Source organism: Elioraea sp. (genome assembly GCF_022842375.1).
Taxonomy (GTDB): Bacteria; Pseudomonadota; Alphaproteobacteria; order Acetobacterales; family Acetobacteraceae; genus Elioraea_A.
This window is the reverse complement of record NZ_JALHPR010000008.1, coordinates 1-57671: the sequence shown is the minus strand read 5'-3', so window position 1 is coordinate 57671 and position 57671 is coordinate 1. Positions and strand designations below refer to the sequence as shown.

The window sequence follows — 57671 nt, the reverse complement described above, 5'->3', positions numbered from 1 at the left end:
TCGAGGCGGTGATCGCGCGCGAAGGGATCGAATGCCACTACGAGCGCCGCGGCCGCTTCGTCGGCGCCTTCACGGCGAAGCACTATGCGGGCTTCGCCGCGCGCGTCGCGATGCTGAACGCGGCCGCCGATGCGGAAGCCGAGCTGGTCCCGCGGGAGCGCCAGCGCGAGGAGATCGCCACCGACTACTATTTCGGCGGCATGGTGATCGAGCGCAGCGGCAAGCTGCATCCGGGCCTCTATCACCGCGGGCTCATGGCGGCAGCGGAACAGCACGGCGCCGTGCTCGTCGGCCGTACGCGTGCGGGAAAGCTCACTCGCACGGGTGATGGATGGTCCGTCGAGACTTCGCGCGGCACGATCGCGGCCAGGGAGGTGGTGATCGCCACCAACGGCTACACCGGTGGGCTGACGCCCGACCTCCAGCGCAGGGTCATCCCGCTCGCCTCCCACATCATCGCCACGGAACCACTCGACCCGGAACTCGCCCAGAGCCTTATCCCGAAGGGGCGCACGATTTCCGATACGCCCCGTGTCCTCACCTACTACCGCCTCTCGCCCGATGGCACGCGCGTGCTGTTCGGCGGCCGCGCACGGTTCACGCAGGTGGGGCCCGAGGTGTCGGCACCCGCGTTGCACGCCATGATGCTGGCACGCTGGCCGCAGCTGAAGGGCGTTCGCGTGACGCATGCATGGACAGGCAACACTGCCTTCTCGTTCGACTTTCTTCCCCACATGGGTGTCACGGACAAAGGGCTTCATTACGCGATGGGCTGCAACGGCTCGGGTGTGGCGATGCTCTCCTACCTGGGCGCGCAGGTGGGGCGGAAGATCCTCGGCGGCGCGAACAGCATCAACGCCTTCGACGGGCGCGACTTCCCGACGATGCCGTTCTACAACGGCACGCCGTGGTTCCTGCCGTTCGTCGGCAGCTACTATCGCCTGCGCGACTGGCTCGATCGACGCGTCAGCTGAACATCCCGCGTCGCTCACGGCGGGGGCGTCGCTCGCGGCAGGCGCGGCGGACTACCTCGAGAACGCCCTGACGACATTCTCCAGCAGCCGCGACACGCCCCCGTCGAAGGCATTGCCCTCCCACAGGCTGCCGCAGAACGTGATCGAGCCGACGGAGAACACGGCCCCACCCTTCGGCGTCTCGAACCAGACGATCTCGGCCCGCTTCAGCGCCTCGGGGCTCTCGCCGGTCACGGTCGCGATGTGGGAGAGGAGCTCTTCCGGGACCGTCACGAAATGCGGCGGCGGCACGGCGGAACGGGCAAGGATCACCGCGTTGCGCGGCGTGCCGAGGCGCCAGTCGGCCCTGTCGAGCTCGAAGCCGGCAGCACCTCCGCCCGAGAGCCCGCTGTCACCGAACACCTCAGGCACGCCGTCCATGATCCACGCCACGGCCGGGCCGTGCGATGCCGGCAGGCGCTGGAAATGCGTGCCCTCGAACAGCCCCTGCGAGGAGAAGCCAACGCCCACGAGTGCCTGTGGCGGTCGCCGGTTGCGGCGCCACAGGCCGCCGAGCTGCCCGTCCGTCTGGTGATAGTATTCACCGGGTTCGGCGTCCCATGCGCGGATCCCGCCCTCGGCGCGGCGGATCTCGATGCGGTGCGGCCGCGCCGGGTCGCGCGCGATGCGCCAGTAGAACCCGTTGCCGCCGAGATAGACGAGCCTGCCGCCGCCATCGCGATAGTCGGTCAGCGCATCGAGCATGCGGTCGGTGTGGTACTCGGGGTGCGTGCCCGTCAGCACCGCGCGGTAGGGGCGAAGCAGCGCGACGCCCTCGTCATCGAGATCCTCGTCGGTGATGACATCGAAGGCGATGCCCTTGGCCGCGAGCCAGGCGGTGATGTGGCTGTCGGCCGGGTAGTGGCGGAGACCTGATCCGCGCGCGTCGTTGAAGGTGAGGAACCCGGGCCGCATCGTCAGCGCCGGGCGCAGGCGGGAGGAGAGCGCGATGCCCGATCCATCGGGGTGGCGGTTGTAGGTCGAGACGCCGTAGCCGCGTACATGGTCGGGGTTGTGCGGATAGGCGCCCCATGCGGCGACCCGTGCCATGTAGGCCGCATCGGCATTGCCGCGCTGGTGATTGAAATAGGCCTGGTAGGTGAACGTGGAGGCGAGGAAGGCTAGCGGCGCGGTGGCCTTGCCCTTCGGCGGCAGGACGTAGAACGGAAGCCAGTCCTGCCCGCCCTCCACGGTAAGCTGGAACGCGTAGCAGCCACTCGCCATGCCCTCGGGCACGTCGAAGGTGAAGGAGGCGGGCCAACGGCAATCATCCAGATCATCGGCGTGGAAGTGGATCGCGGCGTATTCCTCAGGCGCGTGCCGCCAACAATTCTCCCGGCCCGACCAGCGCGCGCCGATGACAGCGCGCGTCGGCGCATTGACGAGCACGCCGTTTAGCGCGTCCGGCCCCGCATCGACGACGTCATCGGTCGCGATCCCTTGCGCAAAATCCCATCGCGCGCGGATGGCGCCGAGTGCGGCGGGGAGCGAGAGTGCGTCCTCCCAGCCTTCCACGAAGCCCGAGGCCACGAGCGCGTCCTCGATCCTGCCGGTGAAATGATCCGTGGGCGAATCGAGGCCGCGCGCGGCAATCAGCACACCCTCCGCGCGCGGGATCTCGCCGGAGATTCTTGCCGCGGACGTGACCGATGCGGCCCCGAGCCGCGCCTGGCCGAGCGTGACGCGGCCATTCGACGGGTCGTGCGCGAGCCAAAGCCGGTACCACACGAGCGACTCAAGCGGCGCGCCTGTCGCGAGATGCAGCGTCGCGCCGCCGATCGCAAGTTCTGCCTCCGCGCCGTCCTTTCCCGCGCGCAACACGACCGAAGCGCCGCCGCCCTCGGCCGCAAGGACGCTTGCCATCGGCATGTCGGACCGCAGCCAGACGAGTGCCGCCCAGGTGCGCGCCTCGCCCGGCGCGAGGCCTGGACCGCCCTCGATCCGCGCGTAGGAGCCGAGCGGTGCGGGATGATGGGCGCCCGCGAAGGTGTGGTCGAGCAGCTCCGGCATCGGCCTGAGGTCAATCCCGGGTCCTTCCGGGTTCGGATCAGCCGAGACGACCTCGACGATCCTCACCCGGCAGGGGCCAGGCCGCGCGAGCGAGACATGCGCCGTGAAACGCCCGCCCGGGCGACGCGACAGGCGGTCGAGATAGCCGGTGACGGGGGGGATCGCCGGCGGGTTCATCTGCATCGACTCACGCTCGCCTCACGTTCCAGGGCACGGGGCGTGGACCTTCGAGCACGCCGCTGATGGAGGTGCGGTAGGCCGTGCGGATAAAGAACTGGCCTAGCGGAACGGTCGGCACGTCGCGGAAGGCCAGGGCCTGCATCTCCGCGGCGAGGGCCACGCGCGCCGCGTCGTCAGGGGCCGACAACCAGCGTGCGTTGAGCGCCTCCATCTCCGCGCTCTCGAACCAGCCGCTCCAGCCGCCCGTGCCCTGGCCGCGGATCAGCGCGTTCTGCGTAGGCGTCACGATCCCCATGCCGCTCCACCACACCGGGAAGATGTTCCATCCGCCCTGCGAGGCCGGTGTACGGTTGACGATTCGTTGCAGCACCGAGCCCCAATCGGTCGAGACGAAATCCATGTTGAAGCCGATGCGCGTCATCAGGTCGTTCGCGATCAGGCCAAGCGGCGCGATCGACGGGAAGTCGGCCGGGTTCAGCATCACCACCTTCTCGCCCGCATAGCCGCTCGCGCGCAGGATCGCGCGGGCCCGATCGAGGCTGGGGCTCGCCATGGGCGAAGGCTCGGGGGCGCGGCCATAGGGCGTGGTGCAGGGGTAGAAGGAGTGGCAGATGTTGAAGGCCGTCGGGTCATTGCCGGTGACGGCGGCCATGAAATCGGCCTGGTTCACCGCCGCCAGCACCGCCCGCCGCACCTCTGCCTTGTCGAACGGCGGCTGCAGGTGATTGAAGCGGAGAACGCCCATGTAGCCGGCGGGATCTCCGTTCGCGATCGTGATGTTCCGGTTGCGCCGCAGCACCGGCACGAGATCGGCCGCGACCTGCTCCCACCAGTCGACCTCGCCCGCCTGGAGCGCGGCTGACGCCGTGGCGGGATCAGGCAGCATGTGCCACTCGATGCGCTCGAAATGCGCCACCTTGCCGCCGGATGTCCACTCGGGTGGTTCGCTGCGCGGGCGGTAGCGATCGAACTTCGCATAGGCAGCGCGCGAGCCCGGGTTGAACTCGTCGGCGAGGAAGCGATAGGGGCCGGAGCCGACGATCTCGGGCAGCGGCCTGAGCGCATCCGTGCTGGCGATCCGCTCCGGCATGATGAAGGCAGGCGACGTGCCGGCCTTGGCGATCGCATCGAGCAGCAGTGGGAACGGATTGGACAGCACGATGACGAGCGTGCGGTCATCCGGCGTCTCGTAGTCCTTGACTGCGGCGGCGAAGGTGCGGCCGAACGTATCCCGGTTGCCCCAGCGGCGCAGGCTCGCCGCGCAATCCTTCGACGTGACGGGCGCACCGTCATGAAAGAACAGGCCCTCGCGCAGCCGGATGGTCCAGCGCAGGCCATCACCGGAGACTGCGTGTCCCTCGGCCATCTGCGGCTGCGGGCGCATCCTTGCATCGATGCCGTAGAGCGTGTCCCACACATAGAAGCCGTGGTTCACCGCAACGCCCGAGAGCGTGGAGATCGGGTCGGGATTGGCGAGCGAGGCCTGCGGCACGAAGCGCAGCACGCGCGGATCGGCTGCGCGCTGGCCGCGCGCGATGCCGGGTGCCGCCAGTGCAGCGGCCATGCCGAGCGCCGTTGCACGACGCGTGACGGTGATGCCCATCGAAGCCTCTCCTTCCTGTCGTTCCTCGGCGCCTATCGTTTTCAGGCGGCAACCACGCCGTCGGCGCGTAGTTCGGCCGCGTAGTCATCGAGAACGAGGCCGAGGCGCTCCGTGAGCAGCGCGACCTCGTCGGCGGTCACGGTGAGCGGCGGGGCGATCATCAGCCAGTCGCCATAGGTGCCGCGCGAGGTGCGGCGGCAATAGAGCGCGAGGCCACGCGCGAGCGCCAGCTCCTGCACACGGTAGGGTGCCATGCGCTCGAGCGGGATCATCGCCTTCGTTGCCTTGTCGGCGACGAGTTCGACGGCGAGCAGGAGGCCCAGCCCACGCACATCGCCGATGATGGGGGATGCATCCGCCAGCGCATCGAGCCTGCCGCGCAACAGCGTGCCCATGCGCGCGGCGTTGCCCACGAGGTCCGCATCCTCGACCTCGGCCAGCACCGCGTCGCCGACCGCACAGTTCATCACGTGCGCCGAATAGGTGAAGCCGTGCATGAACCCGCCGGCGGCAGCGACGCGTTCGACCATCGCCCTCGGAAACAGCGCCGCACCCATCGGCGCATAGCCGGCCGAGAGGCCCTTGGCCATGACGACGACATCGGGGCGCGCACCGGGCCAGTGATCCGCTGCCAGGAACTTGCCCGTGCGACCAGCCCCGCTCATCACCTCGTCGAAGATGAGCTTCACGCCGTGGCGCGAGCAGATGCGCCGCACCTCGGCGTAGTACGCATCAGGGGCCACCAGCGCGCCTGTCGCGAGCCCACCGACGGGTTCCATGATGAAGGCGAGCACCGTCTCCGGCCCCTCGCGCAGGATCGCCTCATCGAGCGCCTGGGCACAGGCGAGAGCGTGCGTCTCAGCGGTATGGTTCGGCGGCAGGCGATAGGTCATCGGCGCGGGCACGCGCTCGACCGCGCGCAGCAGCGGGCCGAACACCTCGTGGGCGTGCGCATCGCCCGACACCGCGAGCGCGCCGAGCGTGTTGCCGTGATAGCCCGGCTGCCGCCCGATCACCTTCCAGCGCGAGCCCTCGCCCGCCACGACGGCGTGCTGGCGGAGGAACTTGATCGCGCTCTCCACCGCCTCGGAGCCGCCGGACACGATGAAGGGGCAGTCGAGCCCGGGGCCGGCAAGCCGCGCGAGACGTTCGGAGAAGGCGGCATTCGCCTCGCTCTCGAACTGGCTCGGATAGGCAAAGACCGCCTTTTTCGCCTGTGCTGCCATCGCCGCGAGGATGCGGGGATGGCCGTGCCCGAGATTGCTGGCGACAGGGCCGGACGAGGCATCGAGATAGCGATTGCCTTCGGTGTCGATGAGCCAGATGCCCTCGGCACGATCGATCCGGGGCAGGCGCCGCGCACCCGGTGGGCGCGAGAAGTCGGCCTGGGTGTGGCTGCGAGTGGCTGCTGGCGTCGCTGGCTGGATCACTGCCCCCGTCCTCTCGTTCGAGTGCGACGCTAGTGATGCAGCGGTCGACAGACAAGGGGGCCGCACGGCAGTCCGCGATCCAGGAACGGGCGCCCTCATCCTCGCGCGCGGCCAGCCGCATCAGCGCCGAAGGATGCGCCAGTACTGCGTCTCGAACGGGCCCGCATCGGCCATGTTGGCATGGGGCGTGTCATGGGGCGTATCGACCACGCGCGCCTCCGAGAGGTGCGGATTGTAGAGGCGGATGCTGTCCGGCCGGTCGGTCGCGGCGCAGCGCCAGTACTGGCCGCTCGCGCGTGGCCTGTCGCCATCCGTCGGCGACAGGGTGAGCGGGAACGACACGATCGCGTTGAGCCTGATGTCGAGCGCGGCACTCGTCGGGCGGTCAGCCCTGTGTCGGATCAACCAGTAGCCAAGGCCGATCCTGATGAACTGCCAATTGTCCATCATGCCCTCCGCCCCAGGGGGCCGATCGAGGTCAGACACCGCCACGCCGCCGCCAAGCCCCATCACGTTGCGGTTGGCCCAATGCATGCTCACGAGTGCGACCCATTGCCGGTCGCTGATCATCGGGCACTGGTCATACAGGTAGTCGCCGGTCTCGTAGCGGCGGGAGGCTGCATCGTCCAGCCGCGCGGCCGACAGCGCGTGCGCCTCTGCCGCGACGCGAGCGATCGCGGTCATCGCGGCGCTGATCGCCAGCACGGGCCGCTCCGACGGCCGCTCGGGCGTGACGGGAAGGATCCGCCGCGCATTCTGGAGGTCGGAGAGCAGCGCCCGCCATCGGGCAGCGAGTTCGCCGAGCCCCGAAGCCACCGCCTCGGGTGCCGGGCCGATGCGGATCAGGAGGTTGGGCGCATGGCCGCCCAATGCGTATCCCGCAGCGGAGGAGCGCAGCACGTCGGCATAGACGAGAAGATGGGCGACCACCGGCGCAGCGGCTGCGATCGCGACGTCGAGCTGCTGCTCGAGATACGCCGCACCGCTGTTCCAGGTGGCTTCGTCGAAAGGGGCGGCGGGATCGAACGAGACGGCATCGAGCTCATCGCACAATTGCTGCAGCCCGGCGACGACCCCGCGCAGCTGCGCGATCCTGTCGGCGGCCGCGTGCAACCGGCCCTGCACAGCGCCCCACTGGGCTGCCTCGGCACGCAGCGCATCGAACGTCGCGAGCGCGCGCAGGCGACGGACGAGCGTCATCGACGCTTCCTCCGTCACGAGATCGCGTCCGATCAGGAACGAGAACTCGGCCGCGTCATGCCAGACCTGCTCCGCAACCTCGGGGACCGGCGCTGGCGGCGTGGGCCGGCAGCTTCTCGCCGCGGCCTCGCCGGCGAGGAGGAGAGAGGCAGCGACAGCGAAAGCCGCCGCGTGCCTCACCTGACTGAGGCCCTGCCCCGCATGACGAGGCGGAGCGCCAGCACGGGGCCTGGCAGCGACGCTGGCTCCAGCACCTCGGCGAGCCAGGTGGTGAAGGGCGGCGGCGCCACCTCGTCCAGCGTCTGGTCAACTTCCACATGCGTGCCGCGATACTCGAAGCGCAGCGCCTGTGGGCTGCCGATGACGTGTTCCGCGCCGCCATCGCCACGATCGAGGAACGCACTGCCGGTCATCAGGTCGATAGCGACCCGCGTCGTGATCGGCTCTGCCGTCTCGAGCCAGGCCTGGACGGCGGTGAGCCTGACGCGGTGGAACCGCTTCAGGTCCTCCTGGTCGAGCGTGATCGCGAAATGCACCGGGCTCCCTGCGGAGAGGCCGGCGAGCACCTCGGGATCGCTGATCCTGATCTCGCGTTCGAAGCGCACCCGGTTCCTATCGGAGGCAGCGTTCGCCGCGGCGTACTCGGTCTTCACCCCGGCGAGTGTTTCCGCCATCTGCGCCGTGCTCGCCGGGATCGTCAGCGTGGCAAGCGCGGTCCGCCCTGTCTCGTAGCGCTGCGCTGCCCGCGCGCCGAAGGCGGCGACGAAGAACCCCCGTGCCGCGCCTTCCGCACGCAGCGCCGTCTCGGCGCGCAGGCGCTCGCGCGTCCCCGCCTGGTTGGCGATCTCCTGATTCAGCGCCTCGAGCCGCTGGCGCTTGGCGATCATGCCCAGCGCCTCGAGCTTCACAGCGCCGAGCTCGCGCGCGATGGCCCCCTTCGCCGCTGCCTGCTCAGCGAGAAGACGGCCGTAGATCACCACGCGCTGGACCTTCGACTTGAACTCCGCCGCGGCCTTCTTGACCTCCGCCTCTGCCTCCTTGTCGGCGAGCACGAGGTCGAGCCGGTTGACGATATCGACCTCCAGCGCCGACCACGCGGCCTTCGCCTCCGCGGCGTTGGGCATGGCGGCGAGGATGCGCATGTTGCCGCCGAGATGCTCGGCGAGCGACGCCACGTCGAGGCCATGCAGCGGCCCGTGCCACACGGGCAGGGCAAGGCCGAGGATGCTCTTCGCTGGGTCGGCGAACTGCTTCAGCGTCTCGGCATTGTCCTTCAGCCAACTGATTGGTATGGCGAACGACAGCATGAGTGCGGCCAGCGCATCGAGCGGCCCGCTGACCTGGACATTCGACGCAAGCTGCCCCGCCTGCCGGTACAGGTCGTTCAGGCCACTCACGCCCTTGCGGCCCTGCTCGGTAAGCGCCTGCGGATTGGGCGGCACGCCGACGCAGAGGGCGGCGATCGAGCCTGCAAGCACGACCAGCGAGAAGGCGATCTGCAGCGAGAGCTTCGCGATGCCCTTGATGGCGGCGAGGTTCTTCTGGAGGGTGAGTTCCAGCGAGGCCAGCTCGGCCGCGAACTGCTCCTCGCGCATCGTGCGCGAGGCCCTGTCCAGCGCCTCGATCTGCGCCTCCAGTTGCTTCTCGAGCTCCCGGCACCTGAGCTCGAGGGTGCGCAGGTCCACCGTGTCGCGGTCGCCGAAGGCAGTGACGACCATGCCGGCGAGGTGCGACACGTCGCCGCCCGCCGCGAGGCTCCGCGTCGTATCCTCGAGCGCCGACATGAGCGCGTGCTGCGCTTCGGCGAGGGTGACGTACCGCTCCGCCGGCAGCGACGGGATGGGGTGGGCGAGCGTGCGGTCCTGCGGCACGGGGAGGAGAGCGCGCAGTGCCTCGGCGCTCCGGATCAACTCGCCGAAGCCGGTCTCGACGCCAGACCAGCGGATGATCCAGGTGAGCGCCTCGTGGCAGAGCGCGAGGTCTCGCTCGCTCGGCCGTGGATCGCCGAGGATGGCGGCGCTGAGCGAGAACGTCGCCGCGAGCACGCGGTGCAGCGGCTCGCCGTGCAGCAGCAGCCCGCGCGGCACCACCGTCGCGCCGATCATGGCGGCATTCGCACGCCACCCGAAGTTCCTGAAGCGTGGCGGATCGAAGTCGGTGGCGAGGCTCGCGAGATCGTAGGCGACGCTGCCATCGGGCCCGCCGAAGAGGGCGAACCTGCCCTCGATCCTGTGCGAGAAGAGGCGCACTTGCTGGCGGGCGCCGTCGCCGGCATGGACCATGCGCAGCGATGCGCCGTCGGTCGTGACGATGCGGCGCGCGGCAACGGTCACGCGCTGCAGCGAGCCCTTCAGGCTGCGGTCGAACGCGGGCGGAGCGCGCAGCGTGTCGGCGTAGATGTCGAGCCCGTCGAGACCGTTGCGCTCTGCGTGGTCGAGCGCGTCGGCAAGATCAACGACGACGTCGGCGATGATGCCGAGCGGCGCGTGCGAGCCATCCGCCGCCTTGCCGCCACTGCGGGTGAGCGGCGATGGCGCCACCAGCCCGGCGGCCGAATAGCGCGCCACCAATCCCTGAAGTTCCGAAGGTGTCATGGTGAGCCCTGCTCCATCATCCGCATGCGCAACGACCTGTCGGCCCTGGGGTTGGCCAGGGCCAGCCCCAGGTGCACCAGGCGCGTCAGGCTGCCTTCTTGTCCACTGCCGCAACGAATTCGGCGACGGTTCCACACTTCTTCGGCGTGCCACCGAAGCGGCGGAAATGGTCGGCCTGGTCGGCGATGCGCGCCCAGCCCTTCTTGGCGTTCGTCAGTGCGATGACGAGGTTGAACCAGTTCCCGCCCTTGATCGACACGTTGCCATCCGTGCTCAGCACCTTGCGGACGTTAGCCAGGTCAGAGGCGATGGCGCGCCAGGCCTTGCCGAGCGTCTCCACCTTCGGTGCGACCTTCTCGATCTGGTCAGCCACGCCGTCGACGCCCTTCTTCGCCGTGGTGTAGTAGGCGCTGAAACGCTCGTGCAGGCCGATCTTGCCGGTGTAGGCCTGGATGTCGTCGAGCTTCCCCTGGATCTTGGCCCGCGTGAGTGCAAGGTCGATGCCGACGCCGATATCGACGCCGAGGAAGATCAGCGGTCCGATGAACGGAATGTAGATGTAGATCGGCGACGTGCCGAGGACGATGATCTCGTCCTTCTCCTTTTTCTGGAGGCTCTTCAGGTCCTCCTGGAGGGAGGCGAGCATGGTGCGGAGCTTCGTGGTCTCTGCCCCCTCCTTACCGAAGGCGGTTTCGAACCGCGTGTGCGCCGCCTTGAACGCCGCCTTCGAGGTGTTGAGGCGCGCGAGGATGCCATCCGGCGCAAGGATGGCCTTCTGCAGCGCGTCCGCCTTCTCCGCACGCTCCGTCGCTTCCTTGATCAGGCCGTCGAGTGCGGATTGGAAGCGCTGCTTGATCTGGTCCGACCGACCCTGCGTCGTGCCGCTGGCCCAGGTCTCGGCCAGCTTCAGCCACTTCTGGTCGGCCGTCGTGACGGCCGACACACCATCGAAATCGAAGCGGTCGACGAGGTCGACCAGCCGCTCGTAGGTCGAGGACGCTGCATCGTTGTACTGGACGATGTCGTCGGCCAGCAGGAGCATCTTGTCCTGAACGTCCGCCTTGAACTTCTCGCCGCAGCCCTTGAGGTCAAGGTAGAGGCCGACGGCTTCGCCGAACTCGGGCCTGAACTCGTCCTTGGCGTCCATCCCGAGCGTCTTGCGCATGAGCGCTTCCGTCGACGGATTGGCGCTGACGGCAGTGTCGAAGAAGGTCGTCATCTCGATCCAGTCGTCGGTGCTGAGGATCGAAATGCCGTCGTAGAGGTTCTTCTTGGGATCGAAGGGGGTGGGATCGTCCGCCATGACGGTTCCTCCTGTTGCTTTGGGGTCGGCGAACCCGGGATAGGCCGCGCAGGTCGCGGCGAACGCCTCGGGCGAGAGGTAGTCGGCCAGTTCGGAAGGGCCGTGGATTTCGAGTTCGATCCCCGCGCCGTCGTAGTAGAGCGAGAACCACTCCGTGGTCGCATCCTCGCCCGACTTGCGGAGCTTCGCCTTGTCGGCGTCATCGAGGTCGAAGTTGAAGGTGCTGTAGCCGAGGTCGGGGATCTGGATCGTGCGCTGCGCGTACTTTCCGTACACGGCCTTGTCCGCCGCCTCCCATGCCGGGGCGCTGTCGACGCCGTTCTGCAGCTTGGTCAGCTTCGCCTTGACGTCAGCCCAGACCTTGGCGAGGCCGCTCGTCGTGTCCTGCTGCGCACCCTCCCAGAGGATGCGGCGGATCTCCTCCGTGCTGTCGACCTTGAACCCGAGCGTCGCCAGGTTCTGGTCGAACACGCCGCGGAGGATCTTGCGGTGGCCTGGGGCGCGGTAGGCCTCGGCGTCGAAGATCCACATCGGGAAGTTCTCGAGGAGACCGCCGTCGATGTACTCCTTGCCCTGGTACTTCACGCTCCTGAAGAACCAGGGCAGCGAGGCGGAGATGCGCACAGCGAGGGCGATCGGCATGTCAGGCGTATCGACGGCGCTGAACACCTCGATGCACTGGTCGGTGAAGTTCGTGCCGGTGAACGCGAGATGGCGGATGTGAAGTTCCGGCGCGAGGACTGCGAGGCGCGCAAGCTCGGCGAAGGTGATCGCGCCTTTCTTCTGCTGCAGGGCGTTCCAGAAGCTCACCGCATCGGCGCCGCGCCCGGCAAGGACCGGTCCGGCCTCGGCCACGCGCCGCGCGACCATTGCCTGGATCCAGGCAAGAAGCTTCTCGCCGCGATACAGCCCGCGGCCGCGCGTCCCCGACGTGCCGAACAGGTTCTTCAGGGCCTCGATCGCCTTGGCCGGCAGCGTCAGGTGGTCGCCGTCACCAAGATCAGTGAGGTCACCGATGCTCTGCTTCTCGACGATCCCGCGCACCTCGGCCGAAGTGAAGCCGAGGCCGACGGCAAGCGCCGTCATCGCCCCGGCGGAGGCACCGCCGACGTTGCGTACCCGTTCCGTCATGCCCCTTTGCTCGAGCACCTGCACGGCGCCGAGATAGACGAGCCCCTTCGGGCCGCCGCCTTCAAACACGAGGTTCTCGATCGGCGCCTGCGGCAGGATCGCGCCGAGCGCGCCCGCCGGCTTGCGATAGACAACCGGCACAGCCATGGAACGCTCCGCCCCGAACTTCTTTGTTGTTCTCGCGAACCGCACGGCTTACGCAGTCCATGCATGCGCTTGCATGCAATCGCTGGCAAATTGTTTTTCTAGGTTTTCAACGAATGGTTGATGTGCGTCGCGCGCACGGGTGCGGGCCGGGGCTCATCGCGAGCCCCTGCTTTCGATCGGGCTGGAAGTGGTTCGGCCGAGCTCGCTGCCGCGGGCGACGATCGAGCGCTGGACCCTACACCACGCGCCCTGTCCGCGCTGACCATTCCCGCCGCAGTTCGACGCATTCCGTCGTGCGGATGCCGCTCACGAGCGCGACGTCCTGCCCTGTCGTGATCATGAACGTGTCGAACGCATAGGCGCCCATGTCGGTTCGCTTCAGGTCGGCGTGGCGTGCACCAAGAACAACCTGCTTGACGCCGGCACAAGTGATCGCCCAGGCACACATCGGGCACGGCTCCATCGTGCTGTACAGCACGGCTCCTTCGAGGGTCGCCGAACCGGTGCGCCGGCATGCGTCCTGGATCGCGACGATCTCGGCATGGAGGATGGGATTGCGTTTCGTCGTCACCTCGTTCGTGCCGCGGCCGATCTCGATCCCGTCACGTACGACAATCGAGGCGACCGGTGTGTTGCCGCTGCCCTCCACCGCGCGCGCGAGGGAAAGCGCCATGTCCATCCAGTTCCCATGATCCTTGGCCATCGTTCAGCTCCTCATGTGTCGGCACGTCGCAGCAATCAGCAGGATGTTGCGGGCTGAGCAATAGGTATGCCATCGGTTCGACCGCTCCGGTGCCCGCCCTTTGGACGACGGACGGCACGCTGCGGACTCGTTCTACAATCATAACAGGCACGGGTCGCACAGGGATTGGGCAGACCACGCCCACGCGATATCCACACGGCGGCGCTGCATCAGACGGTGCCTCGTTCCCGCCGGCGATCGGTTGGGTTAAGCAAGTGAACGATGCGCGGCAGGCGGCGTCGCGGGGACATGGGCGGTGGCGGCGGCGAGCGGCGCATGCCCGACACACAGGCCAACCCGACGAGGCCCCCGCAGCGCCAGGCCGGTGCGCATGACGCGAGCGATTGCATCGCTCGGAGAGGAGATGATCCGTGACGCTGGAGACCATCGAAGCCTGGCATCGATCGCCGTCCCGCAATGATTTCACCGAGCGTTTCGGGCCGCTCCAGCGCCGATGGTCCGGTGACCGGTGGATCTATGCGATGCGCGTCGACGACGGACACCGCAACGAGGCAGGCCTGATGCATGGTGGCGCGATGACGGCGCTGATCGACGAGGTGATCGGGACATTCGTTTCGGAAACGGTCGGCCGGCCCCATGTCACGGTGCAGCTCTCGACGACCTTCCTGGAACCGGTGCATGTCGGGGATCTCGTCGAGCCGCGCGGCGAGATCGTCAAGGTCACCCGCTCGATGAGCTTCGTCGAGGCGCGGCTTCACGTCGGCGACAGCGTCGTCGCGACCGCGAGCCTGATCTTCAAGGCCGCGCGGGGCGCGGCAGCGGCCGGCGACACGCCGGAGGCGTGACGCCGCGATCAGTCGTCGAGGAGCGCGAAGACAGCGCCATCGGCAGGCTTGACCGAGACCTCCGCACCGTCGGCATGCCGCTCCTCGGAGAAGGATTCGAGGGTGATGGCGGTGCCGGCCACGTCGATCATGTGGATGGTGCTCGTTCCCTGGAACACGCTGCGGATCACGCGCCCGAACGGGGCCTCGCCCTGCGGGTCGGGCGATGAGGTCATCAGCGTCGGACGCAGCGCGACGGTGCAGCGCTCTCCGACGCTGCGTCCGCCGCGCCAGCCGCGCGTCCGCAGGGGGCCGAGCACGGTGTCGACCACGATCCCATCCGGCTGGATCGCGCGCACGGTTCCTTCGAGCAGGTTGGGAATGCCCATGAAATCCGCCGCGAACCGCGTCCGCGGCCGCTTGTAGACGTCCTCCGGCGTGCCGACCTGCTCGATCCTGCCCGCACGCATGACCACGACCCTGTCGCCCAGCGTCATCGCCTCGAGCTGGTCATGGGTGACATAGATCGAGGTGAATGGCCGGCGTTGCCGCAGCCCGAGCAGTTCGATGCGCATGCGCTCGCGCAGGCGCGCGTCGAGATTGGAGAGCGGCTCGTCGAACAGGATGGCGCGCGGATTGCCGACGACGGCACGGCCAAGCGAAACCCGCTGCTGCTGGCCACCGGAGAGCTCGTGCACATAGCGCCCGCCCATGCCGCCAAGGCCGACCCAGTCGAGCATCGCCTCGACCCGAGAGCGGATCTCGGCTTTCGGCATCCCGGCAGCCGAGAGCGGGTAGCCGACATTGTCCGCGACACTGAGATGCGGCCACAGCGCATAGCTCTGGAACACCATGCCGAGGCGACGCTTCTCGGGAGGATCAAAGGTGCCGGAGGCTGCATCGAAGGCCGTGCTCGCCCCGATGGTGATGCGCCCGCTGTCGGGAGTGATCAACCCTGCGATCGATCGCAGCACGGTCGTCTTGCCGCAGCCGCTTGGGCCGAGCAGCACCGTGCACTGCCCGGCGGGGAACTCGAGCGTGAAGTCGTCGAGCGCGCGCAGCGTCGCGTCCTGGCCGTACGCCTTGCTCAGCCCTTCGACCGAAACGCTGCTCGTGTCACTCGCGCGCGCATCGGCTGCGTCCATCCGTTGCCAATCAGCCATCCGGTCGATCCATCTCCATCAGTCAGCCGTGAACTTCGCGAACCGCCCGAACAGCACCACCGGGACGAGCCCGAGCACGAGGAGCAGCAACGAGTAGACGGCCAGCTCGGGGTAGAAGCCGCTGCCCCAGATATCCATCAGGCCGACGGAGAGGATGATCGTGCTCGGATTGTAGAGCAGGATCACGAGCGAGACCTCCCTGAGGATCACCACATAGATCAGCAGCCAGCAGCCGATGAGGGCAGGACGCATCAGTGGCATGTTGATGCGCCGGAGGGTTCCGAGGAGCGAACGGCCGGAGATGCGCGAGGCGTCCTCGAGGTCGTTATGGATGCGGTGCAGCGCGCTGCCGATGAACTGGAGCGCTACCGGAATATGCGCGGTGACGTAGGCGAGCAACAGGATCCACACCGTTCCATAGATGCCACCGGGAACGAGGATCCACAGGCTGAGGATGCCGACGCCGAGCGCGATGCCCGGGACGCCCAGCGGAATGACCATCGCGTACTCGACGAGACCCGCGAACCGCCCGCGCATCCGGATGATGTACCAGGCGAGGACGACCGCAAGCAGGACGCAGAGCGTCGCGCCGAGCACTGCCAGCAGCAGGCTGTTCTGCGCCGATGGCCAGACCTTCGGGTACTCGAACAGCACGTACCTGAAGTTGCGGAGGGTCATGTTCTCCGGTGTCATGGCATACGGTGCCCAGAAGCGCATGAACGCCATCATGCTGACCGACAGCACCGGCAGCAGCGACGAGCACAGGGCGAACAGGAACGCGAGCGCGGCCAGCGGATAGCGCAGCCTGCCGAGCGGAAACGTGGTGAGGCCCGCTCCCTTGCCGCCGAGCAGCGTGTAGCGGCCGCCGCGCTGCAGCGCGCGGCGCTGGAAGAAGATGCAGATGAGGCCGATCACGACGAGCAGCATCGACTGCGCTGCGGCGAGGCCGGGGCGAGGGGGGAAGGTGCTCGAATTCTGCCAGATCAGGCTCGGCAGCAAGTAGATGCGCGCCTTGAGGCCGACCGTGGACGGGATCACGAAGTCGCCCGCGCTCATGATCACGACGAGCAGGAGTGCGGCGAGCAGGGCCGGGCGTTGCAGGGGCAGGATGACGGTTCGCAACAGCCGAAGGCGGCTTGCGCCGGAGACGCGTGCGGCCTCCTCCATCGCGGGGTCGCAGTTCCTGAATCCGGCCGCGACGAGAAGGTAGACATAGGGCGACAGGAACAGCCCCGTCATCCAGATCAGGCCGAACATGGTGTTGATGTTGAAGGCGACCGTGCGCCCACCCATCAGCCAGGATGCGGCGATGTTGATGAGGCCCGCATTTGGGTCGGCGAGTGCCACCCAGCCGACGACCAGGATGAAGGGCGGCACCAGGATCGGCAGGATCGCCAGGAGGCCGAGCATCCTTGCGCCCGGAATGTCGGTGCGCGTCGAGAGGAACGACATTCCGACGCCGAGCGCCATCGCCAGCACCGACGAACCGGCGGCGTAGATGGCGGTGTTGACCAGCGCCTCCCGGCTGCGGCTTGAATCGAACAGGGCGCGCAGCCATTCGAGCGTCAGCGCGCTGCCGATGTCCTCTGTGGAGATGCTCCGCAGGAATACGAGAACGGCCGGATAGGTGACCATGATCGCCACCGCGGCGGCGATCATGGCGAACACCGCATGGTCCCAGCTCAGCGAGGCGCGGGCGGCTCGCGCCCCCGCACCCGCCGGCCGAGCCATGCTCATCTGACGTGCCTCTCCCACTCGGCGAGGAGCCTGGGCGTGTCGGCGATGAGCTGCTTGTAGTCAGGCTGGGCGAAGGTATGGACCTTGCTCATCTCGGCGAGGTTGCCGGCCTTCGGCGCAGAAGCACCCGGGTGCGTCGGGATCGTTGCGCCAGCGACATTGATGATGGTCTGGCCCTCGGCCGAGCAGGCGAAGTCGCAGAACAACCGCGCGGCATTGGGGCGCGGCGCCTTGGCAAAGACCGAGATGTTGCCGCCGAACAGCACCGTGTTCTTCGGGATCATGCCAGCCATGGGGGCGCCGGTTTCGGCCATCTGGATGACACCGAAGGAGTTGGTGAGGCCAAGGTCAATCTCGCCCGACACGATCGCCTGCGACATCGCGTTCGTGCTCGCGTAGAGCTTGGGCTGGTTGGCCCCGAAGCGCTGCAGGAAGGTCGGGCCGTAGAGATTGCCGACCATCACCAGCCAGGCCAGCGTTGTCGCCGTGACGCGCGGGTCGAGCGAGCCGAACCGCCCCTTCCACTTGGGATCGAGCAGGTCCACCCAATCCTTCGGCGCGTTCGCGGCCGCCACCACACGGGTGTTCCAGCCGATCTGCGCCACGTACATGCGGATCAGCGTCGCGTCAGGCGACTTGTACTCGGCCGGGATGGCGGCGCGCTCGGGCGAGTCGTAGGCCGCGAGGAAGGGGCGGACCAGGCTGAGCCCCGGCTCCTCGATGATGAGCGCGTCGGCCTGCGGGCGGCCGGCACCTTCCTCGGTCTGCACGCGCGTCGTGATATCGGCCGAGCCGGCGCGGTAGACCGTGACGGTGATGCCGTACTTCCGCCGGAACGCCTCGGCGATCGCATTGGACGGGCCGGTCGAGGCGGAGGTGTAGAGGCTTACCGTGCCTTCCCGCCGCGCGGCCGCAATCACTGCCGGGTCGCTCGCCGCGATGCTCGGCGAGGCCCGCAGGAACGGCGCTGCGCCCGCAACGGCCGCGCCCATCAGGAGCGACCTGCGGTGCAGGGAGCTTCCAGCGTGTTCTGTTGTCATCGGTGTCGTCCTTTCCCGGTTGTTTGAAGCCAGTCTGTTGTCATCGAGACTGCCGCGGCGCCCCCGACGCCGTCATTGACCCTTGAACGGGCCTGGTTTTCGCTTCTCCGCGAACGCGCGTGCGCTTTCCTTGAAATCCTCGGTCAGGTGCAGCTTCAGCGGATTGGTCTGCAGATAGGCCTCGCGCTCGGCCTGCTCCATGTACCAGCGCCGCGTCCGCACGGTGGCCCGGACGCTGAGCGGCGGGTTCGCCGCGATCGCCCGCGCCATGTCATAGGCGTGAGCGAGATGTTGCCCCGGCGGTGCGACGCGATCGACCACCCCGGCTGCCTGGGCCTCCTCCGCCGTGAAGAAGCGGCCGGTGATCGTCACCTCCGTCGCGAAGGACCTGAGGCCGCGATAGCCCAGCAGCGCCCAATGACGTGAACCGGAGAGGCCGCGGACAGTCTCGGCGACCTGGAATTTCGTGCCGGCCTCGGCGACGATGATGTCGCTTTCGAGGACCATGGCGAGCCCCAGCCCGACCGCGAAGCCGTGCGGCGCGGTAATGACAGGCTTCCAGTTGATGGCGCGGGTGAAGAGATCGGCGCTGTGCGCACCCCACCCCTGCGGCCCGCCATGCTTCTTCATCTCCGCCTCGGGACGGAGCTGGCGCTGGTGGACATCGGCACCGCTGCAGAAGGCCCGTCCCTCGCCGCGCATCACCGCGACATCGGCCTCGGGATCGATATCGAACGCGTGCAGCACTTCGGCCAAGCGCATCACCATCGCATCGTCGAAGGCGTTCAGCTTCTCCGGCCGGTTGAGGCTGATGGTCGCGATCCGGTCGCGGCACTCGTATCGGATGACGTCGGTTCGTGCGTCGTCAGGTCGGGCGGCGTCAGGCACGGTACCTCCACGGAGATGGTGAGCCAGTCCCAACCTCTCGTCGACGATCCCATCGACGAGCGAGCATTCCGATGCGCGACTGCGGCTGATTGGCGAGCGGTTTATGCAGCCGCGAGTATCGGTATGAGATACTTAAGCTTGAATGGTGCCGAAACGACAGCCGGATGTCAAACGGGATGCGCCCGGTGCGGAACGAAAAACAGCCGTTAGCCGCCCTGCCGCAATCGCGCGCGAAGGTCCGACATGGCAACGTAGGCCGCATCGAACGCCGTCATCGGGAATCCCGCGGCGATGTCCGGGCTGATGCCACGCAACGCTGCCTCGACCCGACCGGTATAGCGCACCATCCCATCCGACCCGACCACGATGCCGTTCTCCCCTTCGAACCTCCTGTTCCAGGAGACGGCCTCGTCCTCCGTCACGCCGTCCGGAAGATCGAGCGCGATCCGCCCGCCTTCCATCCGCACGGGGTAGCCGCCACTGAGGCCGTTCGGGCCCGGCACGTGCCCGCGCCACGCCCTGCCTGCCGCAATCGCCAGGAACAGCGGCACGCCGGATGCACCGGAAACGTCGATGACCGGCTCAGGGGAGAGCTTTACGGTGGCGAAACGGTCGAACACGTTCGCCACCTCTACTCCATCGATCCAGAGTCGCAGCGGCGCGATGCCGGCGCGTTGGGCGGATGGGCGCCGGAAAGCTGAGAGAGCGGCATGCTGGGCCAGAAGGTGGAGGCGGCCGTGGCCCGGGCCGAGCACGCCGGCGAAGGCGTGGGCGAGGATGGCAACGTTGCCGATCCCGCACGCGATGGGCAGCCCCGCTGCGGCCAGCATCGGGTTGACGACATCGGGGTAGCAGCAGTTCACGAAGGCGGCGTCAGGCGCGACCCGGGCAATGGCCGCGGCGATGTCGTACGAGATGCGGGTCTGCAGCAGCGCCGTGCAGCCGAGCCCGACCTCCCGGACCAGCATGGCCCAGCCATCGGGGCGGTCCGTCATCACGCGCCCACCCTGGACCGAGGCCGTATTCGCGACGACGGAGGGGCGCAGGGCGGCGATCAGCGCGCCGACAGCGTCGACCGACAGATCCTCCAGGGGATGATCGGTCACGCGCGCGCCGGTACCGAACATCGCGGCGCGGGCGTTCGCTGCGGTCCTCAGCCAGGCGAGGCGATCGCGGTTCCGCCCCACAATCGCGACCGACACCTGCTCCGACGCCGTTGCGGCGAGGTCGAGCAGGATGCGAGCGGCGAAACTGCCCGTGCCGAAGATGACGATATCAGCTTTTGCCGCCATCCCGTTCCCCACCCACCAGCCCATCTGGGCGACATGCAGTCATGGCAGGCACTGATACCGCAATGTAATAGAAGAGTTGACATGGAAATTGGCGTGGGCATCCTGAAATGGAGCCACGACGCGCCGCGCTTGACCGGCGCAGGCGCACCGAAGGGTGACACAGCTGAGCACCACGTTCGAATGGCTGGGCTTGGCCCGCGAGCGTTACCGTCGAATCGAGACCGAGCCGCTTCCAGACAGCGTCATCGCGCTGCTGGAGGCCGCTGCCGCGGCCACACCCGATGCCCTGGCCCTCTCCTTCATCGAAGGCGGCGAGCAGTTCTCGTATGCACGGTTGCTCGACACAGTGCGACGCCTCGCCAACGGGTTGACGGGGGCAGGGGTTGGCCGTGGCAGCCATGTCGGCGTCATGCTGCCCAATGTCGCGGAAATGCCGGTGACCTGGCTGGCCCTTGCCGCGATCGGCGCGGTGATGGTGCCGGTCAACACCCGCTACACCCCGCATGAGCTGCACTACGTGCTGTCGGACAGTGGTGCCGCGCATCTCGTGATCCACGGCGATTTCGTTCCGCTCCTCGACGAGATGGCGGCGCCCAGGCCCGCGCTCGCCGCCACCATCGTGGTCGGCGCCCGCACGCCGCCGGGCATGGCGTGCTGGCAGGACCTCGTCGATCGATCGAGGCCGGAATTTCACCCCGCCGTCCCGCCCGGGCTCGATGACCTCCTCAACATTCAATACACGTCTGGAACGACAGGCTGGCCGAAGGGCTGCCTCCTCACCCAGCGCTACTGGCTGACCTGCGCCAAGGCCTACGCCGCCAGCGACGGCATCCGCTATCGCCGCATCATGTCGTCGAACCCATTCTTCTACATGACGCCGCAATGGCTGATGCTGATGGCCTTCTTCCAGGGTGCGGCACTGCATGTCGCGCCCTATCTGAGCCTGACGCGCTTCTGTGGCTGGCTGCGGCAGTACGAGATCGAGTTCTGCTGGTTCCCGATGGATGCGATGACGCAGGTGCCGCCGCGGCCCGACGATGCGTCGCTGCACCTGGTGCGCGGCAATCTCGCGATCCATCGGAGCGAGCTTCACGCCGAGCTCGAACGACGTTTCCGTTTTCCTGCGCGCGCCGCCTTCGGGATGACCGAGATCGGCGTCGGCCTGATCATGCCGATCGAGGCGGCTGAGATGGTCGGTTCCGGCTCATGCGGCATCGCTGGGCCGTTCCGGGAGGTTCGCATCGCCGCGCCGGACGGCAGGACCCTGCCGGCAGGGGCGAGTGGCGAGTTGCTCATCCGCGGCCCTGGCATGCTCATCGGCTACCACAACAAGCCGGAGGCGACCGCCGCCGCGTTCCACGGCGACTGGTTCCGCACCGGCGACCTTGCCACCCAGGATGCCGATGGCTTCGTCACCATCCAGGGCCGCATCAAGGAGATGATCCGCCGCGCCGGCGAGAACATCTCGGCGACGGAGGTCGAGGCGGCGCTGCTCGCCATCCCAGGGATCGCCGAGGCGGCGGCGCTGCCGGTGCCCGACGCCCTGCGTGGCGAGGAGGTGAAGGCCTATATCGTGCTCGGTGACGGCCGCAGCGTCGCGGATCTGCCCCCCGAACAGATCATCGCCCAGTGCAGCCGGCGCCTCGCTCCCTTCAAGGTGCCGCGCCTCATCGAGTACTGCACCGAGCCGCTGCCGCGCTCGACCAGCGGCAAGGTCCGCAAGCCGGACCTCGTCGCCGGCAAGGATGACCTGCGCGCAGGCAGCTGGGATCGCGTCGCCGGCGGCTGGGTCTAGAGCAATATCCGCTGGGTCGATCGTGATCCGCCACTGCGGATCACGATCTAGCGCACGAGACCGTCACGCGGCGGCAGGACATCGGCCTGGAATTCCTCCGCGAGCGACAGCGTCCTCTGCTGCCCCGTGGCATAGAAGCGCCGGATGTCGAATGGCGCGATCGGCATCGTCGTTGCACCGTCGGCGATCAGCTCGGCGATGGCCACCGCGGCGGCGGGGCCCATCTGCAGGCCGTGCCCACTGAAGGCGCAGGCGTGGTAGAGGCCCGGCGTGGTCGAACTCGGGCCGAGCACGGGCATCATGTCCTCGACATAGCCCTCGATGCCGGTCCAGCTTCGGATGACGGCATGGGCGCGCATCCGCGGCACGATCGCGACCAGCCGTGCCAGATTGATAAGGATCTTGTCCGGCGGAACACGGGCCCGTCGTGTCTCGGCGTCGACCTTCATTCGCGGATGTCCGGCGATGATCACATTCCCCCGGTCGGTCTGGCGGAACAGGATGCTGCCATCGACCACGTGCATCACCGGAGCCGCAAACGGCGGGATCGGCTCCGTCACCAGCTCGGCAGGGCCGGCTGCAAAAAGCGGTATCGTCTCGCCGAACTGCGCCGCCAGAGTGTCCGACCATGCGCCCGCGGCATTGACCAGCGCAGCTGAGCTGATCACCGGCTCCGACCCATCGCGCATCCTGCCATGCACGATGAAGCGGCCGCCGCCCTGCTCGACGCGCGCGACCTCGATGCCTTCGTGGATCGTCGCGCCGAGCCGCCGGGCCGCGCGCGCGAAGGCTGGCGCGACCAGCCGCGGGTTGACCACCGCATCGCGCGTTGACCACGACGCGGCGACCACCTTGTCGCTCAGGAACGGCCACCGGCGCAGTGTCATCTCACGGTCGAGCAGCGTGATGTCCATCCCGTGCGCGCGGCCGTGGCGTGCGTTGCTCTCAAGCCGTGCACGATGCTCGTCGTTCAAAGCGAGATGCACATGCCCATGCCGGGCGAACTGGATGCTCTCGCCGAGCTCTTCCTCGATGGTCTCCCAGATCTCGTGGGCCCGCAGCGCGAGCGGCAACTCGACGGCATGCTGGCCCTGAAGGCGCAGGCTGCCGAAGCTCACCCCGCTCGATTCGCCACCGACACGTCCCCGTTCGAGCACGACGACGCTGCGGCCGCGTTTGCACAGCGCGAAGGCCGTCATGCAACCGATCAGCCCGCCGCCGACGATCGCGACATCCACGTCGATGGCGCTCACGGGACGACATCCTCGGCGAGCGCGATGGGCAAGGGCTTGATCGGGGCCTGAACACGCAGCCGATCGCGTTCGCTGCCGGGGTGCTGCGCGCTGATTGCCGCCACCTCCGCCAGGCCGGGACCGCAGAACCGCCCCTGGCACCGGCCCATGCCGCAGCGGGTCGCTGCCTTGATGCGGTTAACCTCGGCCGCACCGTCCTCGAGAGCGATGGCGGCGCGGACCTCGCCCATGGTGACGTTCTCGCATCGACACAGGATCACGGCGTCGTCCAGCTGCCCGGCTCGTTCTCCCGGCCAGCGGAACGCCGTCGCAAGCCCTCGCTGGAAGCGCCGCAGCCGTTGCAGCATCCTGCGCCCTGCTTCGAGATCGACGTCGTTGGTCGTCGCGCCGAGATCGCTCAGCGCGGCCGCAGCGGCCAGCCGGCCAGACACGGCAGCAGCCTGTCCACCGCCGATCGTGCCGCCATCTCCGGCGACATAGACCCCCTGCCCTGCACGGCCATCGAGGTCGGTCTCCGGCACATGGGTCCGTTGCGCGGCATCGAAACGCAGTGCGCATCCAGCGAGTTCAGCAAGCTGCGTCTCGGGCCGAAGGCCATGCCCATAGGCGACGGCGTCGCAGGCGATGCGCAGCGGCATCCTGTTCGGCGGGGTGCAGACGACCGCGCCGACGCGTTCCTCGCCCTCGAATGCGTCGATCGTGGCGCCGTGGATGATCCTGACACCACGCCGCTTCAGCGCGGCCATGTGGTGCAGCCCGTCACGCAGCACGCGTGGCGCGGCGAGCATGTCGGGCAAGGCACGCAGCTTGTCCGCGAAGCGGGTGGTATCGATCACCGCCGCGATCTCGCCGCCGGCCCGCAGGTACTGCACGGCGGCGAGATAGAGCAGCGGCGAGCTGCCGCACACGACGACGCGCCGCCCGATCAGGCAGCCCTGGTCCTTGAGCAGCGCCTGGGCGCCGCCCAGCGTGAACACGCCAGGCAGCGTCCATCCCGGCACAGGCATGATGCGATCAGTCGCGCCCGTCGCCAGCACGAGCGCGTCGTAGCCGAGCGCCTTCGCGGCGCCGCGTGAGGCGAGGTGAACGGCCCCGCCGTGCACGCCCCAGGCCAGCGTGCCGGGCCGGTAATCGACCCTGGAACAGACTGACGCTGCGTCGTTGTGGAATGTTTCGTAGGCGGCATAGCCGGTACCGAGCAGCCGGCGCATGTCGAGCGCGAGCCCCGGCGCAGGGGCGCGATGATACTGGCCTCCGGCTCGCGGCGCTTCGTCGATCACCGCGACCTCGACCGAGGCGCGCGACAGCACCTCGGCGGCAGCAATGCCCGCCGGCCCCGCCCCGATGACGACGACCCTAGCCACCGTGGACAGTCGGCGAGGTCGAGACCTCCATCCCGTCCGCCACCGGCGTCGTGCAGGCGCGGGCCCTTTCGCCCGCCCCAATCCAGACCCAGCAATCCTGGCACGCGCCCATCAGGCAGAAGCTCGCACGCGGCGCGCCGCCATGCTCATGCCGGCGCACATGGCCGCCATGGCTGAGCATGGCCGCCAGAACGCTTTCACCGCGCCTTGCCTGGATCGACCTGCCATCCACCGTGAGGTTGACAACGGGCGTGTCGAACGACGCGACGCGGAACAGCATCGGTGACGCCACGACCGTCTCCCTCATCTGCCGTGCCTCCCCGATGCCGGGCGGCCCGGTCACGCCGCGGCGCGTCGCAGTGCCCGTTCGACCGCGGCGGCGACCTCGGTCACCCGTCCGACCGCCTCGCAACCTGCCGCACGGAAGGCCGCGAGCTTGGCGGCGGCCGATGTGTCGCCGCTGTCGTAGATCGCGCCGGCATGGCCCATCCGCTTCTCGGGTGGTGCGTTCTGCGCCGCGATGTAGGCGACGACCGGTTTCGTCATGCCCCGCATCGCCGAGATCGCCTCGTATTCCAGGCGCCCGCCGGGCTCGCCGATCAGCACCACGAGATCGGTCTCGGCATCGGCTTCGAACAACGGCAGGACATCCGCATAGGTCGTGCCGATCACCGGATCGCCGCCGAGGCAGACGACGCTGCTCTCGCCGAAGCCGCAGGCCTGGAGGTCGTCGATCACCTCGTAGGTTAACGTGCCGCTTTTCGAAACGATCCCGATCCGTCCTGGCCGCAGGTTGCTGTCGTTCAGGTCAGCCAGGTTGGCGCGCCCTGGGCTGATCACGCCGGCCGAGTTGGGGCCGAGCAGGCGCGCCCCGCGTGCCCGCGCATAGGCGCGCATCCGGATGGCGTCATGCAGCGGAACGTTCTCGGTATAGACGACGAGGGTGCGGATGCCCGCCGACAGCGCTTCGAGGGCAGCACCCATCGCGAGCGTGCTGCGCACCGCACTCAGCGCGGCATCCGCCCCGGTCGCGGCCACCGCGTCCTCGACGCTGTCGAACACGGGAACGCCGGCAACAGTCTGTCCCTGCCGGCCTGGTGCGACGCCGCCGACGAGCGGCGTGCCATCACGGACCATGCGCTCGGCATAGCTGCGACCTGTGGGCCCGGTGATGCCCTGGATCAGGATCCGCGAGGAGGTGTCGACGATGATTGCCAACGGTGCTGTCCTCAGGCGGCGGTCGCGGGGCGGGTCAGTCTCACCGCCTCGACGCATGCCGGGCCGAAATCGCGGATGACGGTCAGGCCTCGGTCGGCGAGCATGGCGCGCGCCTCGGCTTCCTTCTCGCCGCGAAGGCGCAGCACAAGTCGATCGGGCGTGAGGAGCGGCAGGCGGTCCATCGCCTTCAGGACGCCTTCGGCGATCGTCTCCAGGCTGCGGAACTGGAAGTGGATGTTCACCATGATCACTGCCGGATCGAGGTGCTCCAGCACGCATGCGATCACGTCGGCGATGCGGTCCCCCCCCTGCATGGTTGCGCCGTGCAACTCGACCACGCCGGAGACCGGGCCTTCGAGTGCAATGATCTCGTCGAGCGTCGCCATCGTCAGCCCCGCCCCGTTCATGATCGCGGCAACGCCACCGGCCGGGCCGATCTCGACGCCGATGACCGCGAGCGCGCGCGCTGCGTGCTCGAATGCGGTGCCCTCCGGCTGCGCGCGGCGGCCGGGGTGGCGGAACGCCGCATCCTCGTCGAGCACGACCTTGGCGTCGGCCGCCACGAAGGCGCCGTCCTTCGTCAGCACCAGCGGGTTGATCTCGATCAGTTCGGCATCGTTCGCGATCAGGCCGCGATAGACCTGCTCGACCAGGCGCGCGAAGGCCGTTGCCTGATCGCCTGCCAAGCCGAGCCCCCTGACGAGCCGATCGACCATGAAGGGTTCGAGGCCCAGCAGCGGGTCAACACTTTGCCGCATCAGGCGGTCGTGCGGCACGGCCTCGATGTCCATGCCACCGTCAGCCGAGGCCATGAGTACCGGCATGCCGAGATCGCGATCGACGATCGCTGCGAGGTAGTATTCGTGGGCGATCGCGAGCCTGTGCTCGACGTACACGTCCTCGACACGCGCGCCGGCAAGCGGCTTCGCGGCGATCTCCTCCGCCATGCGGAGCGCTTGTGCCCTCCCCGTCGCGGCGCGGATTCCGCCTGCCTTGCCGCGACCGCCGGCGAACACCTGTGCCTTGACGATCAGTTCGCCGTCGAGCGTGTCGGGAAGGGAGCGGTAGAGGCCGCCCTTGGGAATGGCGATGCCGCACGAGGCAAGGATTGCCTTGCCTTCATGCTCAAGCAGCATGATCACGCCTGGCGTCTCCCGCAACGATTGCGACGCAGGAACGAACCTCGGCTAGCGATAGTCGGCATCGACCGCGTCGTACTGGAGGTCGATCCATTCGGCGGTGAAATTGGGCTCGCGCTTCTGCAGGAAGGCGCGCGGCCCCTCGCGCGCATCGCGATGGAACATGAGCTCGACATTGCAGAGGATCTGCGCCTCCAGGCCCTTGACGGGATCGAGCCCGAGCCCCTGGTTGCGTGCGTTCTTGATCGCGCCGATCGCCTGTGTCGGTCCCTTCGCGAGCTTTCCCGCCAGCGCGTAGGTCTCGGCCTCGAGCTGCTCCTCCGGCACGACGCGTGTCAGGAGGTGCAGGCGCAGCGCCTCCTCGGCATCGATCCAGCCACCGAGCAGCAGCAGCTCGGTCGCCTTGCCGAGGCCGACGAAGCGCGGCAGCAGGTAGGTCGCGCCGCCACCGAGCCCACGCCTGACATAGATCGCGGCCATGCGCGTGTCGGGTGCCGCGATCCGGAAGTCGCACGCGAGGGCGAGATCGAATCCCGCCCCGGCAGCATAGCCGCGCATCATTGCGACCACGGGCTTGCGCAGCTGCATGATGTCGCTGACGAGACGGGGGTAGCCCATCTTGAGTCGCGTGTGCATGTCGGGCGGTCCGTACTTGAACCGATCCTCGGGATGGAGGTCATCGCCCGCGCAGAAGCTGCTACCCTCGCCACGCAGCACGACCGCGCGCACCTTCGCGTCGCGCCGCGCGCACTCGATCAGGTCAGCCATGACGAGGATCATGTCGGGCAGAAGCGCGTTCAGCTTCTCGGCGCGCCGAATGGTGATGGTGGCAATGCCGTCGGACACATCGTAGCCGAGGCGCGCATCTGCCGCTTGCTCGACCTGGGCGCCAGCGTTACCGGGTACTGACGGCGGGGCTGTCTGGCTCATGATGTGTCCCATCTGCGAGGGCTTACTTGTAGTTATTGCAAGCCACGTTATCGGTATGCAATATCATTCGCAGCATGGTGGTCATGTCAAGCGCATAGTTTGGTGAATGCCCTGGCCTCGGTGACCAGAGCGGAGCGAGGGTTTCAGCGGACGATGGACGACATGCTCAACGCGAAGGCGGCAACGGCGGAACCGGCCTGGTTCGTGTCCTCGGTCGAGAAGGCGTTCCGGATCCTGCGGGCCTTCGAGTTGGGCGGGCGCAGCCTGAGCCTGACCGAAATCGCCGAGCTGACAGGGTTGGACAAGAGCGCGGCGCAGCGCTTCACATACACCCTCGCGGCCCTCGGCTACCTGCACAAGGACAGCAAGGCGCGGCGCTACACGATCTCGCCCAAGGTCATGAGCCTCGGAATGATCTATCTGCGCACCGACCCGATCGTCGCCCGCGCACGCCACCAGCTCTACGAGCTGAACAAGTCGCTCGACGCCACGGTCAACATGACGGTGCTGGACGATACCGATGTCATCTACGTCGTGCGCTATCCCGGTCGGCGGGCCGTCACGGTGGACGTCGTGCTCGGCATGCGCCGGCCTGCGTTCTGCTCGGCGAGCGGCCGGGCCATCCTGTCCACCCTGACCGATGACGAGGTGCTGGCCGTTCTCGATCGCTCGAAGCTTGTCGCCTATACCGGGCACACCAGGACGTCACCCGACGCGATCATGGCTGAGATCCGCAAGGCGAGAGCGCAGGGCTTTGCGCTGACCGAGCAGGAGACGTCGATCGGTGACATCTCGCTCGCCGCGCCCGTGCGCAATGCCGACGGCAGAAGCACCGCCGCAATCAACATCTCGGTCTCGATCGCTGACTGGACGGGGGCGGAGCTCGCGCTGAAGCTCGGACCGACCATTGTCGACGCCGCCAGGGCAATCTCGGGCACGAGCGAGTTCCATCCGATGCCAATGGCGTAGAGCGATGAGCAAGGCGTTCGTCCGCGAACCCGATGGCGAGGTGCCAGGCCAGCTGCCCGAGATCCCGGTGCCGCCGGGCCCCAACCCCGTCACGGCTGAGGGCCACACCCGGATCGTGACCGCCCTCGATGCGATCGAGCGTCGCCTCGCCGACGAGGGCGGGTTGCCGGAACGGGCCGACGCGGATCGCCTGCATCGCGAGCGCAGATACTGGACCGCACGCCTCGCCACCGCGCGCATCACTGCGCCGCCTGCCGACCCGCACGAGGTTGGCTTCGGCTCGCAGGTGACCGTGGCGTGGCCCGGCCGCGGCCAAGTCGTACTGCACATCGTCGGCGATGATGAAGCAGATCCAACGCGCGGGCTCATCGGATGGCGGGCACCGGTTGCCGCTGCCCTGATCGGCAGCGGCATGGGCGACGATGTCACGGTGCCGCTCGCGGGCCGCGACGTTCCGCTGGTGGTGCTGGCTGTTCGCAATCAGCAGTGAACCAACTGTCCACCTTGTACGCGTGCCAGGCGACGCGCAGGATCGCTCGTATCGGAGCGGGATCACGGTCGGGGACGAAACGATGAAGGGTGCTGTTGTCGCGCCGCAGCCGCGGGCGTGCGAGATCGGGGCCTGTGTCCTCGAGGCGGGCGGGAATGCGTTCGATGCGGCCATCGCCACCGCCTTCGCCCAGGAGATCGACGATCCGTTCATGTGCGGCATCGGCGGCATGGGAACGGCCCATGTCGTCACGGCCGATGGCCGGCATGAGGTCATCGATTTCCAGGCCCGCGCCGGAAGCCGCTGCACGCCGACGATGTATCTTCGCAACACGCGCGGCCGTGCCGCGTTCGGGCGCGCGACACTCCACAACGACTATTCGAGCGAACTCGGCTATCGCTCGATCATGGTCCCGGGAACCGTTGCGGGCCTTGCCGAACTGCACGCGCGGCACGGAACCCGCCCCTGGGCCGACCTCGTGCGCCCTGCGGCGGCATTGGCGCGCAGCGGCACCTGGGTGATGCCGCACCTGGTGGAGTTCCTCACGCGGCGGCCTCAGCCTGGCCTGGCGGACGGGCGGGCGCGCGTCTCCGCGACGGAGGAGAGCCGCAACCTCTACCTGCGCGCTGACGGAACGCTTCATGACGTCGGCGATATGATCCCCAATCCCGGCCTCGCGGACACGCTCGAGATGATCGCACGTGAGGGCGGGCGCAGCTTCTATGACGGCGTCCTCGGTGCCCGCATCGCCGACGACCTCGAGAAGCACGACGCGTGGATCACGAAGGATGACCTCCGCGGGTTCGCGCCCAGGCCTCAGGAGTCGGTCTCGATCACCTATCGCGGCATCACCGTGGCGACCGCCCCGCCGCCCTGCGGTGGCATCATGGTGCTGGCCATCCTGAAAATCCTCGAAGCCTTCGATCTCCGCGCGATGGCGCATGGCAGTGCGGCGCATCTCGGCGTGCTCGCGCGCGCGCTCATCGAGGGCCAGGCGGGACGGTACGATCTCGTCGGCGATCCCTTCTTCGTTCCGTTCTCAGCCGAGACGGTGCTCGGCGCCGACAGGATCGACCCGGCGGTCACGCGGATCCGTGGCGCGGCGACACACGATGTCGCGGCCCCCCCACGCGAACACGGCACGACGCATGTTTGCGTGATGGATGCGGCCGGCAATGTCGTTTCGCTGACGCACACGCTCGCCACCGCATCCGGTGTCATCACGCCCGGGCTCGGCTTCATGTACAACAACTCGATGAAGCTGTTCGACCCTGACCCGGATCACCCCAACGGCATCAGGCCCGGCAAGGCCCGCGGCACGGCGATGTCGCCGTCGATCCTGTTCCGTAACGGCAGGCCGTGGATGGCCGTGGGCGCGCCGGGCGGGTCGGCGATCATCTCATCGGTCGCGCAGACGATCTCGAACGTGATCGACTTCGGCATGAGTGCGGCCGAAGCGGTCGCCGCCCCGCGCATCCACGCGGAAGGAAGCGCGGTCCAGGCGGAGGCGCGGGTCTCGGCCCGTGTCGTCGACGCGCTTCGCGCATCGGGCCTGGCTGTCGAGCACCGGCCGTACAGCTACGATCCGTCCTTCAGCCGCGCACAATGCCTGATCGCGGATGCGGGAACCTGGAGCGGCGGCAGCGACCCGCGCACGGGAAGCGGGGGCTTCGCCGTTGCGTAAGTCGCGTGGCCTGCGCAGCAACAGCAGTATCCGCCGACGCTCAATCGCGGAGTGGTCCGTCAGCGGATGGAACTGCCCGCCCAGGAATGGCTAGTCCGGTACGCTGATGCTCGCTGACCGCACGACGTCGGCCACGACCTGGCGCTCCCTCTCGACGAAGGCGAGATACTGCGCGGCCGTCGTGTCGGGGATTTCCGCCGTCAGGTCGCGATAGCGCTGGCGAAGGTCCGGGTTCTGCAGTGCTGCCCGGATCTCCCTGTTCAGCCGCTCGACGATCGGCTCAGGCAAGCCGCGCGGGCCGGAAATCCCGAACCATGAGTTCGAGGTGATGTCGGGGAAGCCCTGCTCGGCGATCGATGCCACATCGGGCAGAAACGTCGATCGCCGCGCATCCATCACGGCAATGGCACGCAAGGTGCCGCTGCGGATATGCCCGATCGACGAGGCGAGGCTGTCGAACATCAGCTTCGGGTTGCCGGCGATCAGGTCATTCAGCGCTGGGCCGGAGCCCCGATAGGGAATGTGGTTGAGCGTGATGCCCGTGCGCTGCGCGAAGCGAAGGCCGACGAGATGGCCGGAAGTGCCAACCCCGGCCGCGGCGAAGTCGACCCCCGTTGGTTCGGCGCGCGCGGCGCGGATCAGGTCCGCGATGCTCGTCACCCCCCATTGTGGGTTCACGACCGCGACGAGGGACGTGGTGGCGATCAGCGCAATATGGCTGAAGCCGTTGACGGGATCGTAGCGCACGTGCCGCGAGAGCGCAGGGGCGACCGCATGCGAGGCGGCGTTCGAGACGACCAGGGTGTAACCGTCCGGTGCTGCATCGGCGACGAGCTGGGAGCCGAGCGCAGCCCCCGCCCCTGGCCGATTGTCGACCATCACCGTCTGCCCGAGCTGCTCCTGGAGGTGGTTGGCAAGGATGCGCGCCACGAGATCGGTTGTTCCCCCAGGGGCGAAGGGGACGACGAGCCGGATCTGACGGGATGGCCATGCTGCCTGCGCCCCCGAGGCGAACGGGAAGGCAGCCGCGCCGGCTGCGGCAGCAAGGGTCGCTCGTCGTGTCAGTGTCATCGTAGACCTCTCATGCTAACGCTGTGGGCGTCTGCGATCACGCCGCAGCGCAGGGAACATACATTGCCGAAACGATTTTCTCGACGCGGCTCGCCATGCCGAGCAACGATGCATCGCGCCCCGGCAGAGCGACAAGCTGCGCACCGAGCGGCATGCCATCAGGGCTACGCCCGCACGGGAGCGTCAGGCAGGGCCCGCCGAGAAGTGACCAGATCCTGTTGAAGGTCGGCGAACCGGTGCCATCCAGCCCGAGCGGCGCCTGGCCTGGAGCGGGCGGCGTCAACACGATATCGCATCGCTCGAACAGGGCAGAGAGCTTCGCCCGTGCGCGCGCGAGACCGCTCCAGACCACCTCGAGCCGGGCGGGTGTCATTGCCGCTCCGCGCGTCAGGATCTCCGCAAGCTTTGGACTAAGCGCATGAGGCTGCGCGGCACGCTCCCACGCGAAGGCGCGCGCGGCTTCCCAGGCCATCGCTTCGCTGTGCAGCGCATTCACCCAGGGAATGGCGGGAGCGGCCAGGTCGACGACGCGCGCACCATCACTGCGCAAGCCCTCCGCAACCGCCTCGATCGCCGCGCGCTGCGCGGGTTCCGCCTCATCCCACCAGTCGGAGCGGAACAGCCCGATGGTTGGCCACGCATCGGCGGCCACGGGAGCGGCCAGATCATGCCGGCCCGCCGCAACACCGGCGAGCAGCGCGGCATCAGCGACGGTGCAGGCCAGCGTCCCCGCGGTATCGAAGCTCTCGGCGAGCGGCTTCATGCCGGCACGCGAGATCACGCCGAAGCTCGGCTTGTAGCCGACGACGCCGCAATAAGCCGCGGGGCGAATGATGCTGCCGGCCGTCTGCGTGCCGAAAGCCGCAGTCACCATGCCGGCAGCGACGGCTGCGGCGGAGCCTGAGGATGAGCCACCCGGCGTGCGTGCGATGTCGTGCGGGTTCGTCGTGGGCCCCGGAGTGTAGGACGCAAACTCCGTCGTCACCGTCTTGCCGAGGATCACCGCCCCGGCCGCGCGGGCCAGTGCAACGGCCGAGGCATCGGCGCGCGGGCGATGCCCCTGCCAGATCGGTGAGCCATACGCGGTGGGCAGGTCCGCGGTATCGAACACGTCCTTCACGGCGATCGGCACGCCATGGAGCGGACCGCGCACCGGCCCGGTGTCGCATGCGGCGGCGGCGGCGCGCGCCGCGTCGATCGAGAGGATCGTGAAGGCATGCACTCGCGCCTCGGACGCCGTGACACGTTGAAGGGCTACCTCAAGCAACTGCGTGGCGGACACTTCCCCTGCCGCAATCCTGTGCGCGGCATGGGCAAGCGGGAACGAATCACTCATGCAGCGCCTCGTGGGTCGATCGGCAGGCGATCGGCCAATCCCAGCGCGCGCTCAAGCCATGCCCCCGTTCGCAGGAGCAAAGCCTCCTGCCGTGGCGGGGCGATCAGCTGCAGGCCGACGGGAAGCCCACCGGACGTGAACCCACAGGGAAGGACGAGAGACGGACATCCCAGGAGCGTAACCGCTGTGGTCGGGCGCAGCCAGTCCACCGCGCCGCCTTCGAACCGTGTGCCTTGCGCTTCTGTCACGCGCGCCTGGCCAAGCGGAAGGGCGGGAACGATCGTCGCGGCACTGGCGATGACGCCGTGCTCCGCAAGCCCACGCATCATCGCCGCATACAACCGTGCCCGACCCGCCTCGGCGGCCGCGACCTCAGCAAGCGACAGGCGCTCCGCGCGCTCCAGGTTCTCGGTCACCGACGGGGGAAGCTGCGCTCCCCGCTCCTCGACGACAGGACGCATCGCGATCGAGAACCACAGCGCGCGCTTGACGGCAAACACGCCGGGTGCCTCCGCGAGATCGATCGTCGCGGCGGCGACGCGCGCGCCAGCGGATGCGAACCGCGCCATGGCGGCATCGACACAGGCGGCAACCTCGTCATCGACGGGAGCGAGGCCGAGCGCATGTGAAACGCCGATCGATGACGGCATCCGCGGCGCCTCCGCCTCGGCAAGGAAGGGTGTCGCCGGCGGTCCAAGCGCGAGCGGATCGCTACCGCAGGCGACGCTCATCGCATCGAGCAGCAGCGCTGCATCGGCAACACAGCGCGCGAGCGGGCCGATCACGTTCAGGTCGTCGAACGCGAGCGGGCCACTGCGGCGCGGCACACGCCCCGCGCTGGGGCGCAATCCTGCGAGGCCGGAGAAGGACGCGGGCACACGGAGGCTTCCCGCGAGATCGCCGCCTGTCGTGCCGAACGCGGCCCCCGCCGCAACGGCCGCGGCACCACCCGAGCCACCGGGCGTCCGTCCCAGATCCCACGGATTGCGCGTCGCTCCATGAAGGTCATTCACGCAGGCAGCGCCGGCGCCGAACGCGGGAACGTTCGCCTTGCCGAGGATGATCGCCCCTGCCTCGCGCAGGGCAAGCACGGCGGGGTCATCCCCCGTCATCGGCGGATCATCCGCGAAGGCCACGCTGCCGAAGCGTGTCGGCATTCCCGCGACATGCAGCAGGTCATGGACGAGGATCGGCAGGCCGGCGAGCGGCGGAAGCATCGCACGCGGCATGGCATCGAACCGCTGCGCCTGCTCGCGCGCGCCGGCTTCGTCGATGTGGACGACGGCGTTCAGTGAGGCTGCCGTCTCGCGAAGCCGCGCCAGCGTCGCGGCCACCACCTCGACAGCGCCAAGTTGGCCGGCATGCCGCCGCCGCACGAGTTCAGTCGCTGTCAGCCGCCAAGGTTCAGTCATCGTATGGCAGTGAGGACAAGGTGCGCATGGTCGATCCCTGTTCAGGCGCGCGCCGATCCCGCGTAGCGCGTGCCGCCCCAGAACCCCGCGGGCGTTGCGAGCAGATCATGCAACCCTGTTCGCGCGATTGCCTTCTCGGTCTCGATGCGCGCCGCCTCCAGCACGGCGGCAGGATCTACCGACAGCACGCGACGCTTCTCCATCAGTACCTTTCCGCCAACGATCACGGTATCGACGTCAGACCCGACGGCAAAGCAGACGAGCCGATAGAGCGGCATGTTCGGCGGATAGAGATGCGGCTTCGCAAGGTCGACAAGGATGACATCCGCCTGCTTGCCCACCTCGATCGAACCGATCCTGTGCGCCAAGCCGAGGGCGCTTGCCGCATCGATCGTGACCATCTCCAGCGCCTTGCCGGGCGGAAACACCATCTCGTCACGGAAGTGCCGGCGGTGATAGTGCATCGCCTGCCACATGTGGCGGAACATGTCGTAGCTGCGATCGGGAGCGGTTCCGTCGGAGGCGATCGCGACCACGGCTCCTGCGTCCATGAGCTCGATCGCGGGGCATCGCCCACGGATCGAGTAGTTGGCGGAGGGGTTGTGCGCGACCTTCGTCCCGGTCTCGGCGATCATTGCGATCTCGTCGGCATCGATGTCGATGCAGTGCGACAGCAAGGCGTCCGGACCCAGCGCGCCGATGGCATGGATGGCCCGCACGGTCCCCCGGCGATGGGCATCCTGGGTGAAGCCGACGCCGCTTCTGCGTGACAGCGCCCGCACCTCTGCGATGTCTTCGAGCGTCATGCCCACGAGTTGTGGGTCACGCTCCGCCTGGCCCGGGTACCAGAGTGGCGCGCCGAGCATGACCATCGTCCGTCCGTCATGGCCGCCGTGATGGCGCGCGATGATCGTCTCGCAGACGGCAAGCTGCTCCTCGCGCGTCGCTGACGTTTCGGTCGCGACATCGCCCTCCCAGCGCACGAAGCTGTTTGGAAACGGACGGCGCCCGATCCCGACGGCGATCACGTTGCGCACGCCGACCGACGCGTAGGCGGCGATCTGGGCCTCGGGATAGGCTGGATCATCGCCACGGTAGCCATATGATCCGAAGATCGACAGGCCTGTTGTCACGCCGCACATGAGCCGCTCAAGTGCCGACAATGCACCTTCAGCGCCCCAGAACGCAGGCGTTGAGCCGCGATAGTAAATGGCCTGGACGGCCCTGCCCCACGCCTCCGCATTCCCGCCACCCATCGTCTTCACGAGACCGTGGCCGGCATGTGCATGCACATCGATGAAACCTGGCAGAACGGCCATGCCCGTCGCATCGATCACGCGCGCGCCAGGGACGAGGGGGGCGACTTCCGCCGCATCGCCGACCCCGACAATCGTTCCATCCTGGACTGCGACCGAACCGTTCTCGATCACGCGCCGCCTTGCATCCATGGAAACGATCAGGCCGCCCGTGATGAGGAGTGGTTGCATGTCGGATGTTCCTCGCGCCTTGCCGTCGGTGGCGCGCATGCTACCGTGCGACAGCAAAACGTCCAGGAGCGAACCGATGCGGAAGCAAATCCTTACGGCCGCGCTTCTCGTTGCGGCCTTCCCCGCCGCCTCGCAGGAGCTTCGCATCGGTTACGGGGCCGCCGTCACGTCGATGGACCCGCATTTCCATGCGCTGACGCCCAACATGGCGCTGCACCAGCACGTTTTCGGCAGCCTTGTTGGCCGGGATGCGCAATTCCGCCTCGAGCCTGACCTCGCCCTCTCCTGGCGTGCGATCGACGACACGACCTGGGAGTTCAAGCTGAGGCCGGGCGTGCAGTTCCACAACGGCACGCCGTTGACCGCCGAGGATGTGGTATTCTCGATCGAACGCGTCGCCACCATCCAGAACAGCCCAGGCGCCTTCACGCTCTATACCCGCCAAATCACGGCGCTCGAGATCGTCGATCCGCTGACCGTGCGGATGAAGTCGCGCGCGGTGTTCCCGCTGATGCCCAACCAGCTCGTCAACGTGATGATCGTCTCGCGTGAGGCGGCGCAGGGAGCGTCGACGTCTGACTTCAACAGTGGTCGCGTCGCGATCGGCTCGGGCCCCTACCGTCTCGGCAGCTACACGCCGGGGGCCAGCGTCGTCCTCGAACGGAATGACAGGTACTACGGCCAGCCCGAACCGTGGCAGCGTGTCTCGTTCCGCCTGATGACCAATGACACGTCCCGCGTCGCCGCACTCAGGGCAGGCGATGTCGACATGATCGATGTCGTGCCGACGGAGGACGCCACGGCGCTTGCCGGCAATGCGGCACTAGCGGTGTTCTCGGCGCCGGGCGCGCGCAATGTCTTCCTCTACCTCGATCACGCGCGTGAGGTCTCGCCAGGCGTCGCCGACGCGGAAGGCAGGCCGATGCAGCGCAACCCGCTGAAGGACCAGCGGGTTCGCCAGGCGCTCTCGATCGCGATCAATCGCGATGGCATCGTGCGCAGCGTGATGGGCGGGCACGCTGCGGCGTCAGGGCAGTTGCTGCCGGCGGGGATGGCCGGCCACGATCCCAGCCTTGCCGTGCCTCGCCACAATCCCGAGCAGGCCCGCCGCCTCCTTGCCGAGGCCGGCTATCCGAACGGATTCTCGATCGTGCTCGCGGGGCCGAACGACCGATATGTGAATGACTCGCGCGTGCTGCAGGCGATCGCGCAGATGTGGACGCGCATCGGCGTGAAGACCACGCTCGAGATCGGGCCGAGCGCGAGCTACTTCCCGAAGGCGGGGCGTGACGAGTATTCGATCGGCATGCTCGGCTTCGGCACCAGCACGGGCGAGCTCGACAGCCCGATCCAGGCCGTGCTCGCCACCCGCAACCGTGATCGCGGATGGGGCGGGTTCAACCGCTCGGGCTACAGCAACCCGCGCGTCGACGCGCTGCTCGACCAGGCGCTCGCCACGCTCGATCCGGCGGCGCGGCAGACACTGCTCGTCGAGGGGATGCGGCTTGCGGTCGAGGACGTCGCGATCATTCCGTTGCATCATCAGGTGAACATCTGGGCGACCCGCAAGGGGCTGACCTACGAGCCGCGGAGCGATGAGCGGACGCTCGCGATGTCGCTCCGCAGGGCCCCCTAGCCACGACGGCCTGGAAGCAGGGTGCATCGCTACAAGGTTCTTGCAAGCCACGCCGTTGCATGCCCGAATAGTTGCGTGGATGGTGCGATCCATGAATGACTGGCGATGCCGGGACGCGTCGCCGTGACCGGAGGGCTAGGCTTGTCAACGACGCTGATCAGGAACGCTCCATGGCTTGTTGCTCTCGACAAGGGGAGCGGGCAGCACGAGTACCGGCGGAACGTCGACATCCTCTTTGACGAGGCTGGCATCCGCGCGATCGGCAAGGTGGATGAGCCGGCCGACACGGTCATCGACGGCAGCGGCTACATGGTGCTGCCAGGCTTCGTGAACATCCATTCCCACCCTTCGATGCAGACGATCGGCAAGGGCATCGTCGAGGAGCTCGGCAACCCGAAGCTGTTCGGCAGCGGCCTCTACGACAGCAAGGCCCCGTTCCGCCTCCATCCCGACGGCTATCCGGCCTCGCAGCAGCTGGCGCTTTGCGAGCTCCTGCTCTCCGGCGTGACGACGGTGCTCGACATCCCGATGCGCCCATACCCTGGCTATGTCGAGATCCTCGGGCGCAGCGGCATGCGTGTCTGCGCGGCGCCGATGTTCGCATCCGCCCGCTGGTACTCGGAGAATGGCCACCACGTCGACTATGCGTGGGATGTCGCGGACGGCGAGCGCCAGTTCCGCGCGGCGATCGAGACGGTCGAGGAAGCCGAGAAGCACGAAAGCGGGCGCCTCTCCGGCATGATCTATCCGGCGCAGATCGACACCTGCACGCCGGAACTCATCAAGGAAAGCCATCGCGTCGCACGCGAGACCGGGCGGCTCTGGCAGATCCATGCGGCGCAGAGTGCCGTCGAGTTCTACGAGATGACGCGCCGCCATGGCGTGACGCCAGTGCGCTGGCTGCATGATCTCGGCGTGCTCGGACCCGGATCATCGGTTGGCCATGGGCTTTTCATCGATACCCATTCCTGGGTGAAGTGGCCAACGCGTGACGACCTGACGATCCTGAAGGAAACCGGCACGTCCGTCGCGCATTGCCCGACACCGTTTGCCCGCTATGGCCACGTGATGGAGAGCCTCGGCGACTATCTTGCCGCCGGCATCAATGTCGGTCTCGGAACGGATTGCCATCCACATGATTTCGTCATGGAGATGGCCTGGGCCGCCATCCTCGGCCGCGTCGCGTCGGGGCGCCTTGAGCGGCTGACGACGGGCCAGGTGTTCGATGCAGCGACCCTCGGTGGGGCCCGCGCGCTCGACCGCACGGACATTGGCGGCCTGGCACCTGGCATGCAGGCCGACATCGTGCTGATCGACATCCGCGACCCGGCGATGCGGCCGGTGCGCGACCCGCTGCGCAGCATGATCTACAGCGCCGGCAGCCGCGTCGTGCGACACGTGTTCATCGGCGGTCAGCAGGTCGTGCGCGACCGCGAGGTGCTGACGATGGACATGGAATCGGCCCTCATCGACGTCGAGAAGTGGCAGCAGCGCTCGCTCGACGAGGCGCCGACGCGCTCGTACGTGAAGCTCCCGGCCGACCAGCTTTCGCCGCTCAGCCTTCCCGTCGCCGGCAGCGCCTGACAGCGCGCAAGGGAGATCCATCACATGACACCATCATTCCAGCGCCGGATCGCAGGTGCTGCGATCGCGGCTGCAATCGCTGCAACATCGCTCGGTGGTGCGACCGCGCAGACCGTTCTGCGCGTCGCCCCGATCGGTGACCTGCGCAACATCGACCCGATCTGGACGACGGCCTACATCACCCGAAACCACGGCTTCCTGGTGTGGGACACGCTGTTCGGCCTCGACGCAGAGGGGCGCCCGCAGCCGCAGATGGTCGACAGCTTCACGCGCAGCGATGATGGGCTGACCTGGCGCTTCGTGCTGCGCGATGGGCTTGCCTGGCATGACGGCGCCCCCGTCACGGCCGCCGACTGCGTCGCATCGCTGAAGCGCTGGGGCGCGCGCGATGCCATGGGTCGCGCGCTGCTCGGCTTCGTCACCGGCCTCGAGGTCGTCGATGCCAAGACGTTCGAGATGAAGCTTCGCGCGCCGGTGACCTTCGTGCTGGATGCCCTGGCGAAGGTCGACAGCTCGGTTCCCTTCATGATGCCCGAACGCCTCGCGCAGACCGATCCGAACCAACAGGTTCCGGAGGTGATCGGCTCAGGCCCGTTCACGTTCCGGCGAGACCAGTGGGTGCCCGGCTCGCGCGTCGTCTATGAGCGGAACCGCGCTTATGTGCCGCGCGCGGGAGAAGCAAGCGGCACGGCAGGCGGCAAGCATGTGCATGTCGACCGCGTCGAGTGGCGCTACATGCCCGATGTCGCGGTCCAGGTCGCGGCACTGAACAACAACGAGATCGACCTGCTCGAGAACCCGCCGCTCGATCTCATCGCGCTGCTCCAGCGCAACCCCGACGTCGTCGTGGCCGAGGTCGACCCGATCGGCAGCCATGCCTTCATGCGACCAAACCATACGCAGCCGCCGTTCGACAAGCCCGCCGTGCGCCAGGCGCTGCTGCATGCGATCAACCAGGCCAACTTTCTCCGCGCGGCCTATGGCGACCCGAAGTACTGGAAGACCTGCCACTCGTATTTCGGCTGCGGAACGCTGCTGGAATCGACAGCCGGCGCCGAACCCTACCTGCGGCCGGATATGAACCGCGCGCGCGCCGCGCTGCGCGAGGCCGGCTACAACAACGAGCGCGTCGTGCTCATCGCGCCGTCTGATATTCCACACCTGAACACCCACGGGCAGGTGGCGACGCAGATGCTCCGCCAGCTCGGCGTGAACGTCGAGCTGCAGACGATGGATTGGTCGACCGTCACCTCACGGCGCGTGAACCGCGCGCCAGTCAGCGACGGCGGATGGTCGCTTACCGTCACGGCGAATGTCGTGATGGGGCTCGAGAACCCGATCATGAACGCCTTTGCCGGCGCTGCGTGCGAGCGCAGCCCATTCGGCTGGCCCTGCGACGAGAGGATCGAGCGGCTGCGCACCGCCTTCATGACAGCATCGCCCGACGAACAGAAGCGCATCGCGGCGGAGCTGACGCGCCTCTACTATGAGGTCGTCCCCTACTACATCCTCGGTCAGTACCGCGGCGTCACCGCCTATCGGCGCAACCTCAGCGGCGTGCTGCAGAGCCAGGCCCGCCTCTACTGGAACATCCGCAAGAACTGAGCCGGGGGGCGCCGGGGGAGAGGGGCCGTGGCTGACCTGCTCGTCAGGAACCTCGATTGGCTGATCGTGTGGGACGAGGCGAACGCACGCCACGCCTATGCGCGCGGCTGGGATCTCGCCGTCACCGGCGGGGCAATCAGTCATCTCGGGCCCGGCTTTGCCGGCACCGCCGCGCGCGAGATCGACGGGCGCGGGCTGATGGCGATGCCGGGCCTCGTCAACGTCCACTCGCACGCCTCGTACATCGCGGTGACAAAGGGGCTCTATGAGGAATCGGCAGTCCCCGATGCGCCCGACCCGGTCGCCGGCGTGCTGCACGTATTCTCGTCGCTGATGACGCTGCAGGAGCATGAGAAACCGCACGCACTGAACTATGCGCTCGCCGAGTTGCTCCTGTCGGGCTGCACATCGATCTGTGACCTCGCCTTCGCGTGGGATGGGTGGCTGGACACGCTCGGGGCCAGCGGCATCAGGGCATGGGCGGCGGTGCAGTACGCCTCCGCCCGCTACGTCAGCCCGAACGGCCATACGCTCGGCTATGACTGGGATACGGCGGGCGACGGGGCAAGGCTCAAGGCCGCGATCGCGGTCGCGGAACGCGCAGCCGGACACGCCTCCGGCCGCCTTTCGCCGATGCTCGTTCCGGCACAGGCCGACAGCTGCTCAGAGGCGCTTTTCCGCGACACCGTCGCCGCGGCCGATGAGCGTGGCTGGCTGATGCAGACCCACGCAGCGCAGACCGAGTGGGAAGTGCGCGAGATGATGCAGCGGCACGGCTGCACCTCGGTCGTGTGGCTCGACCGCATCGGCTTCCTGGGGCCACGCACCACGCTAGGTCACGTCGTGTTCACCGACCAGCATCCGTGGATGCACCTGCACGCGCGCGACGATCTGCCGACGCTTGCACGCACCGGTGCCACGGTGGCGCATTGCCCAACAACGCAGACACGGCGCGGCAAGACGCTGCAGAGCTTCGCGCGCTATCGCCGTGCCGGCGTGAACATGGCGATCGGCACCGACATCCATCCGCACAACATGCTCGACGAACTCCGCTGCGCCACCGTCATGGCAAAGGTCGCCGATGGCGACACCCACGCGCTTTTCGTCGACGCCACCTTCGAGGCAGCGACAATTGGCGGGGCGCGGGCGCTTAACCGAGCCGACCTGGGGCGCCTCGCGACAGGCTGCCGCGCCGACATCGTGCTCGTCGATACCGGGCACTGGACGATGAAGCCGCTGCGCGACCCGCTGCGGAGCCTCGTGTTCACCGGCCTCGATCGCCCGGTGCGCCATGTGTTCGTCGATGGCGTCCAGGTGGTCGCTGATGGAACGTGCCTGACGATCGATGTGGAGGCGGCAGCCGCCGGGCTCGATGCGGCCCAGAAGCGGATGCTCGGCGATGTTCCCTCGCGCGATCCGCTTGGCCGGTCGATCGACAGCATCATCCCGCTCAGCCTGCCGATGCTGGGCTGAGCAGCCGCGCGGGCGATGGTCTCCTACATCCTGAAGCGCCTGGCCGCCACGCTGCCCGTCATGGTGGTCGTCGCGCTGATCGTGTTCTCGCTGCTCTACCTCGCACCCGGTGACCCCGCAGCGGTCATCGCCGGTGACATGGCCTCGGCCGCGGAGGTCGCGGCGATCCGCACGAAGCTCCAGCTTGATGACCCGTTCTGGGTCAGGCTCCTCGCCTGGGTCAGGCAGGTCGCCGGCGGGGACCTCGGCGTGTCGATCTTTTCCAACCTGCCGGTCTCGCTCCTGATCAAGCAGCGGCTCGAGCCGACGATCGCGCTCGCGGTGCTGACGATGGTGGTGGCGATCGCGATCGCCGTCCCGCTCGGCGTGCTGGCGGCCGCACGATCGGGGCGCTGGATCGATCAGTTCGTCATGGCGTTCGCTGTCCTCGGCTTCTCGGCGCCCGTGTTCGTGCTCGGCTACGGCCTCATCTGGCTCTTCGCGATCGAGCTGCAGTGGCTGCCCGTGCAGGGGTATCGCCCAATCTCCGACGGGGTGGGACCGTTCCTGCGGAGCCTTGCGTTGCCCGCCATCACCCTCGGCTTCACCTACACCGCCCTGATCGCCCGCATCACGCGCGCGACGATGCTCGAGGTGCTGGCGCAGGACTACATCCGGACAGCCCGTGCAAAGGGGCTTGCGCAGGGAACGATCCTTGCCCGGCATGCACTGAAGAACGCATCCGTGCCGATCGTCACCGTCATCGGCACCGGCGTCGCGCTGCTGATCGGCGGCGTCGTGGTGACGGAGAGCGTGTTCGCCATCCCCGGCGTCGGCCGGCTTACGGTCGATGCGATTCTCCGCCGCGACTACCCGGTGATCCAGGCCGTGCTGCTTATCTTTGCGGCCGTGAAGGTGCTGGTGAACCTCACGGTTGACCTGCTCTACGTCGTGTTCGATCCCCGGATCAGGTACTGACGATGCCGGCAGCAGGCAGCGCATCGGCAGAGGCATCACATGAACGGCGCGTCGCGGTGCGCCGCATCCTGCGCCATCGCGGCATCGTGGTCGGCGGGCTGCTGTTGCTGGCGATGGTGATCGGCGCGCTCATCGCCCCGTTCGTCGTCGGCGATCCGCAGGAACTGAACCCGATCGCGCGGCTCATGCCGCCAGGCGAGGAGGCCTGGTTCGGCACCGATCATCTCGGGCGCGACATCTTCACACGCACCCTCCATGGCGGCCGCGTCTCACTCCTCGTCGGCCTGTCGGTGGCAGTGCTCGCCAGCACGTTCGGCACGGTGATCGGCCTCGTCGCCGGCTTCGTCCGCTCGGCTGATGGCCCCCTGATGCGCATCATGGACGGCGTCATGGCGATCCCGGCCATCCTGCTTGCGATCGCGATGGTGGCCGTCACGCGGCCATCCGTCGCCAACGTGGTCTTCGCTGTCACGGTGGTCGAAACGCCGCGCGTGGCGCGCCTTGTCCGAAGCGTCGTCCTGACCATCCGTGAGCAACCCTACATCGAGGCCGCCTTCGCCTCGGGCACGCGGGTGCCGCGGATCCTTCTCCGCCACGTCCTGCCGAACACCGCGGCACCGCTGATCGTCCAGGCGACCTATGTCGCGGCGGCGGCGATCCTGATCGAGAGTCTTCTGAGCTTCCTCGGCACCGGCACGCCAGCAGCGATCCCCACCTGGGGCAACATCGTCGCCGAGGGCCGCACCTACTTCCAGATCGCGACCTGGATCATCTTCTTCCCAGGGCTTTTCCTCGCCATCACCGTCCTCGCAATCAACCTTCTCGGTGACGGGCTTCGCGACCTCCTGGACCCACGCCACACCGACCGGTGAGGGACGAGGAGCGATGGACGATCGGCACGACGCACACGCTGCGTGACGCTGTTCCGGAAGCCGTCGACGCTCAGCGAACGACCGGCAATCAGCCCAGGCGATCGCCCGTCGCAGCATCGAACAGGTGCACGCGCTGGCGATTGATCGAGAATGGAAGGCGCTGGCCCGGCGTCACGTCCGATCGCGCGGGCGCGCGCGCAACGACCTGGCTCGTACCGACACGAAGGACGACAAGTGTCTCGTGCCCGAGAGGCTCGACCACCAGGACCTCGGCGTCGCCCTGCCCTGGTTGCCCGCCGCCGATCGTGACATCTTCCGGCCGGATACCGGCGACCACCGGTCTGCCCCCACCGGATTCGGCTCCACCCACCTGGTCGGCGATCGGAAACACCAGCCCGTCGCCGACAAAAGCGAGGCCGTCGCCTGTTGCACTGATCCTGCCATCGATGAAGTTGATGGCCGGGGTACCGACGAAGGATGCGACGAACCGATTGAGCGGTCTTTCATAGACCTCGCTGGGAGGACCGACCTGCTGAAGCCGCCCCTGATGCATGACGGCGATCCGGGTCGACATGGTCATTGCCTCGACCTGATCATGCGTGACGTAGATCATCGTCTTGCCGATGCGCCGATGCAGCTGGACCAGTTCCGCCCGCATGTAGGCCCTGAGCGTCGCATCGAGGTTCGACAGCGGCTCATCGAGCAGGAACACATCCGGATCGCGGATGATCGCCCGCCCGAGGGCCACGCGCTGCTGCTGGCCGCCTGACAGCTGCTTGGGCCGGCGCGCGAGCAGCGGCTCGATCTGCAGCAGCTTTGCTGTCGCAGCGACTCGCGTGTCGCGCTCGGGCTTCGGCACGCCACGCTTCCTCAACGGGTATGCGAGATTCTCGCCAACCGTCATGTGCGGATAGAGCGCATAGCTCTGGAACACCATGGCGACATTCCGCTCGCCCGGCTCCAGGTCGTCGATCCGTCGGTTGCCGAAATGGATGGTGCCGGCACTGGGCGTCTCGAGGCCTGCAACCATCCGCAGCGTGGTCGTCTTGCCGCAGCCCGACGGACCGAGAAAGGTCAGGAATTCGCCGTCTTCGACCTCGAGCGAGAAGTCGTGAACGGCGATCGTCCCATCGGCGAAACGCTTTTGGACATTCGAAAGAACGACGTTTGCCATCGGCGCTCAACCCTTGACGCTGCCGGCGCCGAAACCCTTGGTCAGGTGTTTCTGCAGGAACGCGAAGAAGATGAGCACCGGAAGGGTGATCAGCACCGAAGCCGCCATCAGCATGTTCCATTCCACGTTCATCGAGTCGAGAAGGAGCGACGTCACCCCGGAGGGCAGCGTCTTCGTGCGCGTGTCGGTGATGAAGACCAGGGAGAAGAGGTACTCGTTCCAGGAAAGGATGAACGTGAAGAGCGCCGTGGAGATCAGGCCAGGCAGCGCTTGCGGAACGACAACGTCGAAGAAGGCGCCCATGCGCGAGGCACCGTCCACGCGCGCCGCCTCCTCGGTGTCGAGCGGCATGCTTGCGACGAAGGCGTGCAGGAGCCACAGCGCGAAGGGAAGCGCGAAGGTCGTGTAGACAAGCACGAGCCCGGCCAGCGTGTTGGCGAGGCCAAGTGCGACCACGATCAGGTAGAGCGGCACGAGCACCACGGTCGACGGCAGGAGGTATGTGAACAGGATCAGCCTGCCCACCAGCCGACGGCCGGGATAGGTGAACCGTGCAAGGCTGTAGGCGCCGAAGAGCGCGACGATCATCACGAGGCATGTCGTCGCCACCGCGACGATGAGGCTGTTGGCAAAGAAGGAGAGGAACGGCGTGCTGTTCAGCACGCGCTCGAAATGCTCCAGCGTCCAGCGTCGCGGCAGGAAGCTCGGCGGGAAGCTCAGTGTTTCCGACCTGGGCTTGAACGCCGTCAGCACCATCCAGATCAGGGGAAAGCTCAGCACCAGGATGACGGCCCAGATGCCGAGGTTGTAGGCGATGAGGCCGGCCGCGCGCCCTGCCCTGCGGAGGGGTCTGCTCATCGGCGGTCGCGCTCCTCGTCAGCCGCCTGCATGCGGAAATACACCGCGAAGAACACCAGCATGATCAGGAGCATCAGCACGGCGACCGCAGCGCCCCGGCCTGCCTGCAGCTCGGGGAACGATTGCTGGTAGACAAGCAGCGGCAGCGTCTCCGTGCCGCGGCGCGGACCGCCGCCGGTCATCAGGTAGATGAGGTCGAACTCCTTGAAGTCCCAGATCGTGCGCAGGACGAGAACAAGCGCCAGCACGCCGCGCAACTGCGGCAACGTGATGTCCCAGAACCGCTCGAGTGCGTTCGCGCCGTCGATGCGCGCCGCCTCGTACAGGTGCAGCGGGATCGTCTGCAGCCGCGCCAGGACCGCGATGACGACGAACGGGAACAGCTTCCACGTGCCGATCAGCACGACCGTGATCATCGCATTCGGCATGCGCCCTAGCCACGCGATCGGCCGATCGACGATCTCGTACTCCAGGATCACGTAGTTGATGATCCCGTAGAGGTCATTCAGCAGCCAGCGCCAGATCAGCACGGCGACCGCCGTCGTCAGAAGATACGGAAACAGAACGAGCCCGCGCGCGAAGGTGCGGCCGAACAGAGGGCCGTGCAACGCGAGCGCAATCGCGATGCCGAGCGCCGTCTGCAGGAGAACCGACGAGACGGTCCAGACTGCCGAGGTGTAGAGCGCTCCCCAGAATTGCTCCGAGGCGAGCAGCCGGCTGTAGTTCGCCAGGCCGACGAACGGGCCAGTCAATGTCAGCGTGCTCATCTCGTGCAGGCTGATCCAGAACGCCTGGAACAACGGGTACGCAACGAGAAGCAGGAAGAACGCCATGGTCGGCGCGATCAGCATCGCGCCGGTCAACGCATCGCGGCCCGCGCGCGTCAGGCGTCCACCAGCCTCGACGGCATTCGGCACAGACCGTCAGCCGCGCATGATCGCGGCGATCTTGTCAGCGCCACGGGCAGCGGCCTGGCGTGGGCTCACGCCGCCGATGATCACGTCCTGTGCCGATTCGGACAGGATGCGGGCGCCGAAGATGGCGCCGGCACGCCGGTTGATCGGATGCTGGGCACTTTCCTTGAGCAGGTTGCGGGCCTGCGCGGTGTTCGCGAGCATCACCTGCAGCTCGGCGCGGAAGCGCTTCAGCATCGGGTCGTTCGCGAACTCCTCCGACTGCCCGACCGACTTCAGGTCAGGGAGATTGTGGCCAGGTGTCGCGTGCAGGAAGGTGATCTGTGCGTCCTTGCTGAGCAGGTGCTGCGCGAAAAGCTTGGCCCCCTCCGGCTGGCCGCTGCCTTTTGGAATCACCAGCGCGGTGAAGTCGCTGTTGAAGGCAGGCCGCCCCTCGCGCCGGTGCGGCGACGCGATGCAGGTGACCTTGTCGGCGAGTGCGGGGTTCTCGCGCGTGATGTTGATCAGCACCCGCCCGGTGTATGGCGCGGTTGCCGCGCGGCCGAGCACGAAGCCGTTCAGCACGTCGAGGAAGTTGTAGTTGGTTGCCTCGGGTGGCGAGAACGAGGCCATCTCCTTGGCGTATTCGAGCGCGGCGATGACCTGCGGCGAGTTGAAGGCCACCGACATGTCGGGATTGACGATGTTGCCACCGGCCTGCCAGACCGTCTGGAGGAACTGGGTATCGCCCATGCTGTTCTTGCCGGTGGCGAAGATCGTCCCGAACGCGCCGCGGCGGGTCAGGCGGCGCGAGACGTTCAGCATCTCGTCCCATGTCCGCGGCATCTGGAGGTTCGCTTCCGCCAACAGATCCTTGCGCACCCACATGTTGCCGGGCGTCGTTCCGTTGACGATACAGACCGCGAGGACATGGCCACGCCGGGGATCGCGGAACAAATCCATCGAATTCGGATTGAAGTCATCCGCCCCGACAGCCCGCACGACATCATCCATCGGCTCGACGAGGTTCTCGTCGTTCAGCTGGATCGCGAACGGCGCGGGGATGTGGGAGATCAGGTCGGGGGGCGTACGCGCGGCGAGGGCAGCCGACAGGCGCGGCAGGATCGTTTCCTCGGTCACCAGATCGTAGTTGACCGTGAAGCCCGGATGGGCGCGGCTGAAGGACGCGAAGATCTTCTCGTACGCCTCGCGCTGCTCCGGCGCCCGCTGCGTTCCCCAGAACTGGATCACACGGGCTTGCGCGCGCACGATGCTGGGTGCTGCAAGGCCGGCTGCCGTGACCGCCGATCCCAGCAGCAGCTGGCGCCGGCCGACACGCGCCTGCAACGTTTCGTTCCCGCCAGTCGCACGCCGCATACGATCGCTCATATCACCTCCAGTGGAGTGGATTGCCGACACATCTTCCGGTTGCGTGATGGGTTCCCCCGGCCCGGTTCGATGACAACGCTATCGAATCTGTCTAGCCTGCGCAACGAGTGATCAGCATACTTCGTTCCGCCGCTCACCCCTGTCGCGCCTGCGTTCTTTTTGTGCGGCTGTGATGAATTCGGCATCAGATGTTGCCTCGGGAGGATACACCGCGTGACCTCGACACTGCTCACAAACTTCATGCTGCTTGACCCGCGCGACGGCAGCTATCGCGCCGGCTACAAGGTGCTCGTGCGCGACAAGACGATCGAAGCGGTCACGGAAGGACCGGTCGAGGCACCGGACGCAGCGACGATCGACCTCGGCGGACGGACGCTGATGCCGGGCCTGATCGACTGTCACCTGCACATCGTCTCGGTGCACCTGAGGAATGCGAACGACACGCTGCGCCACATGCAGCCGTCACTGATGAACGCGTATGCCGCGATCAAGCTGAAGCGCATCCTGATGCGCGGGTTCACGTCGGCGCGCGATCTCTGCGGCGCTGACCGCGGCCATCGCGAAGCGCTCGAGCTCGGCCTGCTCACCGGGCCGCGGCTGTCGGTGTGCGGCCGCGCGCTCAGCCAGACTGGGGGACACAGCGATCGGCGGACACGCGTCGACTACGCCGACCCGATGGGCTTCGATCACATGACGACGACCTATGGCGGCGGCAGTGGACGGATCGCGGATGGCGTCGACGAGGTGCGCCGCGCGGCGCGCGACGAGATCCGGCTCGGCGTCGACTTCCTCAAGGTCATGGCCAGCGGCGGCGTCGGTTCGATCTCCGATCCGATCCACTTCCTGCAATACTCGATGGAGGAGCTCCGCGCGCTCGTCGACGAGGCCGAGCGCGCCGACACCTATGTCGCTGCGCACACCTACACGGCGGCGGCGATCAAGCGCGTCGTCGAGGCCGGCATCCGCACCATCGAGCATGGCAACCTCATCGATGCGGAAGCGGCGGACATGATTGCCGCGCGCGGCTTCTTCCTCGTTCCCACGCTCGTGACCTACGGGAACCTGGTGAAGTACGGGAAGGACCTCGGGTATCCCGACTACTCGATCGAGAAATCCAAGCGGGTGCTGGAGGCCGGCAACCGCTCGCTCGAGATCGCGCAGAAGGCCGGCGTGAAGATGGCCTACGGCACCGACCTGATGGGCGAGCAGATGGAGTACCAGTCGGACGAGTTCGCGATCCGCGCGCAGGTGCTGCCGACGCTCGAGGTGATCCGCCACGCCACGATCCGTGGCGCCGAGGTCATTCGGATGGAAGGCAGGATCGGCGTGATCGCGCCAGGTGCGTTCGCCGACATGATCGCGGTGAACGGCAATCCGCTCGATGACATTTCCGTCCTCACAGGCCAGGGAGAGAACATCCCCGCCATCATGAAGGAGGGCGTGTGGGTGAAGAACGAGCTGGGGCTGAGCAACTGGCGGCAGTGAACGCGGCGCTGAATGACACGCCAGGGGCGGGCCGGCACGCCGAGCGGTGCGTGCCAGGTCCCGAGGCATTGCGCTGAAAGACCAGGTCGGGCGGGCAGGTCGTCCCGCCCGATCCCTCAGGGCAGTCGGTGGTCCAGGAAGAACCGCAGCATCTCGCGAGACGCGTCAGGCCCTTGCGGATCGGTGAATGAACCAGCCGCGTCGCCGCCGGACCAGGCATGCCCGCCGTCATGCACGGCCCAGCGTTCGATGACCGCGGTGCCGTCCATCCTGGCGTGAACGGTGCGTGTATAGGCTCGCCCGCCGGGCACCTGGCCGCGATGCGTGGTGGCGGTCAGTTCAATGCCCGCCGCAGCCTGCTCCATGACCGCGAGACCGTTCTGCTCATGGACCGTGGGGTCAGCATCGCCGTGAAACACGATCGTCGGAACGAGCCGCCGCGCGGTTCCGCCCGATCGCCGGGGATCGCCCGCGGGCGCGCTGCCGCGCATGGCGGCGAATGCGCTCATCACATCATGGGCCGCGCCGCAGGCCAGGCCGGAGTGGACGCCGACGGCGGCGTAGAGATCCGGATAGGCCATGCCCATCACGGCCGACGCCGCACCGCCGGCGGATAGCCCGGCAATGTAGATGCGCGCAGGATCGACGGCATGCGCTCGCGTCACCTGACGCGTCACACCAGCGATCAGGGCCGGCTCGCCCCGATCGCGCTGCTGGTCGCCCGAGCGAAACCAGTTCCAGCACCGATTGGCGTTCGCGGCCGCCAGCTGCTCGGGGTACGCGACCAGCACACCGTGCTCCTCGGCAAGGCGGTTCATGCCGGTACCGATCGCGAAATCGTCCGCGGATTGGGTGCAGCCGTGCAGCATCACCACCAGCGGCATCGGCTCCCCGCGATGGGTGCTCGGCGTATAGAGCTTGTACATGCGGTGGCCGTGCGCGCCGTCGAATCGTTCGTCGGTGAACTGCGCACCCGGCGGGACGATTGTCGTTGTCGTACTGCGCATACGAAACGCCGTTGCCTTCCCGAAGCTCCACGCGCCCGGCGCACGCTTCTGCTTCCCACGCTGTTCAGCGGGTGGAGCGGACGATGACCCGTGAGCGTCACGCGCGGCACCCTTCGCCGCGCCTGGTGCGCCCATGTCGGGTGGGCCGGCGACCCTGCCCGTCTCTGGATCGACGTCGAACACGCGGGCTGGCGCGGCACGCGGATAGCTGGCGCGGGGGGAAGCGTCGGGCGGCGCGTCTGGGTTCCGCTCCGCCCCCTGGGCGAGCGACTGCTGCAGGACGGCTGTTGCCTCCTGCAAGCGACCCTCGCGGGTCAGGCGCGTTGCCTCGAGCATGCGCGCGGATAATGGGGAAAGCACGGTCATGTGTTCAGCTTCCTGTTCTCCGCGTTCCGGCAGCCACGAGGGGCCGGGGCGAAAGGCTCCATCTTTGGTGGTGCACTGCGGTTGCGTCCGCGCGTTCCACTGATCGTCAGCGGATGCGGTCGGCGAGGGCGGCCTTCACCGCGGGGCTCGCCTGAAGGGCGCCGAGGACGGAGATCGAGGCGATCGCCGAACGGGCCAGCTCAGGGCTGACATCCTCTCCGATCCTTACGAGCCCCAGCACGCGGATCTCCAGAGGCCGGCCGGATGCCTGCGCCGCGGCAAGCTCGGCGCGGCCGTAGTGCCGCAGCCCGAGGTCGAGCCTGTTGCGCGCCATCGACTGCCGCGCCGCATCGGCGTGACGTTCGAGCTGGTTGCGGATCGCGGTTCGGATCAGGTCGGTGCGGTTGGAATAGAAGCCCTCCTGCACCAGCAGATCGATGTGGCCGAGATCAACATAGCCGAGGTTGATCGTGATCTTCTCCGTGTCTGAGCCATGCTTCACGCGTTGAGCGCTGTCGGACATACCCACACCATCCCATTCCCATCCATCTGGATGGTAACTGGGATGAGTACCGATGATTTTCAAGTGCCCGGTGACTGGGCTTGCCTGGGGGCTGCTCGGACGGCTGCCCGATGTTCTTTTCCGGCGGCGCCGGTGCACGTGCGCCGGGTCGCGCGCGGAAGCGAAGGTGTCGCTGCCGCGGGACGAAGGGCGAGTGGCTTGAGCGCGCGGCGGTGCCTCAGCCCGGCACGCGAGCGCGGCGCTCCTGGCCGCGAAGGGCAGTTGCTCATCAGCGATGCGGCGATCAACATCGCGACGGACCTGATGACGAAGGCAGATATCGTGCAGAACGCAATCGACCTCGCCCAGGCGAAAGGGCAACGCCTGGTGGTAGTGGGGGGGCGATGAACGGCATCATCCTCGTTCTCAACGCCGGATCCTCGTCGCTCAAATTCGCGGCCTTCGCGGCAGCGAAGGGTGTGCTCACGTTGCAGTGCGCCGGCCAGGTCGAAGGCATCGGCGCGACGCCACGGTTCATCGCCCGGAATGCGGAGGGCGAGACGATCGCCACCGAGGGGTGGGCGGGTGGCGGCGCGCCGGCGAGCCACGCCGCGGCGCTCGATGCGATCATCACCTGGCTCGACGGCATGCTCGACGGCAGGCCCGTCGTCGGGGTCGGCCACCGCGTCGTGCATGGCGGGCCGGATTTCTCCGCGCCGACACTGATCGATGTCGGCGTGATGGCCGAGCTACAGGACCTCGTACCGCTCGCGCCCTTGCACCAGCCGCACAACCTCGCCGGCATCGCCGCCGCGGCGAAGCGGTTTCGTGGCGTGCCGCAGGTCGCCTGCTTCGACACGGCATTCCACCGCACACAACCTTTCGTTGCCGATACGTTCGGCTTGCCGATCGCGTACCACGCACGCGGTATCCGCCGATACGGCTTCCATGGGCTCTCCTACGAGTACATCGCCCGCCGGATCGCGGCCGAGGACCCAGTGCTCGGCAGCGGCAGGCTCGTCGTCTGCCATCTCGGGAACGGCTCCTCGCTTTGCGCCATCGCCGGTGGGCACGCGCAGGCAAGCTCGATGGGCTTCACCGCGCTTGACGGCGTGCCGATGGGCACACGCTGCGGCCAGATCGACCCTGGCGTGGTGCTGCACATGATCGATACGCTCGGCATGACCACCGCCGAGGTGACGAAGCTTCTCTACAACGGCAGCGGTCTGAAGGGGTTGTCCGGCATCTCGGGTGACGTACGCGCGATCGAAGCAGAAGGGGGCGAGGCGGCGGAGCGAGCCCTCGGCTATTTCGCTTACCGCGTGCGGCGGGAGATTGCGGCACTCGCCGCGTCGATCGGCGGGATCGATGCGCTGGTCTTCACCGCCGGCATCGGCGAGAACGCGCGCGGGCTACGCGCCCGGATCTGTGACGGCCTCGGTTTCATCGGCGTCACGGTCGATCCGGCGCGCAACGCCGCGAATGACGCCGAGATCTCTCACGACGGCGCCGGAGTCCGCGTGCTGGTTCGCCGCACCGACGAGGAGCGCATGATCGCCGAACACACCCTCGGGGTGCTTGCCGCGCGTGGGTGATTCCTGCCGTACAAGCGGTTCACGTCTGGGTTGCGGATGTCACGCGCGAAGCTGGTGATCGTTGTGTGATCGAGCGAAGTCACACCGGGGAGGGACCCGCATGCGCTTGAACCATGTTGCCAACAGGCTCGACGCGCGGCACTTCGAGACGGTCGTCGACATGCTTACGGGCGAGCTCGGCTTCATCACGCTGCGGCGGACGGAACGATCGATCTGGCTGCGCCAGCCGGGCACCAATGTCGATCTCCAGTTCAGCCGCAGCGACACCATGAGCCGCGATGGGGACAAGCTGCGCTCGCAGGTCTCGTTCCTCGACGATGCGCCGGAAGCAGCACTCACGCAGCTCGCGGCATGGCTCGGGGCGCGCGGCGTCAAGGCACATGTCGGCAGCTACTCGGACAGGGAGTTCTACCTCGACGCACCTTCCGCCTTCGTCGATTTCGTGATCGAAGCGATGCTGCCCGCGCTCGCCGACTACGGCATCGACGGCTCGAGCACGTTCCGATCAACTGGAATCGATCGGAAGGTCGTGCTCTAGAACACTAATGGGAAGAGCAGCTGCCGCCTGCGGCCGGCGAGCGGATGCGATGGCGCGATCACAGCGCCGCATGGCAACTTCCATGCAGCAAGCACGCGAAACTCACGCCGCTCCGGCAGGTTGAAGCGAGCAGCGCATCGAGCGTGCCGGCGAGCAGAGCGCGCAGGCCAGCTCCGGTGCCGCCCACCTCGATTGAGAGGTGGATGTGCGGATGGGTCGCATGGAACGAGGCGACCACGTCGCGCAGGATGCCATCGACCAGGCCATCCATCGCGCCGAGCCGCACCTCTCCCTGCTGACCATGGGCATTCCCGGCAACGCGGCGATGGCGGTGCTTGCGGGCGCGATGCTGATCCATGGCATCCAGCCAGGGCCGAAGGTGATCACCGAACAGCCGGCCCTCTTCTGGGGCGTGATCGCGAGCATGTGGGTCGGCAACATGATGCTTCTCGTGATCAGCCTTCCCCTTGTCGGGCTCTGGGCAAAGGCGCTCGAAACGCCCTATCGCGTGATGGCACCGGTAATCGGGCTGACATGCTGCGTCGGCGTGCTTGCCGTATCGAACAGCCTGGTCGCACTTTGGCTCATGCTCGGCTTCGGTATCGTCGGCTATGCTCTCGCAAAGCTTGGCTGCGAACCGGCGCCGATGATGCTCGGCTTCATCCTGGGGCCGCTGATGGAGGAGAATTTCCGCCGTGCGATGCTCATCTCGGGTGGCCATGCCGCCGTATTCGTCGAGCGGCCAGTGAGCGCTGTGCTGCTCGGCGGCGCCCTGTTGCTTCTGCTTCTGGTCGTCGCACCCGGCATCCGCCGCCCCCGCGCCCCCGTCCCGGTCGAGCGATGATCGGCGCAAAGGTGGCACGCGCACGGATTGCCGAGCGTGACGGTGCGCTCCGCGCCTACGTGCATCTCGCAGACGGGATCGATGGCTGCGCCGGTCCGCTCGCGGGCCTCGCGGTTGCGGTGAAGGACACGATCGATGTCGCGGGCTGGCCGACGGAAGCGAATTGCCGTCTGCTGAAAGGCAGCATCGCACGTGACGATGCCGCCGTGGTCGCGCGTCTGCGGTCGCTGGGCGCGGTCCCGCTCGGCAAGGTCTCGACGTGGGAACTCGGTGCGGGAACTGGCGAGGTGCAGGAACTCGCGCTCGCGCCACCACCCGCCCACCCCTTCGCACGCGGCGCCTTCGTCGGCGGCTCTTCGAGCGGATCCGCCGTCGCTGTAGCGGCTGGGATGGCGGATGTCGCACTGGGTGGCGACACGGGCGGGTCGGTGCGCTGCCCCGCTGCTGCCTGTGGCGTCATCGGCATCAAGCCGAGCTTCGATCTGATCCCGCGGAACGGCGTTCTCGCGCATTCCGACACGCTGGATCATGTCGGGCTGATCGGGGCTGATGCTGCGCTGCTCGCAACCGTGGCGATGCGCCTTGGCGCCGCGGAACACGCGCCGCCGCGCCATCCGCGCATCGCGCTGATCGGCAACTGGGATCGTGACGCGCATCCCGAGATCGCCGTGGCTCTGACCGAGGCAGCGCGTCGCCTGTCAGCAGCCGGGGCAGTGCTGAGCCTGGCAGAGGCGCCGATCGGCATCGACGCGGCGCGCGCGCTGGTCCGCGCCATTGCCCTGCCGGAATCCGCCGAGCGGCATGCCGCCGTGCTCGCCGCGCCTGCGGGAATGGTGAGCGAGGGTCTGCGTGCCTGGCTCCGCCCAGGCCGTGCGATGGACAAGGCCACACGCGCATCCGCGCTGGCAGAGCGAGCGGCGCTGACCGGTCGCGTCGATACGATCCTGTCGCGCTGTGATGCAATCCTCTGTGCCGGACACCTCGATCTCCTGCCCGATGCCGATGACGAGTCTGGCTGCATCGCCTACTGTCTGGCTTCGCCGAACTGCGTGTTCAACCTGACGGGCCATCCCGCCCTCTCGGTGCCCGCTGGCGTCGATACACGGGGGCGGCCCGTTGGCATTCAGCTCGTGGGCGCGAAGGGGGAAGACGTTGCCCTGCTGCGCCTCGCCGCCCTGATTGCCGCGCCCCGGTACGCATTCCCGCCCCCGTAGCGCGGATTGCGGCTCAGACCGCGTGCGTCCGAGTGTCGCAACCCGAGCGTGAGCGCATCGCTCATGCCAGCAACGCGTCGGCCTCGCGGAAGCATGCGGCAAGGATCATGCGGTCGATCGGCGCGCGCAAATGCCGGATATGGGGCGCGGCGAGCGTGGGTGCGATGATCGCATCCAGGTCAGCGTCCGTCGGCGCAGGAAGGCCGAGCGAGGCGAGCGTCACAGGAAGGCCGACCCCAGCCGCAAACCGGGCGAGTTCGAGGCAGTCAGCCTGCGGCCGCGCCTCATGCACGAGCTGCACGATCGTGCCGTAGGCGACCATCTCGCCGTGCATCGCCGCGGCTGTGGCGGGATGGGCCGTGAAGCCGCGCGTCAGCGCATGTGCAAGGCTCAGACCGCCTGCCTCAAACCCGAGGCCCGACAGCAGCACCGCTGCCTCGACGATGTTCTCGAACGCTGCATTCGGCTGTCCTGTTCCCGCGATGTCAATGGCGGCGGCGGCATCGCGCTTCAATGTCGCCAGGCAGGCGTCGGCAAGCGCCAGTGCCGCGATCGGCGGCGAGCCACCGAAGAAGTTGATGCCACCCGCATTGGCGCATGCATGCGCCTCGAAGGCCTTGCTCATCGCGTCGCCGATACCCGCCGCGAGAAGCCGCCTCGGCGCCGCGGCAATGATCGCGGTATCGACAAGCACGAGATCGGGATTCGAGGGGAGGCGCCGTAGTTCGGAAATTCGGTGGTTCTCATCGTAGACGACAATCAACCTGCTCGTCGGCGCATCATTTGAGGCAGCGGTCGGGATGATCGCGACGGGAAGCCCGAGCGTCAGCGCGACACCCTTGGCGGTATCGATCGCCTTGCCGCCGCCGATGCCGATGATCACGCCCGGACCCGCAGACCTAGCCTCGTCGGAAAGCCTGTCGATTTCGGCGGCCGTGATCTCGCCCGAGAACCGCGTGAGCGTCGCACCTGGCAGGGCCGACGAGAGGCGGTTTCCCATCCGGTCCAGCACGACGGGATCGACCACCGCGAACGGCCGCGCCCCGATCGCCGCCAGCGCCTCGGCCGCGCGGTCGAGAAGCCCGGGGCCCTGGAGGTAGAGGCGCGGGGAACCGAAGGCGCGCATCATCATCGTGTCATCCCTTCATTGCCCCTGACCCTGCCCCCAGGCTGCCCTCGTTCATAAGCAGGGTCTGTTCTGTCTATGCCCCTGCGTGGGGCGGGTTGCAAAGGCTGCGGGCGTAAGCCCGTTCAGGCTCGTGTGTGGGCGCTC

Annotated in this window: 47 protein-coding genes (1 of these 47 running past the window's edge); 17 read left to right on the top strand and 30 right to left on the bottom strand. The window is 67.7% G+C overall.

Annotated features, from left to right (window positions below):
• On the top strand, positions 1–974 hold the 3' portion of the coding sequence (locus Q0C38_RS09320) for an FAD-binding oxidoreductase (protein ID WP_291296809.1). It extends 343 nt beyond the left edge of the window; 974 of the gene's 1317 nt are visible here — the last part of the coding sequence; its start codon lies off the left edge, out of view; it ends in the stop codon at positions 972–974.
• Between the two features lie 51 nt (positions 975–1025).
• Here Q0C38_RS09320 and Q0C38_RS09315 read toward each other — a convergent pair whose 3' ends face one another.
• The 7 genes from Q0C38_RS09315 to Q0C38_RS09285 form a co-directional block, all read right to left on the bottom strand.
• Positions 1026–3206, bottom strand: a complete 2181-nt coding sequence (locus Q0C38_RS09315; protein WP_291296808.1) for a N,N-dimethylformamidase beta subunit family domain-containing protein — start codon at positions 3204–3206, stop codon at positions 1026–1028.
• Between the two features lie 4 nt (positions 3207–3210).
• Positions 3211–4806, bottom strand: a complete 1596-nt coding sequence (locus tag Q0C38_RS09310; RefSeq protein WP_291296807.1) for an ABC transporter substrate-binding protein — start codon at positions 4804–4806, stop codon at positions 3211–3213.
• Between the two features lie 41 nt (positions 4807–4847).
• Positions 4848–6236: an aspartate aminotransferase family protein gene (locus Q0C38_RS09305; RefSeq protein ID WP_291296806.1), complete on the bottom strand. Its 1389-nt coding sequence runs from the start codon at positions 6234–6236 to the stop codon at positions 4848–4850.
• Positions 6237–6356: 120 nt separating this feature from the next.
• Positions 6357–7616, bottom strand: a complete 1260-nt coding sequence (locus tag Q0C38_RS09300) for a hypothetical protein (protein ID WP_291296805.1) — start codon at positions 7614–7616, stop codon at positions 6357–6359.
• Positions 7613–10003 (bottom strand): hypothetical protein, encoded by a 2391-nt coding sequence (locus Q0C38_RS09295; protein WP_291296804.1) that lies wholly within the window; start codon positions 10001–10003, stop codon positions 7613–7615. The genes Q0C38_RS09300 and Q0C38_RS09295 overlap by 4 nt, the downstream gene beginning before the upstream one ends.
• Before the next feature lie 112 nt (positions 10004–10115).
• Positions 10116–12611 carry an alpha-xenorhabdolysin family binary toxin subunit A gene (locus Q0C38_RS09290; protein WP_291296803.1) on the bottom strand — a complete coding sequence of 832 codons (2496 nt, stop codon included), beginning with the start codon at positions 12609–12611 and terminating at the stop codon, positions 10116–10118.
• A 235-nt stretch (positions 12612–12846) separates the two neighbouring features.
• The gene (locus Q0C38_RS09285; RefSeq protein WP_291296802.1) at positions 12847–13314 is read right to left on the bottom strand and encodes a nucleoside deaminase; all 468 of its coding nucleotides are present in this window, start codon (positions 13312–13314) and stop codon (positions 12847–12849) included.
• A gap of 410 nt (positions 13315–13724) precedes the next feature.
• Between Q0C38_RS09285 and Q0C38_RS09280 the strand changes: the two genes are divergently transcribed.
• Positions 13725–14159: a PaaI family thioesterase gene (locus Q0C38_RS09280; RefSeq protein WP_291296801.1), complete on the top strand. Its 435-nt coding sequence runs from the start codon at positions 13725–13727 to the stop codon at positions 14157–14159.
• 8 nt (positions 14160–14167) lie between these two features.
• Here Q0C38_RS09280 and Q0C38_RS09275 read toward each other — a convergent pair whose 3' ends face one another.
• From Q0C38_RS09275 to Q0C38_RS09255, 5 genes are all read right to left on the bottom strand, one after another.
• On the bottom strand, positions 14168–15301 hold the full coding sequence (locus Q0C38_RS09275; RefSeq protein ID WP_291296800.1) for an ABC transporter ATP-binding protein: 1134 nt from the start codon (positions 15299–15301) through the stop codon (positions 14168–14170).
• A gap of 18 nt (positions 15302–15319) precedes the next feature.
• Positions 15320–17038, bottom strand: coding sequence for an iron ABC transporter permease (locus Q0C38_RS09270; protein WP_291296799.1), 1719 nt, complete (start codon positions 17036–17038; stop codon positions 15320–15322).
• Positions 17035–18078, bottom strand: coding sequence for an extracellular solute-binding protein (locus Q0C38_RS09265; RefSeq protein ID WP_291296798.1), 1044 nt, complete (start codon positions 18076–18078; stop codon positions 17035–17037). Before Q0C38_RS09265 ends, Q0C38_RS09270 begins: the two co-directional genes overlap by 4 nt.
• Positions 18079–18150: 72 nt before the next feature.
• Positions 18151–18966, bottom strand: a complete 816-nt coding sequence (locus tag Q0C38_RS09260; RefSeq protein WP_291296797.1) for an enoyl-CoA hydratase/isomerase family protein — start codon at positions 18964–18966, stop codon at positions 18151–18153.
• A gap of 206 nt (positions 18967–19172) precedes the next feature.
• Positions 19173–20258 carry a hypothetical protein gene (locus Q0C38_RS09255; RefSeq protein ID WP_291296796.1) on the bottom strand — a complete coding sequence of 362 codons (1086 nt, stop codon included), beginning with the start codon at positions 20256–20258 and terminating at the stop codon, positions 19173–19175.
• Between the two features lie 154 nt (positions 20259–20412).
• Here Q0C38_RS09255 and Q0C38_RS09250 point away from each other — a divergent pair, with 154 nt between their 5' ends.
• The gene (locus tag Q0C38_RS09250) at positions 20413–22053 is read left to right on the top strand and encodes a class I adenylate-forming enzyme family protein (RefSeq protein ID WP_291296795.1); all 1641 of its coding nucleotides are present in this window, start codon (positions 20413–20415) and stop codon (positions 22051–22053) included.
• 47 nt (positions 22054–22100) lie between these two features.
• On the opposite strand, the gene Q0C38_RS09245 is transcribed toward Q0C38_RS09250, so the two are convergent.
• Genes Q0C38_RS09245 through Q0C38_RS09220 form a run of 6 tightly spaced genes read right to left on the bottom strand, consistent with a single transcriptional unit; the run spans position 22101 to position 27957 of the window.
• Positions 22101–23306, bottom strand: coding sequence for an FAD-binding oxidoreductase (locus tag Q0C38_RS09245; RefSeq protein WP_291296794.1), 1206 nt, complete (start codon positions 23304–23306; stop codon positions 22101–22103).
• A complete protein-coding gene (locus Q0C38_RS09240; RefSeq protein ID WP_291296793.1) occupies positions 23303–24670 on the bottom strand; it encodes an NAD(P)/FAD-dependent oxidoreductase in 1368 nt (455 codons plus the stop codon). The genes Q0C38_RS09245 and Q0C38_RS09240 overlap by 4 nt, the downstream gene beginning before the upstream one ends.
• Complete coding sequence (locus tag Q0C38_RS09235; RefSeq protein WP_291296792.1) at positions 24663–24977, bottom strand: (2Fe-2S)-binding protein; 315 nt, start codon at positions 24975–24977, stop codon at positions 24663–24665. Before Q0C38_RS09235 ends, Q0C38_RS09240 begins: the two co-directional genes overlap by 8 nt.
• Before the next feature lie 32 nt (positions 24978–25009).
• A complete protein-coding gene (locus Q0C38_RS09230; protein WP_291296791.1) occupies positions 25010–25888 on the bottom strand; it encodes a succinate--CoA ligase subunit alpha in 879 nt (292 codons plus the stop codon).
• 11 nt (positions 25889–25899) lie between these two features.
• Complete coding sequence (locus tag Q0C38_RS09225) at positions 25900–27024, bottom strand: ATP-grasp domain-containing protein (RefSeq protein WP_291296908.1); 1125 nt, start codon at positions 27022–27024, stop codon at positions 25900–25902.
• A gap of 51 nt (positions 27025–27075) precedes the next feature.
• Entirely contained in the window at positions 27076–27957 is an 882-nt protein-coding gene (locus tag Q0C38_RS09220) for an enoyl-CoA hydratase/isomerase family protein (RefSeq protein ID WP_291296790.1), read from the bottom strand.
• A 153-nt stretch (positions 27958–28110) separates the two neighbouring features.
• On the opposite strand from Q0C38_RS09220, the gene Q0C38_RS09215 reads away from it, so the two are divergent.
• From Q0C38_RS09215 to ggt, 3 genes are all read left to right on the top strand, one after another.
• Complete coding sequence (locus tag Q0C38_RS09215; protein WP_291296789.1) at positions 28111–28926, top strand: IclR family transcriptional regulator; 816 nt, start codon at positions 28111–28113, stop codon at positions 28924–28926.
• A 4-nt stretch (positions 28927–28930) separates the two neighbouring features.
• The gene (locus Q0C38_RS09210; RefSeq protein ID WP_291296788.1) at positions 28931–29416 is read left to right on the top strand and encodes a GreA/GreB family elongation factor; all 486 of its coding nucleotides are present in this window, start codon (positions 28931–28933) and stop codon (positions 29414–29416) included.
• Positions 29417–29498: 82 nt separating this feature from the next.
• Positions 29499–31100, top strand: coding sequence for a gamma-glutamyltransferase (gene ggt, locus Q0C38_RS09205; protein ID WP_291296787.1), 1602 nt, complete (start codon positions 29499–29501; stop codon positions 31098–31100).
• A gap of 90 nt (positions 31101–31190) precedes the next feature.
• On the opposite strand, the gene Q0C38_RS09200 is transcribed toward ggt, so the two are convergent.
• Genes Q0C38_RS09200 through Q0C38_RS09185 form a run of 4 tightly spaced genes read right to left on the bottom strand, consistent with a single transcriptional unit; the run spans position 31191 to position 36406 of the window.
• Positions 31191–32171 carry a tripartite tricarboxylate transporter substrate binding protein gene (locus Q0C38_RS09200; protein ID WP_291296786.1) on the bottom strand — a complete coding sequence of 327 codons (981 nt, stop codon included), beginning with the start codon at positions 32169–32171 and terminating at the stop codon, positions 31191–31193.
• Positions 32172–32208: 37 nt separating this feature from the next.
• The gene (locus Q0C38_RS09195) at positions 32209–33507 is read right to left on the bottom strand and encodes an amidase (RefSeq protein ID WP_291296785.1); all 1299 of its coding nucleotides are present in this window, start codon (positions 33505–33507) and stop codon (positions 32209–32211) included.
• Positions 33504–34919, bottom strand: a complete 1416-nt coding sequence (locus Q0C38_RS09190) for an amidase (RefSeq protein WP_291296784.1) — start codon at positions 34917–34919, stop codon at positions 33504–33506. Before Q0C38_RS09190 ends, Q0C38_RS09195 begins: the two co-directional genes overlap by 4 nt.
• 41 nt (positions 34920–34960) lie before the next feature.
• A complete protein-coding gene (locus tag Q0C38_RS09185; protein WP_291296783.1) occupies positions 34961–36406 on the bottom strand; it encodes an amidohydrolase family protein in 1446 nt (481 codons plus the stop codon).
• A 76-nt stretch (positions 36407–36482) separates the two neighbouring features.
• Between Q0C38_RS09185 and Q0C38_RS09180 the strand changes: the two genes are divergently transcribed.
• From Q0C38_RS09180 to Q0C38_RS09155, 6 genes are all read left to right on the top strand, one after another.
• Positions 36483–38042, top strand: a complete 1560-nt coding sequence (locus Q0C38_RS09180; protein WP_291296782.1) for an ABC transporter substrate-binding protein — start codon at positions 36483–36485, stop codon at positions 38040–38042.
• 141 nt (positions 38043–38183) lie between these two features.
• Complete coding sequence (locus Q0C38_RS09175) at positions 38184–39626, top strand: amidohydrolase family protein (protein WP_291296781.1); 1443 nt, start codon at positions 38184–38186, stop codon at positions 39624–39626.
• 24 nt (positions 39627–39650) lie between these two features.
• Positions 39651–41231 carry an ABC transporter substrate-binding protein gene (locus Q0C38_RS09170; protein ID WP_291296780.1) on the top strand — a complete coding sequence of 527 codons (1581 nt, stop codon included), beginning with the start codon at positions 39651–39653 and terminating at the stop codon, positions 41229–41231.
• 27 nt (positions 41232–41258) lie between these two features.
• Positions 41259–42704 (top strand): amidohydrolase family protein, encoded by a 1446-nt coding sequence (locus Q0C38_RS09165; protein ID WP_291296779.1) that lies wholly within the window; start codon positions 41259–41261, stop codon positions 42702–42704.
• Positions 42705–42719: 15 nt separating this feature from the next.
• Positions 42720–43661, top strand: a complete 942-nt coding sequence (locus Q0C38_RS09160) for an ABC transporter permease (RefSeq protein ID WP_291296778.1) — start codon at positions 42720–42722, stop codon at positions 43659–43661.
• Between the two features lie 2 nt (positions 43662–43663).
• Positions 43664–44533: an ABC transporter permease gene (locus tag Q0C38_RS09155; RefSeq protein WP_291296777.1), complete on the top strand. Its 870-nt coding sequence runs from the start codon at positions 43664–43666 to the stop codon at positions 44531–44533.
• Positions 44534–44621: 88 nt separating this feature from the next.
• Here Q0C38_RS09155 and Q0C38_RS09150 read toward each other — a convergent pair whose 3' ends face one another.
• The 4 genes from Q0C38_RS09150 to Q0C38_RS09135 are packed head-to-tail and all read right to left on the bottom strand — an operon-like array spanning position 44622 to position 48847.
• Positions 44622–45707, bottom strand: a complete 1086-nt coding sequence (locus Q0C38_RS09150; protein ID WP_291296776.1) for an ABC transporter ATP-binding protein — start codon at positions 45705–45707, stop codon at positions 44622–44624.
• Positions 45708–45713: 6 nt separating this feature from the next.
• Positions 45714–46565 carry a carbohydrate ABC transporter permease gene (locus tag Q0C38_RS09145; protein WP_291296775.1) on the bottom strand — a complete coding sequence of 284 codons (852 nt, stop codon included), beginning with the start codon at positions 46563–46565 and terminating at the stop codon, positions 45714–45716.
• Positions 46562–47482, bottom strand: coding sequence for a carbohydrate ABC transporter permease (locus Q0C38_RS09140; protein ID WP_291296774.1), 921 nt, complete (start codon positions 47480–47482; stop codon positions 46562–46564). The genes Q0C38_RS09145 and Q0C38_RS09140 overlap by 4 nt, the downstream gene beginning before the upstream one ends.
• A 6-nt stretch (positions 47483–47488) precedes the next feature.
• Entirely contained in the window at positions 47489–48847 is a 1359-nt protein-coding gene (locus Q0C38_RS09135) for an ABC transporter substrate-binding protein (RefSeq protein ID WP_291296773.1), read from the bottom strand.
• 213 nt (positions 48848–49060) lie between these two features.
• On the opposite strand from Q0C38_RS09135, the gene Q0C38_RS09130 reads away from it, so the two are divergent.
• Positions 49061–50332: an amidohydrolase family protein gene (locus tag Q0C38_RS09130; RefSeq protein ID WP_291296772.1), complete on the top strand. Its 1272-nt coding sequence runs from the start codon at positions 49061–49063 to the stop codon at positions 50330–50332.
• Positions 50333–50448: 116 nt separating this feature from the next.
• Here the strand turns inward: Q0C38_RS09130 and Q0C38_RS09125 are convergent, their stop codons facing one another.
• Positions 50449–51705: a PHB depolymerase family esterase gene (locus tag Q0C38_RS09125; protein WP_291296771.1), complete on the bottom strand. Its 1257-nt coding sequence runs from the start codon at positions 51703–51705 to the stop codon at positions 50449–50451.
• Positions 51706–51811: 106 nt separating this feature from the next.
• Positions 51812–52588, bottom strand: a complete 777-nt coding sequence (locus Q0C38_RS23320; RefSeq protein WP_291296770.1) for a hypothetical protein — start codon at positions 52586–52588, stop codon at positions 51812–51814.
• A gap of 23 nt (positions 52589–52611) precedes the next feature.
• Here Q0C38_RS23320 and Q0C38_RS09115 point away from each other — a divergent pair, with 23 nt between their 5' ends.
• A complete protein-coding gene (locus Q0C38_RS09115; RefSeq protein WP_291296769.1) occupies positions 52612–53802 on the top strand; it encodes an acetate/propionate family kinase in 1191 nt (396 codons plus the stop codon).
• Between the two features lie 100 nt (positions 53803–53902).
• Positions 53903–54340, top strand: a complete 438-nt coding sequence (locus Q0C38_RS09110; RefSeq protein ID WP_291296768.1) for a hypothetical protein — start codon at positions 53903–53905, stop codon at positions 54338–54340.
• Positions 54341–54398: 58 nt separating this feature from the next.
• Here the strand turns inward: Q0C38_RS09110 and Q0C38_RS09105 are convergent, their stop codons facing one another.
• Positions 54399–54611 carry a substrate-binding domain-containing protein gene (locus Q0C38_RS09105; RefSeq protein ID WP_291296767.1) on the bottom strand — a complete coding sequence of 71 codons (213 nt, stop codon included), beginning with the start codon at positions 54609–54611 and terminating at the stop codon, positions 54399–54401.
• Here Q0C38_RS09105 and Q0C38_RS09100 point away from each other — a divergent pair.
• Positions 54561–55184 (top strand): tripartite tricarboxylate transporter permease, encoded by a 624-nt coding sequence (locus Q0C38_RS09100; RefSeq protein WP_291296766.1) that lies wholly within the window; start codon positions 54561–54563, stop codon positions 55182–55184. The genes Q0C38_RS09105 and Q0C38_RS09100 overlap by 51 nt on opposite strands.
• On the top strand, positions 55181–56398 hold the full coding sequence (locus tag Q0C38_RS09095; RefSeq protein ID WP_291296765.1) for an amidase: 1218 nt from the start codon (positions 55181–55183) through the stop codon (positions 56396–56398). Before Q0C38_RS09100 ends, Q0C38_RS09095 begins: the two co-directional genes overlap by 4 nt.
• A gap of 61 nt (positions 56399–56459) precedes the next feature.
• Here the strand turns inward: Q0C38_RS09095 and Q0C38_RS09090 are convergent, their stop codons facing one another.
• Positions 56460–57530: a glycerol dehydrogenase gene (locus Q0C38_RS09090; protein ID WP_291296764.1), complete on the bottom strand. Its 1071-nt coding sequence runs from the start codon at positions 57528–57530 to the stop codon at positions 56460–56462.
• Positions 57531–57671 lie beyond the last annotated feature (141 nt).

Excerpts from the sequence above, each read along its gene's own strand:
- Q0C38_RS09215 (WP_291296789.1), top strand. The coding sequence starts at position 28,111 with ATGGACGACATGCTCAACGCGAAGGCGGCAACGGCGGAACCGGCCTGG.
- Q0C38_RS09265 (WP_291296798.1), bottom strand. The coding sequence starts at position 18,078 with ATGACAACAGAACACGCTGGAAGCTCCCTGCACCGCAGGTCGCTCCTG.
- Q0C38_RS09185 (WP_291296783.1), bottom strand. The coding sequence starts at position 36,406 with ATGCAACCACTCCTCATCACGGGCGGCCTGATCGTTTCCATGGATGCA.
- Q0C38_RS09090 (WP_291296764.1), bottom strand. The coding sequence starts at position 57,530 with ATGATGATGCGCGCCTTCGGTTCCCCGCGCCTCTACCTCCAGGGCCCC.
- Q0C38_RS09275 (WP_291296800.1), bottom strand. The coding sequence starts at position 15,301 with ATGGCTGATTGGCAACGGATGGACGCAGCCGATGCGCGCGCGAGTGAC.
- Q0C38_RS09170 (WP_291296780.1), top strand. The coding sequence starts at position 39,651 with ATGACACCATCATTCCAGCGCCGGATCGCAGGTGCTGCGATCGCGGCT.
- Q0C38_RS09105 (WP_291296767.1), bottom strand. The coding sequence starts at position 54,611 with ATGGATGGCCTGGTCGATGGCATCCTGCGCGACGTGGTCGCCTCGTTC.
- Q0C38_RS09200 (WP_291296786.1), bottom strand. The coding sequence starts at position 32,171 with ATGACACTGACACGACGAGCGACCCTTGCTGCCGCAGCCGGCGCGGCT.
- Q0C38_RS09125 (WP_291296771.1), bottom strand. The coding sequence starts at position 51,705 with ATGACCGTGCTTTCCCCATTATCCGCGCGCATGCTCGAGGCAACGCGC.
- Q0C38_RS09095 (WP_291296765.1), top strand. The coding sequence starts at position 55,181 with ATGATCGGCGCAAAGGTGGCACGCGCACGGATTGCCGAGCGTGACGGT.
- Q0C38_RS09270 (WP_291296799.1), bottom strand. The coding sequence starts at position 17,038 with ATGAGCATGGCTCGGCCGGCGGGTGCGGGGGCGCGAGCCGCCCGCGCC.
- Q0C38_RS09235 (WP_291296792.1), bottom strand. The coding sequence starts at position 24,977 with ATGAGGGAGACGGTCGTGGCGTCACCGATGCTGTTCCGCGTCGCGTCG.
- Q0C38_RS09315 (WP_291296808.1), bottom strand. The coding sequence starts at position 3,206 with ATGCAGATGAACCCGCCGGCGATCCCCCCCGTCACCGGCTATCTCGAC.
- Q0C38_RS09135 (WP_291296773.1), bottom strand. The coding sequence starts at position 48,847 with ATGAGCGATCGTATGCGGCGTGCGACTGGCGGGAACGAAACGTTGCAG.
- ggt (WP_291296787.1), top strand. The coding sequence starts at position 29,499 with ATGAAGGGTGCTGTTGTCGCGCCGCAGCCGCGGGCGTGCGAGATCGGG.
- Q0C38_RS09220 (WP_291296790.1), bottom strand. The coding sequence starts at position 27,957 with ATGAGCCAGACAGCCCCGCCGTCAGTACCCGGTAACGCTGGCGCCCAG.
- Q0C38_RS09290 (WP_291296803.1), bottom strand. The coding sequence starts at position 12,611 with ATGGCTGTGCCGGTTGTCTATCGCAAGCCGGCGGGCGCGCTCGGCGCG.
- Q0C38_RS09285 (WP_291296802.1), bottom strand. The coding sequence starts at position 13,314 with ATGGCCAAGGATCATGGGAACTGGATGGACATGGCGCTTTCCCTCGCG.
- Q0C38_RS09195 (WP_291296785.1), bottom strand. The coding sequence starts at position 33,507 with ATGAGTGATTCGTTCCCGCTTGCCCATGCCGCGCACAGGATTGCGGCA.
- Q0C38_RS09255 (WP_291296796.1), bottom strand. The coding sequence starts at position 20,258 with ATGGCGGCAAAAGCTGATATCGTCATCTTCGGCACGGGCAGTTTCGCC.
- Q0C38_RS09310 (WP_291296807.1), bottom strand. The coding sequence starts at position 4,806 with ATGGGCATCACCGTCACGCGTCGTGCAACGGCGCTCGGCATGGCCGCT.
- Q0C38_RS09150 (WP_291296776.1), bottom strand. The coding sequence starts at position 45,707 with ATGGCAAACGTCGTTCTTTCGAATGTCCAAAAGCGTTTCGCCGATGGG.
- Q0C38_RS09100 (WP_291296766.1), top strand. The coding sequence starts at position 54,561 with ATGGAACGAGGCGACCACGTCGCGCAGGATGCCATCGACCAGGCCATC.
- Q0C38_RS09210 (WP_291296788.1), top strand. The coding sequence starts at position 28,931 with ATGAGCAAGGCGTTCGTCCGCGAACCCGATGGCGAGGTGCCAGGCCAG.
- Q0C38_RS09190 (WP_291296784.1), bottom strand. The coding sequence starts at position 34,919 with ATGACTGAACCTTGGCGGCTGACAGCGACTGAACTCGTGCGGCGGCGG.
- Q0C38_RS09110 (WP_291296768.1), top strand. The coding sequence starts at position 53,903 with ATGCGCTTGAACCATGTTGCCAACAGGCTCGACGCGCGGCACTTCGAG.
- Q0C38_RS09155 (WP_291296777.1), top strand. The coding sequence starts at position 43,664 with ATGCCGGCAGCAGGCAGCGCATCGGCAGAGGCATCACATGAACGGCGC.
- Q0C38_RS09180 (WP_291296782.1), top strand. The coding sequence starts at position 36,483 with ATGCGGAAGCAAATCCTTACGGCCGCGCTTCTCGTTGCGGCCTTCCCC.
- Q0C38_RS09160 (WP_291296778.1), top strand. The coding sequence starts at position 42,720 with ATGGTCTCCTACATCCTGAAGCGCCTGGCCGCCACGCTGCCCGTCATG.
- Q0C38_RS09115 (WP_291296769.1), top strand. The coding sequence starts at position 52,612 with ATGAACGGCATCATCCTCGTTCTCAACGCCGGATCCTCGTCGCTCAAA.
- Q0C38_RS09145 (WP_291296775.1), bottom strand. The coding sequence starts at position 46,565 with ATGAGCAGACCCCTCCGCAGGGCAGGGCGCGCGGCCGGCCTCATCGCC.
- Q0C38_RS09225 (WP_291296908.1), bottom strand. The coding sequence starts at position 27,024 with ATGCTGCTTGAGCATGAAGGCAAGGCAATCCTTGCCTCGTGCGGCATC.